This is a genomic window from Streptomyces echinoruber, from assembly GCF_014651135.1.
GTDB lineage: Bacteria > Actinomycetota > Actinomycetes > Streptomycetales > Streptomycetaceae > Streptomyces > Streptomyces echinoruber.
The window spans coordinates 115,343-173,013 of record NZ_BMWH01000009.1 but is presented as its reverse complement, the minus strand read 5'-3'; the positions used below and the strand labels follow the sequence as shown (position 1 = coordinate 173,013).

Sequence of the window (57,671 nt, the reverse complement as noted above, 5' to 3'; positions counted from 1 at the left end):
GCGCGATCGCCCGGGACCCGCTGTTCGAGGTCGCCAACCACTCCTACAGCCACTACGCCTTCACCGGCGACTGCTACGGCCTGCCCACCGTCCCCGAGGAGCGGATGCGGGCGGACGTGGAGCGCGCGTACACGGCCTTCCGGAAGGCGGGCGTGCGCGACGCGCTGCCGTACTTCCGCTTCCCCGGAGGCTGCCACGACCGGCGGTCGCTGCGCGCGCTGAGCGGGCTCAAGGTCACCGCGGTGCAGTGGGACGTGGTCGGCGGGGACGCGTTCGCGACGGACGCGGACGCCGTCGCCCGGCAGGTGCTGGACGGGGTGCGGCCCGGATCGGTCGTGGTCCTGCACTGCACCCGCAGCGCGGCCCCGGTGACCGAGCGGGCGGTGCGCGCGGTCGTGCCGGAACTGCGCGCGCGGGGCTACCGCTTCGTGAAGGTGTCCGCGCTGATCGGCGCGGCGAACGGGCGTCCCACGCTGGAGAAATGAGCGCGCACGAGGACGACCGCCGGGGCGAGGGCCGGGGCGAGGGCTGGGACGACGGCCGGGACGACGGCCAGGGCGAGGGCTGGGACGACCGCACGGGCGGCTACTGCCTGATCGACGCCACCCGGCCGCCCCGGGCCGGCGGGCCGCCGTACGCGATGGGGGTGCCCCCGCTCGCGCGCAGCCGAGAGTGGGGGAGCGTGCTGTGCCGGCAGCCGACGGAATACCCCGAGTCGTACAAAGGCATCACGCTGTGCCCGGTCTGCATGGGGGTCCCCCTGCTCGAGCGAAGTCGAGAGCTTGGGGGAGGCAAGAAGCGCAGCGCATCGCCTGCTCCGGCTGACCCCGCTCCGACCGACTCCGCACCGGCTGACCCGCACCGGCTGACCCGCACCGGCTGACCTGTACCGGCTGGCCCGCACCGGCTGACCTGTACCGGCTGACCTGCACCGACTGACTCCGCACGCCCGGCCGGGCTCCCGTGTCACGGCGCGCGGCGGGAGACGAGGGCGCAGGCGACGGCGGCGGCCGCCGCCAGGGCCAGGGCCGCCCCGGCGAGCGGCAACAACGGCAGCGGCACCCGGCCGGACTGCGAGCCGGTGACCAATCCGGTGACCGCCGCCTGCGCCGGCGAGCCGGTCGCCACCACCGACAGCAGCGCCCCCAGCAGCATCGCGGGCACGGCCCGGCCGGGCGCGCGCAGCAGCGGCGGGCCGGTGAGCACGCCGACGGCGGTGCCGAGCAGGGCGCAGACCAGCACGGCCAGCAGCCCGGCGGTCCCGGCGGGAAGCCGCGGCACCCGGGTGGCGTGGTCGGCGCTCACCGGGGCGCCGGTCAGGGTCACCACCACCGTCGCGGCCGTCCCGAGCAGCACCGCCGCGCCCAGCGCCACCAGCACGCAGGCCAGGTGCGCCCGCGCCGGTCCGGCCGCCGCGGCGACGCACGCGCGGGCCGCGGGCGGCTCGCCCGTGACGCAGATCCGCACCAGCCAGGCCGCGACGGGCAGCAGCGCCGCCGCCGCGTACCCCAGCGAGTCCAGCACCGGCTGGCCGGCCTGCACGCCGACGGCGAGGACGGCCGCGTAGAGGACGAGCGGGGGCAGCCACCGCTGGGAGCGCAGGAGGAGGGCGCACTGGTAGCGCAGCAGGGCGGTCATCGGCGGCCTCCCGGTCCGGACGGGGCTCCCGGCTCCGGCTCGCACGCAGGCCGCGGCTCGGGCGGAGACTGCGGCTCGGGCGGAGGCGGGGCCTCGGGGGATTCGGCGGCCGGGGTGACGCGGGCGACGTGCCACGGCGGGCGGGCGGTGAGCAGGGCGCGCAGCAGGACGTCGGAGTGGGAGGCGGGGACGGTGAACCGGTGGACGCCGGGCGCGGTCTCCGCGGCGGAACCGGCCCACCGGTGCGCCTCGGCGGGCGGCACGGCGCCGGGCGCGGCATGCGCCTCGACGACGACGCACGGGCCCGCCGCGGGGGCGGTGCCACCTGGGTGGCGCCGGTCCAGGCCGCCGTCGCGGACGGCGTACGTCACGTCGGCGACGCCCGCGAGGCGGCGCGGGTCGTGGTCGACGAAGACGACCGCGCCGCCCGCCGCGGTCCGCTCCGCGACCGCCCGGTCGAGCTCGGCGCGGGCCGCGGCGTCGAGCCCGGTCCAGGCCTCGTCGAGGACCAGCAGCTCCGGACCGGCCAGCAGCGCCTGCGCGACGGCGACCTTCTGGCTGCTGCCCTTGGACAGCCGCGCCAGCGGCGTGCCGGCGTACGCCGCGGCGCCGAAGCGCTCCAGCCACGCGGCGGTGGCCCGGGCGGCGGCCCCGCGGGACAGGCCGTGCACGGTGCCGAGGTGGGTGAGGTAGCCGGCGGCGGTGAACGGCAGCGCGGCCGGGAAGCGCTCGGGGACGTAGGCCGTGCGGCGCGGGCGCCCGGTGACCCGGCCGGCGGAGGGCGCGTCGATCCCGGCGATCAGGCGCAGCAGCGTGGACTTGCCGCTGCCGTTGCTTCCCTCGACGCGGACGAGGGTGCCGGGCGCGACGGTCAGGTCGACACCGCGCAGCACCCAGGGCCCGCGCAGGCCGTAGCGGCGGCCCACGCCCCGCAGCCGTAACTCGTGTGGCATGGCTCCATCCTCCCGCACCCTTCTCACGGTTCTCGTGCTCCTCCCATGGTCCTCTGGTCCTCTCACCGCGGGTCCGCGGCCCCGGCCGCCACCACCGCCACGGGCGGAAACGGCCGATTCCCGGCCTGGCAGACTGGGGCCCGTGAGCACCGAGGAGATCACCGCCCGCGCCGCCCGCACCACCCAGGAGAACGTTCGGGAGAACGTTCGGGAGAACGCCACGGGGCACACCGCGGGGAGCCCCGCGGGAAGTACCGCGGAGAACCCCACGGAGACCACCGCGGAGACCACCGCGGAAAGCCCCTTCCGCACCGAGCCGGACCCGCGCGACCAGGCGCGGCAGTTCGTGCTGCCGCTGGTCGTGCGCATCGAGAAGGCGGCCCCGCCGGCCCGCACCGACGCCCTGGAGACGGCGGCGCGCGCGGTCCTGGTGATGCTGAGCGACGAGCGGTCGCTGGGCGAGGGCGAGTGGGCGCAGGCGGTGCGGGACTGGCAGGACGCCCGCATCCGCAAGGTGGTCCGGCGGGCGCGCGGAGCCGAGTGGCGGCGGGCCGCGGCGCTGCCCGGCATCACGGTCACCGGCCGGTCGGCGGAGGTACGGGTCTTCCCGCCCGTCCCGCTGGACGGCTGGCCCAAGGACCTGGCACGGCTCCAGGTCTCCGGCACCGAACTCGACGACCCCGAACCGCCCGCCGCGCCCGCCCCCGGCACACCGGTGCTGTGGCTCAACCCGGACCTCGGCATGTCCGCCGGCAAGGCCATGGCGCAGGCCGGGCACGCCGCCCAGCTCGCCTGGTGGGACCTGCCGGACCCCGAGCGCGCCGCCTGGCGCGACGCCGGCTTCCCCCTCGCCGTCCGCACCGCCTCCCCCGCCCGCTGGCGCGACCTCCTCACCGCAGGCCTCCCCCTGGTCCGCGACGCCGGCTACACGGAGATCGCCCCCGGCTCCTGCACGGTGATCGCCGACCACCCGGCCCTGCGCTGACCGACGGGGGGCTTCCCGGAACGCAGGCCGGCGGACACCGAAACCGACCGCCCGGGGCTCCGGTTGTACACCTGGGCATCTTCACTCGCGGGTCGTTCGCGGGTCAGCTTTTCAGTCAGTGCCGCCCAGTGTCACCACATCACGAAGTGGGTCGTCCATGATCGATCGACAGCGGCCGGGGTCCGAGCGCGCCTGGGAGGCCAGGAAGCGCCAGGCCGGGGTGCCGCGTTCCTGGCGGGAGTCGCCGCCGCGCTCGCCTTCTTCGCCCTGTTTCCGGGACTGCCGCACGTCATCGACCGGGGAGCGGTGCTCGTTTCCCTCGCCGTGGGGGACTCGCGCGGTGGGGTTGCCGGTCCTGGGTGGCGCGGGCGGCGGGGAGGAGATCCGGAGGCGGGTGATCCGCGACGCTTCGGCGCCCCTCCGCACGGCCGGCCGAAGCTCAAATGTTGCTCTGAACGTCCCCCCGGTGGGATTCGGCCACGTTCCGCGGGGTGATGACTCCGGCACGCGGTGACCGCGCGGGACGCGGGCGGCGGGGGAAGGAGGGGCCGATGGAGCGGCTGGGGACGGGGATCGGGTGGCGGCCGGAGATCGCGGACGCCGTGGAGCGCATGCCGGGCGTCGACTGGGTCGAGGTCGTGGCCGAGAACGTCTGCCCCGGGCACCTGCCGGCGTCGCTGCTGCGGCTGCGCGAGCGCGGCGTCACCGTGGTGCCGCACGGCGTCTCGCTCGGCCTCGGCGGCGCCGAGCGCCCCGATCCCGGCCGTCTGGCCGCCCTCGCCGAACGGGCCGAGGCCCTCGGCGCCCCGCTGGTCACCGAGCACGTCGCCTTCGTCCGCGCGGGCGGCGCGCTCACCGCCACCCCGCGGCTGGAGGCCGGTCACCTGCTGCCCGTGCCGCGCACCCGCGACGCCCTGGACGTGCTGTGCGAGAACGTCCGCATCGCCCAGGACGCGCTGCCGGTGCCCCTCGCCGTCGAGAACATCGCGGCGCTGTTCTCCTGGCCCGGCGAGGAGTTGACGGAGGGTCAGTTCCTGTACGAGCTGGCCGACCGCACCGGCGTCCGGCTCCTGATCGACGTCGCCAACCTGCACACTAACCACGTCAACCGCGGTGAGGACCCGGCCAAGGCGCTCGCCGGCCTGCCGCTGGAGGCCCTCGCCTACGTCCACGTCGCGGGCGGCGTCGAACGCGACGGCGTCTGGCACGACAGCCACGCCCACCCCGTTCCCCGGCCCGTCCTCGACCTCCTGACCGACCTCGCCTCCCGTGTGCGGCCACCCGGAGTGCTGCTGGAACGGGACGACAACTTCCCCGAACCCACCGAGCTGGAAAGGGAGTTGACGCAAATCCGGCAGGCGCTGGAGCGGGGCGGACGGCAACGGCCGACATCCCCTCCGGCCGCCACCGCGCCCCGGGCCTCCCTCGCTTCGACCCCTGCCCCCGCCCCGCCGGACCACGTCCGGGAGCGGCTCGGGCTCGCCCAGGCCGCCCTGCTGTCCGCGCTCGTCGCCGGCACCCCGCTGCCCGAGGAGTTCGACCGGGCGCGGCTGGGCGTGCAGGCGCGGGCACTCGCCGCCAAGCGGGCCGACGTGGTCGCCAAGGTCGCACCCGAACTCCCCGCCCTCCTCGGCGCCGGCTACCGCCCCGCCTTCCTCGCCTACGCCCACGGCACCCCGATGACCGGCGGCTACCGGCGCGACGCCCTCGACTTCGCCCGTCACCTCCTGCTGGCCGGGCAACCGGCCGACGCCCGGGCCCGGCGGGAGCTGCGGGCCTGGTGGCGCGAACGCTCGGGTCCGTCCCCGCGCTCCTCCCGCCCGGCGGTACGCCTGGCCCGGGCCGCGCGGCGGGTGCTGCTGCGGGGGTGAGGGCGCCCCCGCACGGCGGGGCGCCCGTCACAGCGCCTCCACGGACTCCGCAGTACCATGCCACACCGCACCCCGGGCTTCCCGGGTGTGCGGTGTGCACCAGGAGTCAGTCATGCGACCGCGACCCCCCATCACCGGCCGAGGCATAGTCAGCGGGACCGGAATCATCATCATGGGCCTGGCGGCGACGCTCGCGGCGCTGATCTTCCCGATCTGGTCGTACGCCGACCGTTCCGGAGCCGGCGCGGACGTCCTGAGCGCGCAGACCGTGGCGACGCCGTACGGCCCGCTGTCCGCCCTCGACCGCGACTTCGTCACCAAGGTGCGGCTGGCCGGCCTGTGGGAGCTGCCCGCCGGCGAGCAGGCACAGCGCAAGGGCACCACCCAGGCCGTACGGACCGCCGGGCAGCACCTGGTCCAGGGGCACACCCTGCTGGACGCCCGGGTCCGCGACGTCGCCGCGAAGCTGGGCCTGTCCCTGCCCAACCAGCCCAACGACCAGCAGAAGAAGTGGCTGGCGGAGCTGAACGCGGCGCGCGGGCAGGACTTCGACCGCGCGTTCGCCAACATCCTGCGCCTGGCCCACGGCCGGGTCTTCACGGTCGTCGCCCAGGTCCGCGCCACCACGCAGAACTCGCTGGTGCGCGGCCTCGCCGACGACGCCAACTCCACCGTCCTGGACCACATCAAGGTCCTGGAGGCCACCGGCTACGTCGACTTCGGCGCCCTGGCCCGGGAGATGGCCGCGAGTGCCACGCCCGCCCCGTCCGTCTCCCCCGTTCCGCCCGCCGCGGGCTCGGTGGTTCCGGTCACCCCGTCGGCACCGCTGCCGGAGTCGGCGTTCCCGTCGGCCTCGTCGGCCTCGTCGGCCTCCACGGCCCCGTCCCCGGCGCCGAGTTACCCGCTGCCGCCACCCACGTCCAGCCCGCCCCCGAGCACCGGATCGCAGTGAGCTACGAGCCGTGGGCCGTGGGCCGTGAACCATGCGTGCGTGTCCCGCACCGGGCGCGCGCACGAAAACCGGGCACCATGCAAGCCGGGCATCCCGAAAGCCGGGCGCGAAGAACCGCGCACGAAAAGCCACACGAAAAGCCACACGAAGAACCGCGCACGAAAAGTCACAGCCCGGCAACACTCCGTCCGGATGCTGAACAGGGCATGGCGCGTCCCAGGCCGTCGGCATAGAAACACGTCATGTTCTGGGTCCTTCTCCTGCTGCCGGCCTGGGCCGTGGCCGGCACGGCGTGCACACGGTTGTGCCTGGCCGCCGTACGCGCGGCGGCCGTCGGCGCGGCCCCGGACCGGGAGCGCGAACTGACGCTGTACGAGGTGGCGTTCCTCTCCGGCGGTCCCCGCCGGGTCGCGGACCTGGCCATGGTGTCGATGGCCCGCCGACGCCGGCTGCTGCTCGCGCACACCGGCTGGGCGACCGTGGTCGACCCGCACGGGCGGGACGAGATGGAGCGGGCGGTCATCGGGGCGATCGGGCCGCAGGGCCAGTCGCGCATCCCGCCGGTGCGGGCGGCGGCCGCCGCCGCGGAGGCGGTGCAGCGCCTCGCCGACCGTCTGGTGCGCGCGGGCCTGGCGGTGCCGGACGGTGCGCGCACGACCGTCGCCGCCGGGATCCGCCGGGTGCGGGCCGCCGCGGTGGCGGTGGTGGCGCTGGGCGCGGCGGCGCTGCTGCTGCCGGACCGGGAAGGGGTCCCGCGCGACCTGGTCGCCCTGTGGTTCGCGCTGCCCCTCGTCCTCTGCCTCGGCTGCCTGGCCATCGCCCTCGTCGAGGTCTGCCCCTGCTCCCGCTGGGCCTCCCCGGCCGGGCAGCGGCTCCTCGACACCCTCGCCCACCGTCTCGGCCGCACCGGTGACGAGCACGCCTACCTGGCCTCCGTCGCCGTACGCGGCATCCGCGCCGTCGGCGAACCGGAGCTGCGGGCCGCCTTCGCCCACCGCGACCAGCCGCTGCGACACGCCTGACCCGCATCGCGGGGGGCGCGTCCCGCCCGTCGGTGCGTCCGCCCGTGGGAGCGTCCCGCCCGTCGGGCACCTCCCGCCTGTCGGAGCGCGGCGTACGGGCCGCACGCGGGGCGGCACGGCACCGGCCGGGCGGTGCCGCCTTCGCCCGCGACGGCCGGGCCTTGCTCCCGGCCGCCCTCACCGCGGTTCCGGCCTGCGCCCTCACCTCGGTTCCGGCCTGCGCCCTCACCGCGGTTCCGGCCTGCGCCCTCACCTCGGTTCCGGCCTGCGCCCTCGCCGCGGTTCCGGCCTGCGCCCTCGCCGCGGTTCCGGCCGGTGCCCGCGCCGGCCGGAACCGGGGCCGGGCCGTTTGCCGCGGCGGCCGTCAGGCCAGCCCGGCCACCAGCTCCGCCACCGACTTGCGGCGGCCGGTGAAGAAGGGGATCTCCTCACGCACGTGCCGGCGGGCCTCCGAGCCGCGCAGGTGGCGCATGAGGTCGACGATGCGGTGCAGTTCGTCGGCCTCGAAGGCGAGGATCCACTCGTAGTCGCCGAGGGAGAAGGAGGCGACGGTGTTGGCGCGCACGTCGGGGAAGCCGCGGGCCATCCGGCCGTGCTCGGCGAGCAGGCTGCGGCGCTCCTCGTCGGGCAGCAGGTACCAGTCGTAGGAGCGCACGAAGGGGTAGACGCTGACGTACGCGCGCGGCGTCTCGTCGGCGAGGAACGCCGGGATGTGCGAGCGGTTGAACTCGGCGGGCCGGTGCAGCGCCATGTTGGACCACACCGGGGTGAGCGCCCGGCCCAGCCTGGTGCGCCGGAAGAGGTTGTACGCCTCCTGCAGCTGGTCGCTGGTCTCGGCGTGCCACCAGATCATCAGGTCGGCGTCGGCGCGCATGCCGGAGATGTCGTAGGTGCCGCGCACGGTGACGTCCTTGGCGGCGAGCTGGTCGAACAGCTCCTGGACCTCGTCGGCGTAGCCCGCGCGGTCTTCCGGCAGCACGTCCTTCAGCTTGAAGACGGACCAGAGCGTGTAGCGGATGACCTCGTTGAGGTCCTTGGCCAGCTTGCCCTTGTTGGGGATCCTGCCGGGCTCGGTGGTGGGGGCGTCGTCACTCATGGAATTCATTCTCCTGCTTCTGCGTGCGGGCTCTGCACCGGGTGGACCGGGCCCTGCCCCGGATGGACCGGGCCCTGCCCCGGGCGGTCGCTCGGTCCGGCCGCCCGGGGCAGGTCGCCGGCGATCCGGTCCACCGCGGCGTGGGCGCTGGCGATGCACGCCGGGATGCCCACGCCGTCGTACACCGCGCCGCACACGGCGAGGCCGGGCAGCTTGGCGACGTGCTCGCGGACGCGGGCCACGCGCGCGTGGTGGCCGACCGGGTACTGGGGCAGGCCGTCCTGCCAGCGGGTGACCCGGGTCTGGACGGGCTCGGCGTCCAGGCCGGCGGCCTCGCGCAGGTCGTGGCGGGAGACGTCGACGAGGTCGGCGTCGTCGCGGTCGAGGATCTCCGTCTCGCCGTAGCGCCCCAGGGAGGTGCGCAGCACCACCACCTCCGGATCGTCCTCGGCGATCCAGCGCCACTTCTGGGAGGCGAAGGTGGATGCCTTGACGGCGCGCCCGTCGACCGGCGGCACCAGGAAGCCGCTGCCGTCGGGCAGGCGGACGTCGGCGCGGCGGTAGGCGAGGGTGACCAGGGCCATGGAGGCGTACTCGACGGCGGCCAGCTCGGCCGCGGCGGCGGGCGCCTCGGCACGCAGCAGGGCGGCGGCGGCCGGGGCGGGTACGGCGACGACGACCGCGTCGGCGCGCAGGCTCTCCCCGCCCGCGGTGACCCGCCAGCCGTGCGCCTCCCGGCGCAGCGCGGTGGCCGGGGTGCCGGTGCGGATCTCGCCGCCGCGGGCGCGCACCGCGTCGGCCACGGCGAGCGGCAGGGTGCCCACGCCGCCCTCGATGCCCAGGAACACCGGCCCGGTCTGCGGGCCCGCGGCGGCCTTCGCCTGGATCTCGCGCACCGCCTCCGTCAGCGACGCGTGCGTGCGGGCGGCGGCGAACAGCTGGGGGACGGCCGAGCGCAGGGAGATGCGGTACGCGTCGCCCGCGTACACCCCGCCCAGCAGCGGCTCCACCAGGCGGTCGACGACCTCGCGGCCCAGTCTGGCCGCGACGTACTCGCCCACCGCCACGTCGTCGCCGATCGGCGTGGGCGGCAGGTCGGCGTCGCGCTCGATGCGGGCCAGGCCCTCCTGCGACAGGACGCCGGCCAGGGCCGAGGCGGTGCCGGGCACGCCCATGACGTGCCCCTTGGGCAGAGGGCGCAGGACGCCGCGGGTCCAGAGCGAGGCGCTGGTGGTGGCGGGCGGCTGGAGCCGGCCGGCGAGGCCCGTCTCGTGCGCGAGGGCGACCGCCTCGGGGCGGCGGGCCAGCATCGACTCGGCGCCCAGGTCGACGCGCACGCCCGCGATCTCGCCGGGCAGCAGCTTGCCGCCGACGCGGTCGGCGGCCTCCAGCACGGTCACGCGGGCGCCGCGCCCCAGCAGCCGGTGCGCGGCGGCCAGCCCCGCGATGCCGGCTCCGATGACGACGACGTGGCCCGTGTCCGGGTGCGATGCGCTCATGGCTCCCACCTTCTCAGACGCCCTCGGCGCCCACGCCAGGGCCCTGTGGCCCCACCGAGTCCCGGTCGTGACCGCATCGGAACCGTCCGCGCCCAACGTCCGGTCCGGCCCGCGCGTCGAAGGAGGGAACGTGCCCGATCACGACCCTCGGGGGAGACCCGCATGCGCGCCCGATGTTCCGCACACCGTTCCGTCCGTCGTCTCGTCCATCGCTCCGTGCACCGTTCCGTGCCCCATTCCGTGCACCGTTCCGTCCGTCGTTCCGCGCGCCGGCACGTCCGGGCCGCGGCCGGGCTGCTGCTCGCCGCCACCCTCGCACTGGCCGGCTGCAGCGGCGCGGACGACACCGGTTCGGGCAGTTCCGCCGGCGACAAGGCCGCCGCCCGCGACGCGAGCGGGCGCGGTGCCGCCGACGGCTCCGCCTCGGCCGGCGGCCGGCAGGCCGCGGCGGCGCGGCCCACCGCCGACCGGATCATCCGGACCGCCTCGCTCACCGTGCAGGTCGAGGACGTGCCGAAGGCCCTGCGCGCGGCCCGGGCCGCCGCCGAGGACGCGGGCGGCTACGTCGGCAACGAGACCACCACCCGGGACGAGGAGGGACACGAGCGCACCGAACTGGTGCTGCGCGTGCCCACCGAGCGGTACGACGCCGTCCTCACCGGCCTGGCGGGTTCCGGCAAGCTGATCGAGCGCACCGCGAAGGCGCAGGACGTCACCGACCAGGTCGTCGACGTGGACAGCCGCATCAAGTCCCAGCGGGCCAGCGTCGCGCGCGTGCGGGCCCTGATGGACCGGGCGACGAAGATCGGTGACGTGGTGGAGCTGGAGGGCGAGCTCAGCCGCCGCGAGGCCGACCTGGAGTCCCTGCTGGCCCAGCAGGCCTCGCTGAAGGACCGCACCAGCCTCGCCACCATCACCCTGTCGCTCTCCGAGACCCCCGGTGCCCGTTCCTCCGGCGACGACGAGCCCAGCTTCGCCGACGCCCTCGCCGGCGGCTGGCACGCGTTCCTGACGATGCTGCGCTGGATCGCGCTGGTCCTGGGCGCGGTACTGCCGTTCGCCGCCCTGGCCGCGCTGCTCGCCGCGCTGTGGGTGCGCGTCGTCCGGCCCCGCCTGCCGCGCCGCCCGGCGCCCGCCGCGCCCGCCACGCCCGCCGCCGTGCCGGGGCCGCTGCCGGCGGCCCGGCCGGTGCGCGCGGAGGAGAGCGGCGAGCGGAACTGACGTCTCCCGTCCAGTCCCCGTCCAGTCCCGTCCGCTCCCGTCCGCTCCCGCTTGGTCTCGCCCGGTCCCGCCCGGGGCGAGTCGCACACCGGACGGGAGCGGGCCGGGCCTCCCGTCGTTCCCCCGCCCCGGCCCTCCCCGTACCGTGTCGGCATGAACATGAGCCGTGCACGCCGGGGACGGGAACGACTGGTCGTGATCGGCGCGGACGCCGCCGGCATGTCCGCGGCCTCGCAGGCGCGCCGGCTGCGGGGGCCGGACGAGCTGGAGATCGTGGCGTTCGAACGCGGCCGGTTCACCTCGTTCTCCGCCTGCGGCATCCCCTACTGGGTCGGCGGCCAGGTCCCCGACCGGGACGCCCTGGTCGCCCGCACACCCGAGGAGCACCGCGCGCGGGGCATCGACCTGCGGCTGCGCACCGAGGTCACGGAGATCGACGTGGCGCGCGGGCGGGTGCGGGCGCGGGAGCTCGACTCCGGGACGGAGACGTGGACGTCGTACGACAAGCTCGTGATCGCGACCGGGGCGCGGCCGGTCCGGCCCGCCCTGCCGGGCATCGACGCGCCCGGGGTGCACGGGGTGCAGACCCTCGACGACGGCCAGGAGCTCCTCGACACCCTCGCCCGCACACCCGGGCGGCGCGCCGTGGTGGTCGGCGCCGGCTACATCGGCGTGGAGATGGCCGAGGCGCTCATCAACCGCGGCTACCGGGTGACCGTCGTCAACCGCGGCCGGGAGCCGATGGCCACCCTCGACGCCGACATGGGCCGCCTGGTGCGCAGGGCCATGGAGGGACTCGGCATCACCATGGTCAACGACACCGAGGTCACCGAGGTCCTCACCGGGGAGGACGGGCGGGTGCGCGCGGTGGCCGTGCGGGACGCCGAGTTCCCGGCGGACGTGGTGGTGCTGGGCATCGGCGTACGGCCCGAGACGACGCTCGCGCAGGCGGCGGGGCTGCCGCTCGGGGAGCACGGGGGGCTGCTGACGGACCGGGCGATGCGGGTGCGCGGGCACGAGAACATCTGGGCCGGCGGCGACTGCGTGGAGGTCCTCGACCTGGTCTCCGGGCAGTACCGGCACGTCCCGCTCGGCACGCACGCCAACAAGCACGGGCAGATCATCGGCACCAACGCGGGCGGCGGCTACGCCACCTTCCCCGGCGTGGTCGGCACCGCGGTCAGCAAGGTGTGCGACCTGGAGATCGCCCGCACCGGGCTGCGCGAGAAGGACGCGCGGCGCGCCGGGCTGCGCCACGAGACGGTCGTCGTGGAGTCGACCAGCCGCGCCGGCTACTACCCCGGTGCCTCCCCCATGACCGTCAAGATGCTCGCCGAGCACCGCACCGGCCGTCTCCTCGGGGTGCAGATCGTCGGCCGTGAGGGCGCGGGGAAGCGCGTCGACATCGCCGCGGTCGCCCTCACGGCCGGTCTGACGGTGGAACAGATGACGTTCCTGGACCTGGGCTACGCCCCTCCGTTCTCACCGGTGTGGGACCCGGTCCTGGTGGCCGCCAGGAAGGCTGCGTCGAAGGTCCGGGAGAACACGTCGTAGCACCGGGTTCACGCGCTGCCGCGCAGCACCGCACGCACACCCGCCGCGCAGCACCAAACTCACACGCGGCCGCGCAGCGCCGGGTTCACGCGCTGCCGCGCAGCGTCGGATTCACATGCGGCCGTGCAGCGCCGGGTTCACGCGCTGCCGCGCAGCACCGCACGCACACCCGCCGCGCAGCACCAAACTCACATGCTGCCGCACAGCACCGGATTCACGCGCTGCCGCTGATCCGCGGCAGCGAGGCGACCGATCCCCCGCCGACCGATCCCCCGCCGGCCGACCCCCCGCCGGTGGCGACCGGCTGCTCCCCCGCCGGCCTGGCGTGCGCGGCCGTGGCCCGGGCGGAGCGCAGCCGGTGGCTCACCGCCTCGTCGAGCGTGACCGGGCGCTGCATCTGCTGGGCCAGCCGCCCGGCCTCCTGGCCGAGCCGGGCGACGTCCTCCCAGGGGAGCCGCACCACCAGGGAGAGCTCCGCCTCGCCGTCGGGCAGGGCGTGCATCGCGGAGACTGCCGGAGGAGTAACTCGGTCGTTCATCGCCTGATCCTCACGTCGATCCCCGCGGCACGCCTTCCCCGTGCCGCGGGCGGTTGACGAGACATACGCAACCGACGACCCGCGTGTTCACCGGTTCGCCCGGCGGCCGATAAACCGGCCGCATCCGGGGCACTACTTCCACGTGGTCATTCCCGTCCATGATGTGAACCCGGTGCGGCGCACCCCCTGGGTGACGTACGCCCTGATCGCCGCGAACGTCCTCGTGTTTCTGGCCACGCCCGGGGTCGCCGGTTCCGTGGCCGGCGAGAGCAGCCTGTCGCAGCTGTGCCACCTGCAGGCGTTCCTGGAGCACTACGCGGCGGTGCCGCGGGAGCTGATCCACCACCAGATGCCGCGGGTGGTGCCCACCGGCGGCATCGGTGTCGGCACGCACGGCCCGGGCTGCATCGTCGCCCCGCCCGGCTACGACAAGTCGCCCGAGCTGTCGGTGTTCACGGCGATGTTCGTGCACGGCAGCTGGCTGCACCTGCTGGGCAACATGCTCTTCCTGTGGATCTTCGGCAACAACATCGAGGACCGCATGGGGCACGTGCGGTTCTTCCTCTTCTACGTCGTGTGCGGGTACGCGGCCGGGTACGGCTTCGCGCTGCTCAACGCCGACTCGTCCGACCCCCTGATCGGCGCCTCCGGCGCGATCGCCGGAGTGCTGGGCGCCTACCTGGTGCTGTACCCGAGGGCCCGCGTCTGGGTCCTCGTCCCCTTCCTGATCTTCCTGCCGCTGCGCCTGCCGGCCTGGATCGTGCTGGGCTTCTGGTTCGTGCTGCAGGCGGTGTACTCCTCCGGTCAGGGCGTCTCCCAGGCCGGCACGGTGGCCTACGCCGCCCACGTCATCGGCTTCCTCGCCGGCATGCTCCTCGCCCTGCCCCTGCGCCCCGGCACCACACCACCGCCCGAACCCCGCGGCCTGATCTTCGGCCGACGCGCACGACCGGGCTGGTCGGGATGGTGACGAACACCGGAGGCGAATGACGACGACGACGGCGAATCCCAACCCGCGTGCACTTCGCATGGAAGCTGCCCGAGAACACCGACAAGAGCCTCAAGCCACGCCTGCGCCGCATCACCTACGAACTCGCCCCCATCGAGCCGGCCACCGGCACCAGCGCCGACCACCACAGTCGCGCCCTCCGCACCCCGCCCACCGCCCAACGCCCCGACGGCGCGCACCTGCCCGCCCTCGGCCAAGGCGCCAGCATCGACACCACCAGCACCATCACCCGCCAGCACGCGTGGAACGACGCCCCACCCACCTGACCTGCTCCCTTACCGACGTCACCTGGGAACTCGGAGATCTCAAAGCCGGACACGATGTCTACGACCTGCCCATGGAAAGGCCGACGGAACACCCCCGCGTCGGCGGGGAGGACAAGGAGAAGCGCTCCTGGGCCGCCCTCGTCCCCGGAACACCCCTGCGTCGGCGGGGAGGACGGCAGGCCCTTGTCCTTGAGGGCCTGGTAGGTCGGAACACCCCCGCGTCGGCGGGGAGGACGCGGTGGACGCGTTGCACCGTCAGGGGCTGGACGGAACACCCCCGCGTCGGCGGGGAGGACAGCGGGCGCCGGTCTTGGCGGGCACGGTGCGGCGGAACACCCCCGCGTCGGCGGGGAGGACTGGGGCACGGGACTGGAGCAGCAGGCGCAGGGCGGAACACCCCCCGCGTCGGCGGGGAGGACGCCGCCTGCCGCGGCATGGACCTCGAGGTGTTCGGAACACCCCCGCGTCGGCGGGGAGGACGGCCTAACGCCTATTTAGAGTCGCCGTACCGACGGAACACCCCCGCGTCGGCGGGGAGGACTACAACCCCCGCATCGGCAACCACTTGGCCTGCGGAACACCCCCGCGTCGGCGGGGAGGACGCCGGCCACGCCGGGTTCCAGTCCGGATCGATCGGAACACCCCCGCGTCGGCGGGGAGGACCGGTCGAGGGCGGCGGAGCTGGACCCAGAGAACGGAACACCCCCGCGTCGGCGGGGAGGACTATGAGGGCGCGGTCGCCCAGTTCCACCACGTCGGAACACCCCCGCGTCGGCGGGGAGGACAGCTTCAGCGTCCCGCTAGACGAGGGCGGCGACGGAACACCCCCGCGTCGGCGGGGAGGACCGCCAGCACTACATCGCCACTATCGACCCGGACGGAACACCCCCGCGTCGGCGGGGAGGACGAAATCGGGGACAAGCAGCAGTGCTCACATCGCGGAACACCCCCGCGTCGGCGGGGAGGACTCCCACCCCCACGCGCCGGAGGGGCTCCTCTATGGAACACCCCCGCGTCGGCGGGGAGGACGAGTACACCTGAGACGAGGTGTTGACGGTGATCGGAACACCCCCGCGTCGGCGGGGAGGACTCCTCTCGACGCTGGTAGCACACCGCCTCCCGCGGAACACCCCCGCGTCGGCGGGGAGGACCGCTCCGCGATCAGAGACGGGCACGTGCACTTCGGAACACCCCCGCGTCGGCGGGGAGGACGACAGCGTGGTGAGCGCCCTCCGGCAGGCCGGCGGAACACCCCCGCGTCGGCGGGGAGGACAACGACCCGGCCGACCCGCACCGCGACAGCACCGGAACACCCCCGCGTCGGCGGGGAGGACCCTTCGCGACCTGCACTTTAAGAAGGACTTTGCTCTTTGTTTACTTTGGGGGCGGCTGTCATGCGGATGAGGGTGAGGCCGTCGAAGTCGATGGGGACGCGGCGGCGAGTGCCTGCGGTACGGATGGCATAGCCCTGTTCTGTCGGAGCGGGGTGGACGAGGACGGCGGCACCGTTGCCGACGGTTTCGGTGACGGCTTGCCAGAGTTGGTCGCGTACGCGGGCCGATACGGCGCCCACGAAGATTCCGGGCACGACTTCGCTGGTCCAGCGGCTCAGGGCACCGCGCAGGTGATCGGGCACGGCTGTCGTGGCGATCACCACCATGGTCGGCATCACGTACCACCCGATGCGTAGTTGACTCCGGCCGGCAGGACGCCTGCCTTGGGATCCCACAGGTGGACCATGTCCACGTCGCGTCGCTCGGAGCGTTCCTCCGCGTCGGCAGGAGTGGTGGAGGTGTCCGTCCGCTTGGGTGTCAGGAGGGTTTGGACGTCTCCGACGATGCGGGGCAGCAGACGCAGGAGTCGGAGGTCTTCGCGGAAGCGGCGGCGGGCTTCCTGCTCGGGGTTGGCCGACTGGTGCAGGGCGAAGGCGAGAGGCAGTGTGGTCTCGGCCTTGTAGAGATCGGCGATGTCGTAGACGAAGGCGTGCTGCGTTCCGGCGTGGACGAAGCCAAGAGCGGGAGAGAGTCCCAGAGCGAGCAGGGCCGCGTGGACGATGCCGTACAGGCAGGTGTTCGCTGCGGACAGGGCGAGGTTGACGGGGTCCTGTGTATGCCACTGGTCGGGGTGGTAATTGCGGCGGAAGCGGCCGATGCCGTGCTGCTGGGCCAGGATCTTGTACAGGCTCTTCATGCGCTGGCCTTCCATCCCGCGCAGTTGGTCCAAGGTGACGGTTTCGGGAAGCTCGGCGTCGCCGAAGCGCATCTCGTACATCCGAGTGGCGACGCCGAGGCGCCGGACGGGATCGGCCCATGCCGCGACCTGCTGCTCGAGCCAGTGGGTGGTGAGGGAGTCGGGCAGGATGCCCGCGTAGGCGCGTACGCCGCCTGCTCCGACACACACCACGCTGGTGCCGTGGCGGGCGAGGGTGGCCAGAGCCGGGGTGGTGATGGACACGCCCGGGCCGAGAAGCAGGCAGGACAGTGCTGCGGTGGGGATGTAGACGAGGTCCGTCCGGTTGTCGGTGACCTGGATCTGCGCGCAGACGCCGGTGTCGTCCTGGACGACGCGGACCATGTCGAGGTAGAGGAACGACAGGGAGTCGGCAACGCGGGGAAGCATGGCCAGCGTGGGGGCGGCGAGGCGTCTGCGCGCGTCGCCGCCCTTTGTCGGCGCGCTCACGCCGCGGCTGCCGGGGCGAGGCTGAGCAGGCCGGCGCCGTAGGGCTTGCCGCGGCCGATTCCGGTCAGGACGGCGTCGGCGAGGGCGTCGGGGTCGGTGACGGTGGCGGTGCCGTCGTAGCGCAGGAGGCTGTGCCTCATGGGTGTGGCCTGCTTGCCCCGGGGCCGGACGGCGTTCAGGTGGGTGGGGGTCAGGACGTGGAGCTGGAGGCCGGCGTCGGCGGCGCGGCGCAGCCACCACTGGTCGGCGTCCGCACCGGAGAGGGGGATGATTTTGCCGCGCTTGTTCTTCTGCTCCAGTGGCAGGCGTTCGCGTTTGACGGGGTTGACGACGATGCGGTAGCGGACGGCGAGTCCCTTGCGCAGGGACGAGAACAGAGGGGCGAGGCTCTTGACCTCGGCGTGGCCGTATCCGGCGGGCAGCAGTGTCGGGTCGAGGCGGGTGGCCTGGACGAGGAGTGTGCTGGAGGTGTCGGTCTCGTCCAGGCGGTACAGCAGCCCGGCTCGGCGGCGCGGCGACTCGCCGAGGCCCTCGGGGACCATGCGCATGACGGTTCGGTGCATCTGGGTGGCGTCTCGCAGGTCGCGGTGGACGTCGCGGCTGTGCGGGTTGAGGCGGATGCGTGCGATCACCGGGTGGTCGTTCATGCGCTTTCCTCGGTCTGGGCGTAGTCGATCAGTCGCCGCAGCAGGGTGTGCTGGGGGCCGGCCAGGGCCCGGGGCAGCCGCTCCACGGTCCGGTACAGGCGGCGCATGCCGTGGCCGCGTCCCTGCTGGGCGAAGCTGACCGGGACGTCGTTGACGTCGATGGTGTCGGCCGGCGGGGCGGCCGTTGCGGAGGGCGGTTGCTCGCGCAGGAATTCCACGGCGATGGTGTCGTCACCGCGGTCGGAAGGCGTGCTGCAGCTGAGGGGGACGCGGGTGAGCAATTCCTCCTCGGGGTCCTGGACATGACTGCGCAGGAGGAACGGCTCGTCGGGCACGCAGGAGCGGCGCCCCAGGTACGGGGCCCAGTACGGTCGGCGCAGTGCGGCGGCGATGCGGGCGGTGGTCTCCTCCGGTCCGCGGACCGCGACGACGAAGACCGCGTCGGACAGGTAGTGGCGCCGGGTGATCACGGCGGCCCCCTTGTTGCTGCCGCCGCTGGTCGCGGCGGTGCGCGCCTTGGGCAGTCCGCCACCGACGGTGTGGTAGTCGATGACCCGGACTCCTGGGCGGTCGACGCGCACGGTGATCCGCAGGCTGTCGTAGCGGTCCAGTCCGCCGTCGCCGCGGCCGATCCCCTCGGCCGCGGCGAACAGGCCGACGAGGGCGGACCGGGTGGGAAACGGCGCGGTGTCCCGTACGGCGGTGAACGCGGAGCGCTCCCCCCAGGACTGCAGGGGGCCGGCCAGGCGCAGCACAAGTCCGCTCACTGCTGCTCTCCGGACTGCGGCAGGGCGGCTTCCTGCTCTCCGGACTGCGGCAGGGCGGCTTCCACGGCTGCCTCGACGAGCTGGTCGAAGGAGCTGTGGACGGTGCCCAGACCGGTGAGCTGCTCGTCGGGGGCGATGGTGGCGTGGCCGTGGAAGCGCCGGTTGCGGTCGCCGGTGAGCCGGTTGATCTCGTGCGCGTACGACGCCAGGGCCAGGCGGGAGTTCTTGGAGTAGCCCCCGAGCCGGTCGGCGGAGACCGGGGTTTCGAAGGCGGCGGCCAGGGAGAGGGGGCGGTGGTCGCGTACGGCGAGGTAGGCGAGGTCGGGCAGGGTGTGGGGGGCGGTGCTGTTCCGCTTGGCCTGGGGCAGCGAGTAGAGGAAGTGCTCGGCGAAGGAGCCCAGGACGGTGCGAGCGGCCTTGACGTCGCCTTCCAGGTTCTTCACCAGGTCGGTGACGTTGACGGTGGCGTAGCGGTAGAAGACGCCGGCGCTGAACTCGGCGGTGTCCAGGTGGCCGCTTCCCGTTTCGGCCTCGCCCAGCCAGTCGTCGACGGCGGTGAAGTAGTCGCGCTGCGGCTCGGCGGTGTGGGTGGTGAAGGCGTGCGCGACCTGGGCGGCACCGTCGACGTTGGCGTCAGGCAGTTCCGCCAGCATGCGTCCGAGCAGACTGATGGAAGCGGTGCGCCGCTTGAGGATCTCCTCGATCCGGTTCGGGGGCAGCAGCTGCCCGGGGTTCTTCTTGCCCTGCCCCTTCTCCAGCGCTTCGCGGTGCTCGGTGCACACGGCGGCCAGCTCGTCGATGGCGGCCTCGGGCAGGAACAGCAGGACCGAGGTGTGCCCCTCTTTCTCCGTTCCGATGCCCTTCTTGCCGGCGCTGGCGGCGACCTGCGCCCCGGCGAATTCCGCCAGCTCGGCCGGCCATCCGGCACGTTCCAGGGCCTGCTTCACCTTGACGGGCACCATGCGGGTGCGTGCGGCCTTCTCGCCGAGGTCCTGCTCGACGCCCTGCCGGATGACCCGCTTCCAGGACTGGCTGGAGACGCGGATGCGGGGTGCGTTGCCGTAGCGCACCTGCTTGGGGGAGCCCAGGTCGTCCCGGTTGAGGTTCGCGGCCGGCACCGACTGCAGGGCGCTCAGGTCCAGGTAAAGGGTCATCACTCGTTCTCCTCGGGCGGGTTGGAGGTCTCGGGGCGGTCGGTGTCGTCGGGTGCGGCCTCGGCACTGGTGATGCGGAAGTAGCTCTCGAGCCAGGCGGTGGCGATCCGGTCTCGGTCCCGGTCCCACCAGGAGAGGTGCTCCAGAAGGACCGCCCAGTCCACGGCGACGCCGCCGGTGAGCAGCTGCCGGGTCAGGGCGGGCAGGCCCGGATGGATGGCGTCGGCGGACTGCCGCGACATCAGGTGCAGCGTGCTCTCGGCGGTGGCCGGCTTGAGGACGCCTTTGTTGACGGCCTGTCCGAGCGCGGCGCCGAGGTTGGCGCGCTTGTACCAGTCGGTGTCCGTGTCCCCCGGCGAGGAGCCCGCCGCGGTGTCGGCATCGCGGGCTGTGCGGGGGCGGGCGGCGATGAGCGCGGCCACCGCGTAGTGGGCCCGTCTGGCGTCGGCGTGCAACCCGTCGGGGTACGCACCGGTCACCCACGGCACGAGGTAGCGGTGCAGGTAGTTGCACCGCTCGACCGGCAGAGCGAGGCCTCGGCGCAGCTCGGCTCTGGTCCTCTTGGACTGGCACAGATCGTGTACGTACGCCACGAAGCGGTCGGACGGCCGCGAGGGTTTTTTCGACGGCGCGGGTGCCGTCGAGGTGGATTGGGGCATGGCACATCCCAGAGGGAAGCGAAGGGGCGGGACGGGAAACGGGTGAGCTGCAGATGATCGAATGAAGCGGAGGCCGGCGGACCGGGTCAGGCCGCCCGCGAAGAAGGCAAAAGCCCGAAGAGGAGGGAACGGGCACGGCTGCGGGCGCGCGCCACTCGGATGTCGGCACGGTTGACCTGGCCGATCGCTTCATCCAGCGCGGCCAGCGCCGCCTCGACGAACGGCCGCTCGATGTCGGCCGTGAGCTGCTCCGGTGCGGCCAGCCGCCAGAACTCGACCTCCGCGGACGGCCAGTAGCGGGCCAGCGCCGCCGACGCCCACGGTCCGGGCTTGCGCTGGTCGATCCTGATCTTCGCCTTCGGTGAGGTGTCCGCGTTCACATCGGTGGCGATCCGCCAGGCGACTTTCGCGGCGAAGTCGAGCCGTGCGCCGGCGTCCTCGGCAGCGCGGTGACAGCGGCTGAGGTGGTGCGCCATCTCCGCGTCCGCTTCTTCCTGCCACTGCAGGATCGGCGGAGTCGTCGCCTGGAACCAGATGCTGTCCTTCTGCTGGCCGTCCTGCTCGAACCCGTAGGCCCGCACCCGCAGCCGGGGCAGCAGGTGCTTCGGCAGGTCCTCCAGGCAGGGAGGCCGCTGCGCGTCCTGCGCGCTGTCCTTCAGCAGCAGCGAGTCGACATCCCGCCACAGCGCCCGCGTGCCGTCCGCCTCCCGCGGCTGGAACGCGCCGTCCTTGCGGCGGTCGAGGATCTGATACGGATCACGCACCGGAGGTGCGGGCTCGTGCGTCGCCCACGTGAGGTAGGCGTCGGTCACCGACCGGCGGTCGTCCGAGGGAACCAGCAGTGCCGCGTGACGGAACCGGCCCGTCAGCATCCTGCCCGGCCACGTCATGGCGGGAAGTGGGTCCAGCGGCGCGTTCAGTTCCTCCTCCCACGGGCAGGCGTCCTGCGCCTCCCAGTCCACTTCCGCCTGTGGGCCGGGAACAGCCAGCACCAGGCTGGTGAACAGCTCCGGCGCCCAGGCGAAATAGGAGAGGGACTTCCGCAGTGGCGCCGCATCTCCGCTTCCGGTCCGCTGGGAAGTGATCCGGCGCGGTGTGCACTGGCCCGACGGGCCGAAGTACAACTGCGCGATCAGATGCCACACCGCCTCGTCGGCCGGTACCGGAACCGGCGCGGTGTCCGTGAAGTGCCCGAACAGTACGGCGCCGTTGACGCCCGTAGGCCGCCCGAACACCAGCTTGTTCACCCCGGACGGGTTGGGCGCGCCCTTCGGGTCCACGCACTCCGCGACCAGTCGCGGATCCTGCAGGAACGGCCGCTGCTCGTCGAAGAGGTCGAAGCGGCCCGCCGGGACTTCCTCATCGAAGTAGGCGTTCACCGCCTCCGGGTCGAACCGGCCGCGCTTCAGGATGCGCCGGCGTAGCGCATGCCAGTCCTCGATGTCCTCCGCGACGCCCGTGTCACCGAGACGGACACCGCCGTCCCGGGCGACTCTCGCGGTCATCGCGGCCAGGATGCGCAGCAGACCCGCCGCCGCCGGCGGTACCGGAAGCTCCAAGTCCGCGATCTCGTGGGCCTGCTGAAACAAGCCCCGCAATCCCAGCCGTACCGACTCGCCCGTCAGTAAACGTACGGGAATCCACGGTTCGTCCCGCAGATCGAACCCCCCAGCCATACAACCCCCTCTGTACACACACGGCTCAACGCCACACCTGGGTGGGGCGAACGGTCCCCGGCCGATCACCTCATGCGTCGTGGCCGACATTGAAGCAGCCACCACTGACAACGGTGTGGAGAGCAACCACGCGGAATACCCAAGCACAGACGGGGACCCCGCCGCAGACATTCGCGTGAAGTTGGAAGGGCGAAGTCGGAGGGATAAAAAGGAGTGCGAAATGAACGAGGAAATGGCGACGCCAGGCTTCCACCGCCGCCTGAATGACCACATCCGGCTTCTGGCACACTGCCAGGGGTGCTCTTCCCCGCAGCAGTGGGGGTGTTTCCCTGGACGGGCGTGGGCGGCTTCGCCATGAGGATTCATCCCCGCCGAAGCGGGGGTGCCGGGCAGAGCCGCTTTCTTCTCATCGCCGCACCAGCCCGAGGTCCTCGTCCACGTGCAGGGATCTGCCGCCGACGATCACGGCGCGGGCTGCGCCGTCCTGCACAGGCTGATACAGAACACGGACGTCGCCCAGCATCGGATGCTCCGCCCACGACTTGGGCGGGTTGATGAGTTCCGTGTCCTCGGCCCCGAACCAGTTCGCGCGTACCGGGACGGTGCGTCGCATCACGGCCCGTACCGCAGCCGGTGAAACCGGCTCTCCCTCGCTGGGGTCGGGGAGCCGTTCGGTACCGGCCAGGTCGAGGGTTCTTCGCCCATCCGTCTGGACGTATGCGCACAGCAGTCGCACGGATTCCGCTCCGAGCCGCGTGGCGACCTCCCACTCGTCCTCCTCGCCCGGCAGGCTGTGCAGGGTGTGCAGGCCACGCACACTCCGCGCCCGGCAAACCGCCACCAGACCGGCCTGGCCCCGCTCCGCCAGTTCCTTGCCCTGATGCGCGGTCCAGGCCGTCTTGCGCCGGCTGTCGAAAACATCCCAGTCGAAGGACTCCACGCCGGTTCCGTGGACCGACTCGACCAGCTCCTGCACGTCTTCGGGGATCGAGACCAGCCCGTCGGCGAGCTCGCTCAGCTTTGCGGAGGTCGTGCCGAGCAGGAACTCGGAATAGACCTCGCCCCACTGCTTCGGCACCTCCCCGCCCTCGGACAGCGGGTCGAGCACGACAAGACGCGGTTCCCGCGCCCAGCTCGGACGGCCGCGCCCGCCCGGATAGCCGTGACGGACCCACCAGTTCTCGTGCCGCCAGCATCGCCCGGCCCGCTGCAGCAGCAAGGCCAGCGGTGCGAGATCGCTGATGACGAGGTCGGCGTCCAGATCGAGGGACTGTTCCACCACCTGTGTCGCCACTACGATCCGACGCGCCGGCCGCGGCCCTGTTCGCCCCATGCCGCCTGTGACGTCTCGCGTACGCGCCTCCCGCACATCCCCGGGGAAACGGGCGTGCAGCAACTGCACGATCCCTCCCTGCTGGTGGGAACGGTCGTCGAACCGCTCGCGGAGCCTCAGATACGTCTCCTGCGCTTCGCTCACCGTGTTGCACACCACCAGGGCGCTGCCGCCCTCGCCCGTGGCCACGGGTTCCACCAACCGCTCGACGATCGCGAAACGGTTGCGCTTCCCGCCTCCCGCGCCGTGGACGACCGGCTCGACGTGGAGCCGAAGCCCCATGCGCCGCTCACCGGCCTGCTCCCGCCGTCGCGTCTCGGTCATCTGCGTGCTACGGGCGCTCGCGCCGTCCACGTACAGCCAGCCGGGGTACGGTGCCGGAAACGTCCGCCCGCCCAGCACCTCACGCCGGTGCCCGGCACCCTGCAGATATTCCTTGATCAGTCGATCACTGACCGACGCGGGCAGAGTGGCCGACAACAGGACAACGGGCACACCGTAGGCACCCAGCCAGTTCAGCAGCCGACCCAGCAGCACCTGCATGTACGAGTCGTAGGCGTGCGCCTCGTCGACAATGAACGTCTTGCCCGACAGCGCCAGCAGCCGCAAAGCGTTGTGCCGCACCGGCAGCACCGACATCAGCGCCTGGTCCACCGTGCCGACGGCGAACTGCGCCAGCAACGGGCGCTTGGAACCCCGCAACCACTGCCGCGGACGCATGTCGGCCTCCGCCCGCTGCCGCCCCGCCAGGTCCTCGTCCCCGTCACAGGTCAGAACACGTTGTCCCGCGCCCAAATCTTCATCGGCGTAGGCACTGTTGAGCCAGGCCATGCTGTGGACGAGGGTCAGGCTCGCGCCCTGGCCGGCCTGACGCCGCAGCGTGTCCGCGATCCGCCCGTACATCTGGTCACTCGTGGCCATGGTCGGCAGGAGGAAAGCGAATCCCCGCGTGCCGAATACGCCGGACAGCACCCGCTCGGCCTCCAGCGCTGTCTCACTCTTCCCGTCCCCCGGCGCAGCCGTCACCAGAAGGATGCCGCCCTTGCCCCCGCGGCCCACGGCCGCCGGCAGCTCCTCCATGATCGACCTCTGCAGCGCATTGGGCTGCCCCTTGATGCCATACGCCTCGGCGAAATCCTTGCGCCGCAACCGCACCGGACTCAGCCCGGCATCCACCAACAGGTCCGCAGCGTCCGCGAGGGACCGGGCGAAGTGCTCTGCCAAGGAAGGTTCAAGAGCCTTCTGCCGACGCCGCAGATAACGCTCCTGGCTGACCAGCCAGTCCGCGAGAATGACCACCCCTGTCACCAGAGCAGCCTGCGGAGCCTTGAACGACTCAGGCGCTCGGGGAGAACCCAGCACGTCATACACCGCGAACGCGTGTGCGACGCGCTGCCGCGCCCAGGCCGACCCTCCCAGGAACGCGGAGTTGCTCCCGCCTTCATTGCGGTAGAACCGGCCATGGTGACCACCGATGATCTCCGCGACCCGCTCCGCAGCCACGGTCTCCCCGTCGGCGTCAAAACCCAGGACCGCCAGCACGTCCGCAGCCACCCGCATACCGGCTACATCGTGACCGCATCGCTCCGTCCCCATCTTGCCGCGGTCCTCACGAAGCGGCGCACCAAGGTGCTCGCTGCCGTGCCGGGCGCAGAACTGGAAGCCCGAGAGCTTACCGATGTCATGCAACCCGGCGCACAACCCCACCACCGCACGCGCTCTGTCTGGTTCGGCCGCGAGCCCCAACCCGTCCGCGATGCTCCGCCGCTGGTTGTCCGACAGGTACACGTCCCACAGATGCAACGCCATGGCAGCCGCATCGAGGAGATGTCTGACCAGCGGGTACGGCGGAAGCTCCGGATCCAGCCCGCGCGCCTTTCCCCAGACCGACTCGTCCGGCTCCTCCCCCACCGCAGACGACATAACCGCCCCCCTCTGGATCCCACCGTTCACGACCTCTGTGCGTCACGGATCGAAGCACACGCCACTGACACTGCCTCCGGCATGCGGGAACAACTAGAGTGCTGACGTGATCTGCCCGCCACCGCGCCTTGAGCCCGACACTCAGGCAAAGAAACGGCAAAGCGGTTGCTAAGCTGCAGGTCAGAAAGCGTCCTCCCCGCCGACGCGGGGGTGTTCCGGTGTCGATGCGGACGTAGGAGTAGGGCTGGCCGTCCTCCCCGCCGACGCGGGGGTGTTCCGCCGCCGCCCGGCTCGCCCACCCCCCCGAGACAGTCCTCCCCGCCGACGCGGGGGTGTTCCGACCGGCGGGCTCGGGCCGGTGGTCGCTCACGTGTCCTCCCCGCCGACGCGGGGGTGTTCCGCGGCGGCCGACGCCGCCGACGCCGCCGACGCCGTCCTCCCCGCCGACGCGGGGGTGTTCCGACCCAGGGGTGTCTGATACGCGGCTCACCGGGGTCCTCCCCGCCGACGCGGGGGTGTTCCCCGCCTGCTTCCGTCCGGTCTCTTTCCCACCGCGTCCTCCCCGCCGACGCGGGGGTGTTCCACCACGCCCGCGTCCACCAGGTAGGTGCGCCCCGTCCTCCCCGCCGACGCGGGGGTGTTCCGCAGGAGGCGGTGCGCTACCAGCGTCGAGAGGAGTCCTCCCCGCCGACGCGGGGGTGTTCCAATGACGGCCTGCGTGAGTCCCTTGGACATGCCGTCCTCCCCGCCGACGCGGGGGTGTTCCGCGTAACTCGATGATCACGCACTCTCGAACATCGTCCTCCCCGCCGACGCGGGGGTGTTCCGTCGGTGGGCATGACCGGGGTCTCGCTCATGATGTCTTCCCCGCCGACGCGGGGGTGTTCCGCCCGCGCCGACTACTGCGACGCCATCGCACACGTCCTCCCCGCCGACGCGGGGGTGTTCCGACCCGGGGGTGCGGGCCGCGGTCCACGGCCGCGTCCTCCCCGCCGACGCGGGGGTGTTCCGCGCACTTCCGCAAGTCCGACCCGAACGCCGTCGTCCTCCCCGCCGACGCGGGGGTGTTCCGGTGCCGATGCCGCTCTCGCCACGCAACCACCCGTCCTCCCCGCCGACGCGGGGGTGTTCCGCCGTTCTCCAGGTCCCGGCGGACCGAGGTGGCGTCCTCCCCGCCGACGCGGGGGTGTTCCGTTGAGGCCGCCGGGCCGCTGCCGGTCTCCTCCGTCGCGCTGATTGCCGCGGTCCGCAACGTCGGCGCCCCCACGCCCAACTCGTCCCGCTCGTTGAGAACCTCAACACCACCACCGACGCAATGCGCGCCGCGACCGCCCGGCTGGGCTGGGAGGTGAAGGACGGGCGGATGCGGGGCCGTTCGTCGGCGGCCGGGCTGCGCTGGGACGAGGCCCCTCCCCTGCCTCTGCCGGTCTCTCTCCGGGTGTCATCGGTGCAGGTCAGCGCGTCGACGACAACGACGACGCCAGTGGGGAAGGGACTGAGGAAGGGGTGCGTGTGGTGCGCACCGATGGCGGGTTGATCATCTACGACCTCGCCGGCACCCACCGCCGGCACGGCACTGTCACGCAGCAGTCCGGCTGCTTTCCCGCGCGCCTGTTCGACGCATGGTCCCGATCGGGTGACAACCAGTTCTTTATGGCAACCACACATCAGATACACGTGTCAGATACACGCACACCATGCATCCTTGGGGGACCACATGAACCAGCAGTACCCGCAACAGCCGCAGCAGCCCGGATGGGGAGCACCTCAGCCGCCCTACGGCCAGCCGCCCCAGCCGCCGAAGAAGAGCAGTGCCGGAAAAATCATCGGCTTCGGCTGCCTCGGCATCATCGGCCTGTTCGTCGTCATCGTCATGGTCGCCGCCCTCGCCGGCAGCGGCGGCGGCTCCGGCAACAGCAGCTCCTCCAAGCCCGACAAGGCCACCGCGGGCAGCACCGGCGGCGCCAAGAAGGACGACGGCGCCAACAGCGGCAGCACCAAGAACAGCGCCAAGACCGTCGTGTTCAAGGTGTGGGGCAAGGCCCCCGACGGCGCCCTCGGCCCGCTTGACATCACCTACGGCTCCGACAGCGACACCCGCAAGGGCACCTGGAAGAACGGCCGCTTCGAGGCCACCCTGCCCCTGAACAAGAAGGCCATGTTCTACACGGTGTCGGCGCAGCTGCAGGGCTCCGGTGACATCCAGTGCTCGGTCACCATCGGCGACCACACCAAGACCGGCCATGCCTCAGGCGGTTACAACATCTGCGACGCCCAGCTCAGCGCCGGCCTCCTCGGCGGTTGGGACTGAACAGCCCGTCACCCGCACCCGCGCGCACGATTCGCACGCACCCAGGCCCTGGAGGACCATGAACACCCGCACCACCACCGCGGCACTCTCACCGCCGCCGCCCTCGCCCTCACCGCCTGCTCCAGCAGCAGCGACGACGGCGCCAAGGGCACCAAGCCCAGCCACAAGCCCAGTCACAAGCCCACCGCGACGCCCGGCGTGGACATCGGCGCCGCGGAGAAGGCCACAGGCATCCCGCCCGAGCCGACCGTCGCCAAGCGCGCCGAGCTCCTGCGGGCCCTCGCCGCCGCCAACCCGGACATCGTGAAGTACGAGAACAAGGCCGTCGACGCCGCCCGCAACCAGTGCTCGGCGGTCAACGGCGGTGCGCAGCGCCTCGATTGGCTGGCGGCGCAGCGCTTCACGTACAAGGACGTCACGACCAGCGAAGCGCAGGGCAAGCAGATCAACCAGGCGCTGAAGGGCCTCGGCTTCTGCAAGGTCTGACCACGCAGCACACAGACTGGCCCGGCTCGTTCCGTTCCCCGGCCGGGCCTTCGCATGCCCGGGCGGTGCCGGAGGCGCTTTGCCCGGTGACGCCGATGGCGGCGTAGGTGAAGCCGGTGGCGGAGTCGTAGACGGTCAGTTCGCCGGCGTCGTTGTAGGTGCAAGTGTGCTGGGCGCTGTGGCAGGCAGTGCCTCACGGAGGGTGGTGAACAGGTCTGTCCGCTTGATCACGCCCGGCATCCGGTACGGCTGCGGGCCCGCGGTGCGACGGTGTCCCGGCAGGGCTTCGAGGGCGGCGCGGGCCTCGTTGATTTCCTGCCGCGGCAACACCGCCTCGCGGCGCCGGACCCGGCAGAAGGCCGCGAGACTGCTCAAGGTCGGCGGGTGCGGCGCAGGACGGCCCAACTGCCCCACCCCGCCTCGCACTCCGTGGCCTGCCAGGTGCCGGGATGATCACCATCAGGGCGCCGCGGTTGAACAGTCGGATGCGGGAGGGGGCCGGAGCGGACCACGGGAACAACCGGGAGCCCCCTGGGCTCCTGGGCTGTAATTTCCCGCAACACCGCTTGGCGCTCCGCTCCGCTCCGGTCCGCGTGCGGCCGGACGTCGTGCCCGAGTCACCTCCGCGGCGGCCCGCATCGCACCCGTCAGATCCGGGAACCGTGCGGCCGCAACGGTTTCCCGGATCCGCGGGATCACCGCGTTCTGCCCTGCAGGAACTCGGTGAGGGCCTTGCCCGGGCGGAAGGAGGCCGTGCCGCCGTCGCCCTGGAAGCTGCCGAAGCTGCCCAGGGTCACGGTCTGGCCGCTGCGGAGCGCCTGGGCGAGCGTGCCGGGGTGTTCCACGGTGCCGAAGACGGCGTCGAACACCCGCTCGATGTCCTGGGGCGAGAGCTGCCGTCCCTCGCCGTGCGTGCTCACGTCGGCGGAGGTCGTCTCGATCAACTGTGCCTTGTTCATGGGCCGTACCCCTTCCCGTTCGGCCGGAAGGAACCCCCGGCACCAGGATCGTCGCGGTCCGGCCCCGGCGCACTTCGAGCCGGATCGCTTCCCGCCAGGAGCTCTCGCGGCACGGGCTCGGCGCCTCGGTGCGGGTGGCGGTAAGGCGGACGGCGGACAGTGAACGGCAAACGGCAAACGGCAACCAGCGGCGGGCCGGTCATGCTTCCCGGTGGGGTCCGGGGACGGGAGCGGCGGAGCGGGCGGCGAGGGCCGCTGCCGCGTCGTCCAGCAGGCGCAGGGCGCGGGGGAAGTCGTGCAGCCGGACGGCGAGCAGGTCCAGTCCCGCCGCCGGCGAGTGGACCGGGACACGCCCGCGCCCCCGGCCGCCACGGATCTGTGCGGTGGCCGGGGGCGCGGGCGTGATGTGCGCGCTGCCGGGCGTGGCCGGGGGCCGGGGCGGGCGGTCAGCGCGCGGTGTGCGTGTGGACGTACTCCACGAGCCGGGTCAGGGCGTCGGGGTCGGTGGTGGGCAGGACGCCGTGGCCGAGGTTGAAGACGTGGCCCTCCAGGCCCGCCGCCGCGTCCAGGACCTCCCGGGCCTTGGCCTCGACGGCCTCGGTGGAGGCGAACAGCACGGCCGGGTCGAGGTTGCCCTGCAGCGCCTTGCCGGGGCCGACACGGCGGGCGGCCTCGTCGAGCGGGACGCGCCAGTCGACGCCGACGACGTCCGCGCCGGCCTCGCCCATCAGGCCGAGCAGCTCGCCGGTGCCGACACCGAAGTGGATGCGCGGGACGCCGTAGTCCTCGACCGCGCGGAAGACCTTGGCGGAGGCGGGCAGCACCGAGCGCCGGTAGTCGGCCGGGGTCAGCGCGCCGACCCAGGAGTCGAAGAGCTGGACGGCGCTCGCGCCGGCCTCGATCTGCACCTTCAGAAACGCGGCGGTGATGTCGGCGAGGCGGTCGAGCAGGTCGGCCCACAGCTCCGGGTCGCTGTACATGAGGGCCTTGGTGTGCTCGTGGTTGCGGGACGGGCCGCCTTCCACGAGGTAGCTCGCGAGGGTGAACGGGGCGCCGGCGAAGCCGATCAGCGGCGTGGCGCCGAGCTCGGCGGTGAGCAGGCCGATCGCCTCGGTGACGTAGGGCACGTCGTCGGGGGTGAGGTCGCGCAGCTGTGCCAGGTCGGCGCGGGAGCGGATCGGGCGCTCGACGACCGGGCCGACGCCGGGCTTGATGTCGAGGTCGACGCCGATGGCCTTGAGCGGGACGACGATGTCGCTGAAGTAGATCGCCGCGTCCACGCCGTGCCGGCGCACCGGCTGCAGGGTGATCTCGCTGACCAGCTCGGGGCGCATGCAGGACTCCAGCATCGGGATGCCCTCACGCACCTTGCGGTACTCCGGCAGGGAGCGCCCGGCCTGGCGCATGAACCACACGGGCGTGTGCGGCACGGGCTCGCGCCTGCACGCTCTGAGGAAGGCCGACTCGTACGTCGCTGTCCGCTGCTTGCCCGCCGGGCTCTGCTTGACACTCACGACGGCAAGTCTCGCACGCCCCGGGGACGGCCAAGGCCCGCGGGGCCGGGGGCGAGAGGGGTTTCGGGGCCGGGGGCGGGAGGGGTCCCGGGCCGGGGGCGGGAGGGGGCCGCGGGGGCCCGTACGGCGGAGGGCGACCAGGGCGCCCGCCCCGGTACACGCGCGCTGCCGGGCGGCCCGGGAACGGCCCCGCACCGGGCCGCCCGACCGGCCGAGCCGCACCGCCGGACCGCACCGCCGGACCGCACCGCCGGACCGCACCGCCGGACCGCACCGCCGGACCGCACCGCCGGACCGCACCGCCGGGCCGCACCGCCGGGCCGCACCGCCGGGCCGTCCGCCGCCCGCCCTGCCCCGGGACCCCCGGTCCGCAAACCCGCCCCACCCTCTTTTCCCGTTCGCGCAGCGCGATCCCGGCGAGGGGTCCACGCGCGGGTGTCTTGCCCTGCGCGCGGAGCCGGTTCCCCTTACCCTTCCCGGCATGGCTGCGGCTCAGGGACGACTGTCGGACGGCGCTGGCGGAATGGACGACCCCAAGGGCACCGAGGAGGATGTCGCGCAGGTGGACGCGGCGGCTCCGCTGCCCTTCCGGGCCGCCGTCGACGCACTGCGCGCCGTGCGGCTGCGGCCGCAGATCGAGATCGAACCGGTGCGCCCGCCCCAGCGGCTCGCGCCGTTCGCGTACGCGCTGGAGGCCACGGTCGTCGACGGCGGGCAGGAACTCGCCGACGGTCGGCTGGTGCTGCTGCACGACCCGGGCGGGCACGACGCCTGGCGGGGCTGCTTCCGGCTGGTGACGCTGGTGCGGGCGGAGCTGGAGCCGGAGATGGCGGCCGACCCGCTGCTGCCGGAGGTGTGCTGGTCGTGGCTGACCGGGGCGCTGCAGGCGCGGGGCCTGGCGTGCGGCGAGCCGAGCGGCACCGTCACGCGCGCGAGTTCGCACTACTTCGGCGGCCTCGCGCAGCGCCCGGCGACCTCGCAGATCGAGATCCGCGCCTCCTGGACGCCCCGGGAGAGCCTGGGCGGGGTGCCGGACACCGCGGCGCACCTGGCCTCCTGGTGCGATCTGCTGGCGCAGGTCGCGGGCCTGCCGCCGGCCTCGCCCGGTGACGCGTCGGTGGTGACGCTGCCGCAGCGCCGGGGCCCGCAGTCCCGCTGAAGCCCTACTGAAGTCCCGCCGAAGTCCCCCTGCAGTCCCCGCCGGAGCCCCACCGAACGCCTTGCCCTCACGCCTTGCCCGCCGTCCCCCCTCCCCGCCCGGACCAGGAACGGTCACTTTGTCGACACGACCACTTTTGAGCGCCGTATCGACATTGCCGGACAGGGAACGACGTCCGAACGGACGGCCCATGAACCGATTCGATCTTCGGACGATCGACCACTTGCCCGAATTGCGCAGATTGTTACTCACTAGATCGTGATCATCCCCTAAAGGCGGACGCGGATGCTGCCGAAGACGACTGTGACCTTGAAAGCACGGTTCGTCCCGGCTTCATCCCCACAAGCCGGCCCCGTCCCGCACCCCAGGAGGCCTGGTGTCCGTTCTCCTCGAGCAGCCCGCAAGCCTGGTCGCCTACCGCCCCACCAAGCCGACCGCCATGGTGGTCGTGGCCGACCCGCGCGTCCGCTCCAGCGTCACCCGTCACTTGTGGGCCCTCGGAGTCCGTGACGTCATCGAGGCGTCGTCCATCGCGGAGGCCCGTCCCCGCATCGGCAACCCGCGCGACATCTGCGTCGCCGACGTCCACCTCCCCGACGGCTCCGGACTCACCCTGCTGTCCGAGACCCGCGCCGCCGGCTGGCCCAACGGCCTGGCCCTGTCCGCCGCCGACGACATCGGCGCCGTGCGCAACGCCCTGGCCGGCGGCGTCAAGGGCTACGTCGTCACCGGCACCCGCACCGCGATCGGGCTTCCCACCCGGCCCGGTGCCGCCCCCATCGGCGCGGCCGCCGCCCGCCTGCACCGCCGCCCCCCGGGTGCTCCGAGCCACCCGGGCGGCTACCGCGAGCTGTCCGGCCGCGAGGTGGAGGTGCTGCGGCTGGTCGCCGAGGGCCAGTCGAACAAGGCGATCGGCGTGTCCATGGGCCTGTCCGCACTCACCGTCAAGAGCCACCTCGCCCGCATCGCCCGCAAGCTCGGCACCGGTGACCGCGCCGGCATGGTCGCCGTGGCCCTGCGCACCGGCATCATCCACTGACCCCACGGAACCGCTGATCCCGCGGAACCCCTGACCCCACAGAACCCCTGACCCCGCGAAATCCCTGACGCCCCGCATTCCCCGACCCCGTCGATCCACCGGTCCAAGGGCCCGCCGACCACGGGTCCACCGACCCCGCGCCCGCCCGGATCGCCCCGGTCACCGCCCGGGTCACGGCCGTGCCCGGGACCGGCCCTCGGCCCTCCCCGGTCGCGTTCCGCACCCCGCGTGATCCCGCGTCCGCTCCCCTGCCCCGCCGTTCCCCGGCCCTGCTGCGGCGGTGACCGGTTCCCGACCCACGGCGCCCGCCGACGGAACGTTCCGTCGGCGGGCGCTGTCCGTGCACCGATACCCTTGACATGTGACCGACGCCCACGAGACCGCAGCAGACAGCTCACTGGGAACCACCGGAGGCGCCCCTCCGGACGACGCCGGATCTTCTGCGACCGGGGCGCCGATCCCGTTGCTCGAGCCCCGTGAGGGCATTCCGCCGGTGATCGCCGACGAGGCGTCCCTCGCCGAGGCGGTCGCCGCCTTCGCCGCCGGCACCGGCCCCGTCGCCGTCGACGCCGAGCGTGCCTCCGGCTACCGCTACGGCCAGCGCGCCTACCTGGTGCAGCTACGCCGCCAGGGCGCCGGCACCGCGCTCATCGACCCGGTGGCCTGCCCCGACCTGTCGGCGCTCGGCGACGCGCTCGCCGGCACCGAGTGGGTGCTGCACGCCGCCACCCAGGACCTGCCGTGCCTGCGCGAGATAGGCATGATCCCGACCCGGCTGTTCGACACCGAGCTGGCCGGACGGCTCGCCGGGTTCCCGCGCGTCGGGCTCGGCGCGATGGTCGAGAGCGTCCTCGGCTACGTCCTGGAGAAGGGCCACTCGGCCGTCGACTGGTCCACCCGCCCGCTGCCCGAGCCCTGGCTGCGCTACGCCGCCCTCGACGTGGAGCTCCTCGTCGACCTGCGCGACGCGCTGGAGAAGGAGCTGGACCGGCAGGGCAAGCTGGAGTGGGCCCGGCAGGAGTTCGACGCGATCGCCGCGGCGCCGCCGCCCGAGCCGCGCAAGGACCCCTGGCGCCGCACGTCGGGCATGCACAAGATCCGCCGCCGGCGCCAGCTCGCCGTCGTGCGCGAGCTGTGGCAGACCCGCGACCGCATCGCCCGGCGCCGCGACGTCTCGCCGGGCAAGGTGCTCTCGGACACGGCCATCGTGGAGGCCGCCCTGGCCCTGCCGGCCGACGTGCGCGCCCTGGCGGCGCTGAACGGTTTCGGACACCGTATGAGCCGGCGCCAGCTGGAGCAGTGGCAGGCGGCGATCGACCGCGCCCGCGCCCTGCCCGACCCGCAGCTGCCCTCCTCCGGCCAGCCGGTGACCGGGCCCCCGCCGCCGCGGGCGTGGGCCGACAAGGACCCGGCGGCGGCGGCCCGGCTGTCCGCCGCGCGCGCCGCGGTCACCGCGCTCGCCGAGCAGCTCGGCATGCCCCAGGAGAACCTGGTCTCCCCGGACATCGTCCGCCGGGTCTGCTGGGAGCCGCCCCGGCCCGCCGACGCCGCCGCGGTCGCCGCCGCCCTGGCCTCCCACGGCGCCCGGCCCTGGCAGGTGGAGCAGGTGACGCCGGTGCTGGTGGGGGCGCTGACGGCGGCCGGGCGGGGGCAGGGGCAGGGGTAGGGCCTGCCGCAAGACCTGCCGCAAGAGCGGGTCCCGGTCCGGGGCCGGCGCTCACCGGCGAGGGCCCGGGCTCGCACGCGGTGGCCGGCCCGGCCCTGACCCCGCGGGGGTCGACGGCGCCGCCGCACGGGGCGGGGGCGCAGGACTGGGGGCCGGCCGGCACGGGGGTCGGAGAGCCGGCCGGCACGGGCCGGGGAGCCGATCGGCACCGGGGGCCGCAGAGCACGAGGGCCGGAGAACACGAGGGCCGCAGAGCACGAGGGCCGCAGAGCACGAGGGCCCGAAAAAGCACGAGCCCGGAGAGCCGGCCGGCGCGGGGTCAGAGGAGCCGGTCGGCGCGGTGGCTGCCGTAGTACTCGGCCTGCCGCCGCATGATCTCCCGCATCGGGGTGCCGCGCGCCACGCCGTACACCGTCCCCGGGAAGTCCAGCTCCCGCTGCACCTCCCACAGCTCGTCGTGCCGCTCCGGCGGGAACAGGCGCGCCGGGTCGCCGGCCGCGATCCAGCCGATGGGGACGACCGTGCCCGGCGCCAGCACGGAGTTGGCGTGCAGGACGCTGTGCACGCGCAGTTCCGCCCCGGTGCCGGCGACGGAGCCGGGGAAGAGGGCGGCGCCGGTGGCGACGAACACCTCGTCCTCCACCCGCGCGCCGTTGACGTGGGCGTGCGGGCCGACCAGGACGGCGTCGCCGAGCACCGCCGGGTGACCGTCCCTGCCGCGGACCAGGGCGTGCTCCATGACGACGACGTCCGCGCCGGTGCGCACCTCGCCGTCCTCGGCGGTCAGGACCGCGCCGTGCAGGACGCGGGCGCGCTCGCCCAGGACGACCCGGCCGCACAGCACGGCACTGGGCGCCACGTAGGCCGACTCCGGGACCACCGGCCGCTCGCCGCGGTGTTCGATCAGCATGCCGCTCGTCATCCTCCGCCGTCCTTCCGGTCGCCTCCGGTCGCCTCCGGTGCGCTCGATCCCGCGGGATCGAGCATCCCGCCGCGCGGGTCGGGCCGCAGTCCCGCGTGCCGGAGCCGGTGGTGTGACGTTCACCGCTACGGTCGGCAGGACTGGGCAGTCAGATTACTCACGAGTAGCATGGGCCTGAGCGCGCGCTCAGCGCAGCGCGGCAGTGCCATCCCGCACCCTGGAGGAGAGCCATCGTGCCTCGTACCGTCAGGGACGTCGTCTTCGTCGACGGCGTCCGCACCCCGTTCGGCAAGGCGGGCCCGAAGGGCGTCTACCACGAGACCCGCGCCGACGACCTCGTCGTGAAGGCCATCCGGGAGCTGCTGCGCCGCAACCCCGGTCTGGACCCCAAGCAGGTCGACGAGGTGGCCATCGCGGCGACCACGCAGATCGGCGACCAGGGCCTGACCATCGGCCGTACCGCCGCGCTCCTGGCCGGTCTGCCGCAGTCCGTGCCGGGCTACTCCATCGACCGCATGTGCGCGGGTGCGATGACGGCCGTCACCACCGTCTCCGGCTCCATCGCCTTCGGCGCCTACGACGTGGCCATCGCGGGCGGTGTCGAGCACATGGGCCGCCACCCGATGGGTGAGGGGGTGGACCCCAACCCGCGGTTCGTCTCCGAGAAGCTGGTCGACGAGTCCGCCCTGTTCATGGGCATGACCGCGGAGAACCTGCACGACCGCTTCCCGCACCTGACCAAGCGGCGCGCGGACGAGTACGCGGTGCGCTCGCAGGAGAAGGCCGCCAAGGCGTACGCCAACGGCAAGATCCAGGCCGACCTGGTGCCGGTCTCGGTGCGCCGCACCAACCCCGAGGGCGGCGAGACCGGCTGGGGCCTGGTCACCGCCGACGAGCCGATGCGCCCGGGCACCACGCTGGAGGGCCTGCAGGGCCTGAAGACCCCGTTCCGCGTGCACGGCCGGGTCACCGCCGGCAACTCCGCGGGCCTGAACGACGGCGCCACCGCCTCGGTCATCGCCTCCGAGGAGTTCGCCCGCGAGCACGGCCTGCCGGTCAAGATGCGCCTGGTGTCGTACGCCTTCGCGGGCGTCGAGCCCGAGGTGATGGGCTACGGCCCCATCCCGGCGACCGAGAAGGCCCTGGCCAAGGCCGGCCTGTCCATCTCCGACATCGGCCTGTTCGAGATCAACGAGGCGTTCGCCGTCCAGGTCCTGGCCTTCCTCGACCACTACGGCATCGCCGACGACGACCCGCGCGTCAACCAGTACGGCGGCGCGATCGCGTTCGGCCACCCGCTGGCCTCCTCCGGCGTCCGCCTGATGACGCAGCTGGCCCGCCAGTTCGAGGACCAGCCCGAGGTCCGCTACGGCCTGACCACCATGTGCGTCGGCTTCGGCATGGGCGCGACGGTCATCTGGGAGAACCCGCACTGGGAGGGCAAGTGAGCACCACCGCTGAGCTGTTGAAGGGCGCCGCCGAGCTCTTCCCCGACGAGGTCGTCACCAGCGCGCACGTACGCCACTTCGAACTGCCGCTGGGTGCGGGCCGGTTCGCGCTGATCACGCTGGACAACGGCCACGACCACACCAAGCCGACCACCTTCGGCCCCCAGTCGCTGGCCAACCTCGACGCCGCCATCGACCAGGTCGAGAAGGAGGCCGCGGACGGCGAGATCGTCGGCGTCGGCATCACCGGCAAGCCGTTCATCTTCGCCGTCGGCGCGGACCTGAAGGGCGTGGAGGTCATCAAGCGCCGCGAGGACGCGCTCGCCATCGGCAAGGGCGGCCACGACGTCTTCAAGCGCCTGGCCAGGCTGGCCGTGCCGACGTTCGCCTACTACAACGGCGCGGCCATGGGCGGCGGCGTCGAGGTCGGCCTGCACTGCACCTACCGCACGGTGTCGAAGGCCGTCCCCGCCTTCTCCCTGCCCGAGGTCTTCCTCGGCCTGGTGCCCGGCTGGGGCGGCTGCACCCTGCTGCCGAACCTGATCGGCGCCGACAAGGCCGTCAAGGTCATCATCGAGAACGCGCTCAACCAGAACAAGCAGCTCAAGGGCGAGCAGGTCCACGAACTCGGCATCGCCGACGCCCTGTTCGAGGGCGCGGACTTCCTGGAACAGTCGCTGGTGTGGACGGCCGCCGTCCTCAAGGGCGAGATCGTGGTCGACCGCCCGGTGATCGACCGCGGCGAGGCCTGGGACCAGGCCGTCGAGCGCGGCCGCGCCTTCGCCGACTCCAAGGTGCACGGCGCCGCCCCGGCCGCCTACCGCGCCCTGGACATCGTCGCCGCCGCCAAGAACGGCGACCTGCAGCAGGGCTACGACGCCGAGGACCAGGCGCTGGCCGACCTCATCATGAGCGGCGAACTGCGCTCCGGCATCTACGCGTTCAACCTGGTCCAGAAGCGCGGCAAGCGCCCGGCGGGCGCCCCCGACAAGAACCTGGCCCGCCCGGTCACCAAGGTCGGTGTCGTCGGCGCCGGCCTGATGGCCAGCCAGCTCGCGCTGCTGTTCGTGCGCCGCCTGCAGGTGCCGGTCGTGCTGACCGACATCGACCAGGAGCGCATCGACAAGGGCGTGCGGTACGTCCATGACGAGATCGACAAGCTGCTGCTGAAGGGCCGCGTCAACCAGGACCAGGCCAACCGCCTCAAGGCGCTGGTCACCGGCGTCCTGGACAAGGCCGAGGGCTTCGCGGACGCGGACTTCGTCATCGAGGCCGTGTTCGAGGAGATGGGCGTCAAGCAGCAGGTGTTCGCGGAGGTCGAGGCGGTCGCGCCCGAGCACGCGATCCTCGCCACCAACACCTCCTCCCTGTCGGTGTCGGAGATGGCGTCGAAGCTGAAGCACCCCGAACGGGTCGTCGGCTTCCACTTCTTCAACCCGGTCGCGGTGCTGCCGCTGCTGGAGATCGTGCGCGGCGAGCGGACCGACGACGCCTCCCTGGCGACCGCCTTCGCGGTGGCCAAGAAGCTGAAGAAGACCGCGGTGCTGGTCAAGGACGCCCCGGCGTTCGTCGTCAACCGCATCCTGACCCGCTTCATGGGCGAGATCCAGAACGTCATCGACGAGGGCACCCCGGTCGAGGTCGCGGAGCGGGCGGTCGAGCCGCTCGGCCTGCCGATGTCGCCGCTGGTGCTGCTGGAGCTGGTCGGCCCGGCGATCGGCCTGCACGTCTCCGAGACCCTGCACCGGGCGTTCCCGGACCGCTTCAAGGTCTCCCCGAACCTCAAGGCGGTCGTGGAGGCCGGCAAGCGCGGCTTCTACGTCTACGACAGCGGCAAGCCCGAGCTGGACCCCGAGGTCGCCGCGCTGCTGAAGCAGGGCGACACCGTCCTGACCGAGGAGCAGGTGCGCGCCCGCGTCCTGGACGCGGTCGCCGAGGAGATCGGCCTGATGCTCGCCGAAGGCGTCGTCGCCGAGCCGCAGGACATCGACCTGTGCCTCATCACCGGCGCCGGCTGGCCCTTCCACCTGGGCGGCATCACGCCGTACCTGGACCGCGAGGGCGTCAGCGAGCGCGTCAACGGCAAGCGGTTCCTGCCGCAGGGCGTGGCGAGCGTCCCGGCGTAGGCGCCCGGCGCGGACGTACGGTGCCCGGCACACTCCTGACGGTGTGCCGGGCACCGGCGTGTGCGCCGGCCGGGCCCGGTCCCGGGCCGGCGGCCGGGTACCGGATCACGGAGTTCCCCGCCGTCAGGAGCGCCCCGCACCGGCCCCGCACGGCAGCAGCTCCCGCCGACCCGACGGGCGGGCCGCGCGCCGCACCCCTCGGACGCCGCCGGCCGGGCCGCTTCCGCCGCCTCCCGGGCGGGGGCCGATTAACCGGTCGCCCTCCGCCGCCGTTCCGGGCAGGGTGATACCGCACGTGTGACGGCGCCGTACCGGACGCGGCGAACAGGAGCGGCGACGACCGCCTACGCCCTCGGCAACCTGCGGCCGCCCGCGCACCTCGACGAGGAGGTGCTGACCTGCATGGAACGGATCCAGTCGCCCCTGGACCCCTTCGGCGGGCGCTTCTTGGTGCACGGCGCGCCCGAGCGGGAGGTGCGGGAGGGCGAGTGGCCAAAGGCGCTGGTCATCATCGCCTTCCCGTCGTTGGCCGACGCCCGCTCCTGGTACGGCTCCCCCGCCTGCCAGGAGCTGCTGCCCCTGCGCACCCGGCACATGGACGGCGACGTCCTGCTCGTCGACGGGGTCGCCCCCGACTACGACCCGGCCGCCACGGCCGCCGCGCTGCGCGCCGCGCAGGCCGGCGGCTGAGACGCCCGCGGCGCGCCCCACGCGTCACACCTCCCGCCACGCCTCCAGGGCCAGACCCGGCTCGGCCTTGCGGCGGGTGAGGAACAGCCGGCCGGTGGACGGGGACAGGGCGGCGGCCACCACCCGCCCGTCGGCGTCCGTGGTCAGCGCCACCCCGGCGTCCGCGGGCAGCTGCGGGCCCGACTCCGTCCACCAGGCGCCGGCCGTCTCCTGCTCGGTCGGGTAGGCGGCGAAGGCGACCCGGCCGCTCGCCGAGCGCTGGGCCAGCAGGGTGCAGTCGTACCCGTCGAGTGCGCAGCGCACGGCCGCGACGGGGCCGTGCCCGGCCGCGGCGAGCAGCGGGACCGGCTTGTCGCCGGGGCGCCAGGCGCACAGGTCGCCCGTGTCGTCGACGAAGAACAGGGTGGTGCTGCCGGCGGAGGTGGCCAGGGCCCGCAGCGTGCCCGGCCGCACCGCCGCCTCGACGGCCTCCTGCAGCACCGGCACGGCGCCCGGCTCCTCCTGCCGCCAGTACAGGATGCCGTCCGGCACCGCCGCGTACGCCTCCACGCGCCCGGACTCCCCCGTCACCGCGGCCGGCACCTCCTGCACGTCCCGGCCCTTCAGGTCCCGCCAGGGCCCCCAGCCGCCCTTCTCCTTCTGCCCGAGCATGCTCAGTCCCCCGCCCTTGTTGCGGACGAAGAGGTGGGCCCGCCCCTCGGCGTCGACGGCCACCGCCGGGGTTCCGGTGCGGTCGCCGGACTTGTTGGGATGCCCGACGGGGTTCCAGTCCAGGGCCGCGAGCCGGGGCCGGAAGTGGGTGGAGTGCACGAGCCCGGACTCGCCGGGCTTGGTGGGCCGCCAGGACACCAAGTGCGCGTAGCGGTCGGCGCCCTGACCGACCGCCAGGACGGGGTGCAGCCTCTGCTCGCCGCCCACGCGGCGCGCCGCGTCCCAGGGACCGCCGGGCCACCGCTCCGCCCGGCACAGGACGGCGTCGCCGGAGGGCAGATAGACACTGAGCCGGCCGTCTCGGCCGCATATCAGCCAGTCGCCGTTCACCGGTTCACTCTAAGCGTCCGCCCGTCCCCTGCGCGCCACCGCCTCGGATCGTCCCGGATCGCCCCGGCCGCCCGCCGCCGCCCGGGACGTGCGACCCTGGGCGGCATGAACGGCTCGCGGGACGGGGAGGGCACCGGCGGCGCGGACGCGCCGGTCCGGGATGTTCCCCTGCTGGTCGTCGTGGACGCCGCCAACGTCGTCGGGTCGGTGCCCGACGGGTGGTGGCGGGACCGCAGGGGCGCCGCCGAGCGGCTGCGCGACCATCTGGCGGCCGAGGGACTGCCCGGCTGTCCGGGACCGGTGGAGCTCGTCCTCGTCGTGGAGGGCGGTGCCCGCGGCGTGGAGTCGGTGCCCGGCGTGCGCGTCGAGGCGGCGCCGGGCAGCGGGGACGACCGCGTCGTCGAGCTCGTCGAGCGGGCGCGCGCCGCCGGCCGCCCCTGCCTGGTCGTCACCGCCGACCGCGCCCTGCGCCGCCGGGTGACGGCGCTGGGCGCCGAGGTCGCCGGCCCGCGCACGGTACGGGGCTCGCGGCGGCGCGACGCCGACGGGTGACGCCGACGCGAGCGGGAGCAGCGGGTGACGCCGGCGCGAGCGGGAGCGACAGGTGACGCCGACGCGAGCGGGAACAGCGGGTGACACCGACGCGGGGGAAGCGGCGGCCGGCGTCGCCCTCAGCGCGCCGTGCCCCCGTCCCTCGGCCCCGGCAGCGTCTCCTCCCCGGCCTGACGGGACGCGGCGAGGCGGCTGTGGGAGCGGCCGTAGAGGAAGTACACGGCGAAGCCGATGACCATCCACACCGCGAAGCGGACCCAGGTCTCGGCGGGCAGGTTCAGCATGAGCCAGAGGGAGGCGCACACCGACAGGATCGGGACGACCGGCACCCAGGGGGTGCGGAAGGAGCGGGGCAGGTCGGGGCGGGTGCGGCGGAGGATGATCACGCTGATCGCGACGACGACGAAGGCGAACAGGGTGCCGATGTTCACCAGCTCGGCCAGCTCGCTGAGGCTGGTGAAGCCGGCGACGAGGGCGATGACGACGCCGAGCAGGATGGTCGGCCGGTGCGGGGTGCGGAAGCGCGGGTGGACGCGGGAGAAGAAGCGCGGCAGCAGCCCGTCGCGGCTCATCGCGAAGAACACGCGGGTCTGGCCGAGCAGCAGGACCATGCAGACGGTGGTCAGGCCGACGGCGGCGCCGAAGCTGATGAAGCCCGCGAACCAGGGGTGTCCGGTGGCCTTGAAGGCGTCGGCGAGCGGGGCGTCGACCGACAGCTTCGAGTAGTGCTGCATGCCGGTGACGACGATCGACACGGCGACGTACAGCGCGGTGCAGATGAACAGCGAGCCGAGGATGCCGCGGGGCATGTCGCGCTGCGGGTTGCGGGTCTCCTCGGCGGCGGTGGCGACGATGTCGAAGCCGATGAAGGCGAAGAAGACGACGGAGGCCGCGGTGAAGATGCCCATGACGCCGAAGTTCGAGGGCGCCCAGCCGAACATGAGCTGGACGAGCGGCGAGGTCAGGCCGGCGCCCGCCTCGACCGGCTTGGACTTCGGGATGAACGGGTGGTAGTTGGCGCCCTTGATGAAGAACGCGCCCGCGACGATCACGACGAGGACGACGGTCACCTTGATCGCGACGACCAGGGAGGTGACGCGCGCGGACAGCTTCATGCCGAGGACGAGGATGCCGGTGAGGACCAGGACCAGCGCGGCGGCGAGGATGTCGAAGCCGAAGCCGGGGGTCCCCTCCCGCCCGGACAGGTAGTCGGGCAGGTGCCAGCCGGCGTTGTCCAGCAGGGAGCGGATGTAGCCGGACCAGCCGACCGCCACCACCGCCGTGCCCAGCGCGAACTCCAGGACCAGGTCCCAGCCGATGATCCAGGCGGGCAGCTCGCCCAGGGAGGCGTACGAGAAGGTGTACGCGGAGCCCGCCACCGGCACGGTGGAGGCGAACTCCGCGTAGCACAGGGCGGCCAGCGCGCAGGCCACGCCCGCCACGACGAAGGCCAGGGACACCGCCGGACCGGCGTTGTTCTTGGCGACCTGGCCGGTCAGCACGAAGATGCCGGTGCCGATGATGACGCCGACGCCGAAGACCGTCAGGTCGAGCGCCGACAGCGACTTCTTCAGCGCGTGCTCCGGCTCCTCCGTGTCGCGGATCGACTGCTCGACCCTCTTGGTCCGGAAGAGGCTGCTGCTGCTCACGGGCGTACCTCCCACGCTGGGCGTCCTCGACATGATCGGGAGGGGGCGTAGTGCGTATGCCCCGGCGTGGGCAGTTTCACGCGAAAGGGCCGCATCCACCACTTGTGACCGCGGTGGATGCGGCCCTTTCCGGTGAGCGGCGCGCCGCCTTCAGTCGCGGGCGGCCTCCACCGAGTCGACGTCGGAGGCGGTGCGCTCGTAGCGCCCGTCGATCCGGGCGACCAGGCCGGTGACCTGGCGGGCGATGTCCGGCGCGGTCAGGCCGATCTCGGCGAGGACCTCGGCGCGGGAGGCGTGGTCGAGGAAGCGCGGCGGGATGCCGAAGTCGCGCAGCGGCACGTCCACCCCGGCGTCCCGCAGGGCCTGCGCGATCGCGGAGCCGACACCGCCGACGCGGGAGTTGTCCTCGACGGTGACGACCACCCGGTGCCGCTCGGCCAGCGGGGCCATGGCCTCGTCGACGGGCTTGACCCAGCGCGGGTCGACGACGGTGGTGGAGATGCCCTGCTTCTGCAGCAGTTCGGCGACCTCCAGGCACATCGGGGCGAGCGCGCCGACGGAGACGAGGAGGACGTCCGGGCGGTCGGTGCCGGGCTCGCGCAGCACGTCCATGCCGCCGACGCGGCCCACGGCGGGTACGGCGGGGCCGACGACGCCCTTGGAGTAGCGCACCACGGTCGGCGCGTCCTCGACGGCGACGGCCTCGCGGAGCTGGGCGCGCAGCTGGTCGGCGTCGCGCGGGGCGGCCAGCCGCAGGCCGGGCACGATCTGCAGCATCGACATGTCCCACATGCCGTTGTGGGAGGCGCCGTCGTCGCCGGTGACGCCGGCCCGGTCCAGCACGAACGTCACCCCGCACTTGTGCAGGGCGACGTCCATGAGGACCTGGTCGAAGGCGCGGTTGAGGAAGGTGGCGTAGACGGCGAAGACCGGGTGCAGGCCGCCGGTGGCCAGGCCGGCCGCGGAGACGGCGGCGTGCTGCTCGGCGATGCCGACGTCGTAGATCCGGTCGGGGAAGACCTCGGCGAACTTCTTCAGGCCGACCGGCTGGAGCATCGCGGCGGTGATGGCGACGATGTCCTCGCGCTCGTGGCCCAGTTTGACCATCTCGTCGCCGAAGACGGAAGTCCAGCTCTGCGCGGCGGCCTTGATGGGCAGGCCGGTGTCGGGGTGGATGGGGCCGATGCCGTGGAAGCGGTCGGCCTCGTCCTGCTCGGCGGGCTTGTAGCCGCGGCCCTTCTCGGTGAGGCAGTGCACGATGACCGGGCCGTTGAACCGCTTGGCGCGGGCCAGCGCCGACTCCAGGGCCTGGATGTCGTGGCCGTCGATGGGGCCGACGTACTTCAGGCCCAGGTCCTCGAACATGCCCTGCGGGGCGATGAAGTCCTTCAGGCCCTTCTTGGCGCCGTGCAGGGTGTCGTAGAGCGGCTTGCCCACGACCGGGGTGCGCTCCAGCATCTCCTTGGTGCGGGCCAGGAAACGCTCGTAGCCGTCGGTGGTGCGCAGCGTCGCCAGGTGGTTGGCGAGGCCGCCGATGGTGGGGGCGTAGGAGCGCTCGTTGTCGTTGACGACGATGACCAGGGGGCGGTCCTTGGCGTCGGCGATGTTGTTCAGCGCCTCCCAGGCCATGCCGCCGGTCAGGGCACCGTCGCCGATCACCGCGACGACGTGGCTGTCGCGCTTGAGGAGCTGGTTGGCCTTGGCGATGCCGTCGGCCCAGCCCAGGACGGTGGAGGCGTGGCTGTTCTCGATGACGTCGTGCTCGGACTCGGCGCGCGAGGGGTAGCCCGACAGGCCGCCCTTGGCGCGCAACTTGGAGAAGTCCTGGCGGCCGGTGAGCAGCTTGTGGACGTAGGCCTGGTGGCCGGTGTCCCACAGCACCTTGTCCTTGGGGGAGTCGAAGACGCGGTGCAGGGCGATGGTCAGCTCGACCACGCCGAGGTTCGGGCCGAGGTGTCCGCCGGTCTTGGAGACGGCGTCGACGAGGAAGGTCCGGATCTCCTCCGCCAGCTCGTCCAGCTGCTCCGGGGTGAGTCCATCCAGATCGCGCGGTCCCCTGATACGGGTCAGCAGCGGCACCCGTGCCTCCTTGCAGTAGAGCTGTGTCGAGCGTTCGCCGGGCCTGTCGAGTCTAATGTTCCGCTCGTGCGGGCCGCGTGCGGGCGGTGCGTCGTACGTCACCCCGGCCGCCCCGCCCTTCACCGGCCCCGCCGAGGCACGCCTGTGCCCTGCCCCCCGTACCGGCCCCGTCCGTGGCACGCCTGTGCCCGGCACCGCTGTTGGTGCCGGGCACAGGAGACCGGTGCGGGTGCGCGTTACGCGCGGCCCGCGGTCTTCTGGGTCCTGCGGGTGATGGAGTCGATGACGACCGTGGTCAGCAGCACCGCCGCGGTGATCATGTACTTCACCGGTTCGGCGATGGACTGCAGCTGCAGACCGTACTGGATGGAGACGATGACCAGCACACCGAGCAGCGCGTTCCAGGTGCGGCCGCGGCCGCCGAAGAGGGACGTGCCGCCGATGACGGCCGCCGCGATCGCGTTCATCAGCAGGTCGCCGGTGCCGGCGCTCTGGTTGGCCGAGGCGATCTTGGAGGCCAGGAACAGGCCGCCGATCGCGGCGAAGCCGCCGGAGATCGCGAAGACGGAGATGCGGATGGCGGTGACGTTGATGCCCGCGCGCCGGGAGGCCTCCACGCTGCCGCCGAGCGCGAAGATCTTGCGGCCGTAGGCGGTGCGGCGCAGCAGGAAGTCGGTGGCCACCAGGAAGACGAGGAAGATCACCGTGGCCAGCGGCAGGCCCTTGTACTGGTTGTAGATGAAGGCCGCGGCGAAGGAGACCACCGCGAGCAGCCCCGTGCGCAGCAGCACGTCGGACAGCGGCCGGGACGGCACGCCCGCGGCCTCGCGGCGCCGGTTGTCGAGGAAGGAGGTGAGGAAGAACACCGCGACCGCGACGGTGGCCAGGCCGTAGGCGGCGGCGATGTCGCTGAAGAAGTACGTCGTCAGCTTGCCGATCAGGCCGTCGCTGTCGAGGTTGATGGTGCCGTCCTCGCCGAGCACCTTGAGCATGAAGCCCAGCCAGAACAGCAGGCCGGCCAGGGTGACGGCGAAGGCGGGGGCGCCGAGGACGGCGAAGAAGAAGCCGTGGGCGGCGCCGATGGCCACGCCGGCGAGGACGGCGACCAGCACGGCGGCCCATTCCGGCCAGCCCTGGTTGACGGCGAGGACGGCCGCCACGGCGCTGGCCGCGCCGCTGACCGAGCCGACCGACAGGTCGATCTCGCCGAGCAGCAGCACGAAGACGATGCCGACCGAGATCATGCCCGTGCCGACCATCGTGACGGTGATGTCGCTGATGTTCTGCGCGGAGAGGAACTCGGAGTTCAGGCTCTGGAAGATGACGCAGATGATGATCAGGCCGAGGACGACCGGCAGGGAGCCCAGCTCACCGGCCTTGATCTTGCGCTTGAACTCGCCCACGTAGCCCGCCAGGCCCTGCTCGCGCACGAGCAGGCGGGGGTCGACGGCGGTCACCGCCTGGGCGGCGGCCTCGGGGTTCTCCACGAGGTGCTCGTTCTGCGGTGTCGCCGACACGTCAGAGGTCTTGTCGATGCTCACTGGGAAACCTCCCCGGTCGTGCGCGCCGCACGGCGGGTCACGGCGTTGTCGGTGGCGCCGGTGATGGCGGCGATGATCTCCTCCTGCGAGGTCGTCTTGACCTCGAAGACGCCGTTGTTGCGGCCCAGGCGCAGCACGGCGACCTTGTCCGCCACGGCCTTGACGTCGGCCATGTTGTGGCTGATGAGGATGACGGCGTGCCCGCGCTCGCGCAGCCGCTCGACCAGGTCCAGGACCTGCGCGGTCTGCTCGACGCCGAGGGCGGCGGTGGGCTCGTCGAGGATGACCAGCTTGGGCTCGCCCAGCATGGAGCGGGCGATGGCCACGGTCTGCCGCTGACCGCCGGAGAGCGAGGCGATCGGGATGCGGACGCTGGGGATGCGGATGGAGAGCGTCTTGAGCAGCTCGCGGGCGCGGCGCTCCATTTCGACCTCGTCCAGGATGCCGCGGCGCTTGATCTCGCGGCCCAGGAAGAGGTTGCCGACGACGTCGATGTTGTCGCACAGCGCGAGGTCCTGGTAGACGGTCGCGATGCCCAGGTTCTGGGCGTCGTGCGGTTTGCTGATCGTCACCGGCCGGCCCTCCCACTCGATGACGCCGTCATCGATGGGGTGGACGCCGGCGATCGTCTTGACCAGCGTGGACTTTCCGGCACCGTTGTCGCCGACCAGGGCGACCACCTCACCGGCGTGGACCTCAAGCTCTACGTCGGTGAGCGCCTGGACGGCACCGAACCGCTTGGAGACCCCGCGCAACGCCAGCACGGGCGTAGCGGACACGTGAACCATCTCCTTCGCCGCCTGACCCGGCGGGAGGTTGTGCAGAAGTATGGGGGGCAATGATCCGTCCGGCGCCCCGCACGAGCTTGCGGGGCTTTGGTGGACGCGGGGCGCCGGACGGAGCGGGGAGCGGGCACGCCCGTACGGGAATTCAGACCGAATTCCCGTACTTTGGCAAGGGCCGTGCCGCTGCTTACTGGAGGCCGATCTTCTTGCAGGCCGCCGCGTACTTGGCGGTGCAGATGTCGGCGGTGGTGTAGACGCCGTCCTTGATCACGGTGTCCTTGATGTTGTCCTGGGTCAGCGAGGTGACCGGGACGAGGACGGACGGGACGTCCTTGGCGCTGCCGCTGGAGACCTTGTCCTTGGCGATGGAGTCGAGCGACTTGCCCTGGGCGAGCGCGACGGCCATCTCGGCGGCGGCGTCGGCCTCCGGCTTGTAGGGCTTGTAGACGCTCATGTACTGGTCGCCGGTGACGATGCGCTGCACGCCGGCGAGCTCGGCGTCCTGGCCGGTGACCGGGACCTTCAGGCCGGCCGCCTTCAGGGCGGTGATGATGCCGCCCGCCATGCCGTCGTTGGCGGAGTAGACACCGGCGATGTTCTTCTTGCCGACCGCGGAGATCGCCGCCTCCATCTCGGAGTTGGCGTTGTCCGGCGACCACTCCTTGGTGTCGTACTCCTTGGCGATGGTGACCTTGCCGTCGAGGACGGAGTGCGCGCCCTGCTTGAACTGGGCGGCGTTCGGGTCGGTCACCGAGCCGTTGATCATGACGATCTTCGTGGACTTCTTGGCCTTGTTGCCCAGGGCCTTCAGCAGGGCCTGGCCCTGGGTCTTGCCGACCTCCACGTTGTCGAAGGAGGTGTAGGCGCTGATCGGGCCCTCGGCCAGGCGGTCGTAGGCCACGACCTTGATGCCGGCGTCCACGGCCTTCTGCACGGAGTTCTTGATGGCCTTGGCGTCCACCGCGTCCAGGATGAGCACGTCCACCTTGTTGGTGATCATCGTGTCGACCTGCTGGGACTGCAGGTTCGCGTCCTGGCGCGCGTTGTTGTAGAGGATCTTGGCCTTGTTGTTCGTCAGCTCCTTGATCTTCTTCTCGATCAGGGGCCGGTCGAACTTCTCGTACCGCGCGGTCTTGTTCTCCGGCAGGAGCAGACCGACCTTGATGTCGTCGCCCTTCTTGGCGCCCCCGGACGACTCGGAACCGCCCTTGGACTCCTTGGCGCTGCCACAGGCAGCGAGCGAGATGGCCATCGCACCGGCAGCAACGGCGACGGCGACACGACGCATACGCGTGTTCACTTCAGAAACCTCCCTGACGAGGCCGCGTCGTTGCGGCCGAGGTGGCTGGAAGTCAACTCGGCCACACGTGCGACGTCAAGAAGTAAATCCTTAACGAGATGGCAACGGTGCCATCCGTTCTCTAAGTGAAGGCAGGGGTGGTCGCCGAGAGGGTGCCGTCCAAAAGGGTGGAATCACCCATCTCGCTCAGGGCCAGGGCCAGCGCGCCGAGCACCTCGGCACGACCGCCGAGTGCCCCGGGAAGGATGGACAGTTGGCGGGCGGCACTGGGGATCGCGTAGCGCCCGACGGACTCCCGGATGGGGCCGAGGACCAGCTCACCGGCCTCGGCCAGGTCGCCGCCGAGCACCACGCGGCTGGGGTTGAGCAGGTTGCACAGGTTGGCGACGCCGCTGCCGATGTGCCGGCCGACGTCGGCGATCACGCGGCGGCACCCGGGATCTCCCTCCCGCGCCAGCCGGACGACGCCCTCCATGGTCAGATCGGTGCCGTGGCTGGACTGCAGCAGCGGCAGCACGTACCGCGCGGCCGCGAATGTTTCCAGACAGCCCCGGTTGCCGCAGCGGCAGACGGGACCCGACTCGTCAAGAGTAATATGCCCGATTTCTCCGGCTGTGCCGCCGGGCCCGCGATAGATCTTCCCGTCGATCACCAGTCCGGCGCCGACGCCGCTGGCGACCTTGATGTACGCCAGGTCGCGCACCCCGCGGCCGCTGCCCCAGACCAGCTCGCCGAGCGCGCCGAGGTTGGCGTCGTTGTCGACGTGCACCGGCACGCCGAGGCGTTCGCGCAGCTCCTCGGCGGGCTTGGTGCCCGTCCAGCCCGGCAGGATCGCGGTGGAGCCCAGGGTGCCGGACTCCACGTCGATCGGGCCGGGCAGGCCGAGGCCCACGCCGGCGATCTTGGAGCGGTTCACGCCGGTGGCGTCGATCAGCCGGTTGACCAGCTGCTCCGCCCGGTCCAGGCCCTCGGTGGAGGAGGCGTCCACGTCCATCGGTTCGGACTCCTCGGCCAGCACCTGGTGGGCGAGGTTCCCGATCGCGACCCGCAGGTGCGTATGGCCGAAGTCGACCCCGATGACGATGCCGGCGTCCCCGCTCAGGGATACGCTGCGGGCCCGGCGGCCGCCCGCCGAGGTGGGCGTGACCTGGACCGTTCCGCCGTCCTTGAGCTCGCGCACGATGTTGGAGACCGTCGCCGCCGACAGGCCCGTCGTCCGCGCGATCTCCGCCTGCGTCAGTGAACCGGCCAGACGGACGGCGCGTACGACGCGCTCCAGGTTGGCTCGGTGCAGCGACGACTGCGACCCCGGAGTCTCCACGACGACCTCCTGCGCGCGGGGCCGCTTCGGTGAGGCCCCGTTCGTGTCCAACTAGTGAACTCTAAGCTGAGCTGTTCGGGTTGCCTCCCGTCAAGATGTTGAACCACATCCAGATGTGTGCATAGGGGCGCACACGCCGCCCCCGCGCCGGGGACGGCGTGCGCACGATCCGTTGCGCAGAGCTACGACCTGCTACTTCAGAGCACCGGCGGTCAGCCCCTGCACCACCTGCCGCTGGAAGACGATGTACGCGGCGAGCACCGGCAGCATCGCCATCACCAGGCCCGCGAAGAGACCGGACCAGTCGCCCTTGTAGCCCTGGCTGACGGCCAGCTGGACCAGGCCCTGGGTGAGGACGCGCTGGTCGGGGTCGGTGTTGAGCACGGTCGGCAGCATGTACTGGTTCCACTGCCCGAGGAAGTTGAAGATGCCCACGCTGATCAGGCCGGGCCGGGCCATCGGCAGCATGATCTGGAAGAAGGTGCGGGTGTGCGAGGCGCCGTCCACGAAGGCCGCCTCCGCCACCGAGGTGGGCAGGGTGCGGAAGAACGCGGTGAGGAAGAACACGGTGAACGGCAGCGAGTAGGCGATGTAGACCAGGATCAGGCCGTGGATGGTGTTGAGCAGCCCCATGTTGTTCACCACGTAGAACAGCGGGACCAGCGCCAGCATGACCGGGAAGCTCATGCCGCCGATGAAGAGGTAGTAGATAAAGCGGTTGCCCGGGAAGTCGAACCGGGCCAGCACGTACGCCGCCATCGAGCCCAGCACCAGGGTGCCCACGAGCGAGCCGCCCACCACCAGGACGGTGTTGAGGAAGTAGTCGCTCATGTTGGCGTCGGTCCAGGCCCGGCCCCAGTTCTCGAAGTGCAGGCGGTCCGGCAGCGACCAGGGCGAGCCGAAGATGGACCGGTCGTCCTTGAAGGAGGTCATCACCGCCCACAGCAGCGGCATGACGACCATGAACGCCCAGATCACCAGGATGCCGTGGGAGAAGACGTTGAGGACCGCGCCCTGGCCGCGCCGCCGCGGGGGCGGCCCGGAGGGGGTGTCGGCCTTGGTGACGGGAAGCTCCGGCCCGGTCGGCACCGGAGCGGGGGTCTCGGTCGTCTTCATCCGATCAGTACTCCAGCCGCTCGCGCCGTCCCAGCCGCATCACGGCGGCGGCGAAGGCCAGCGTGACGACGAGCAGGGCGACGCCGATGGTGGTGGCGTAGGCGGCCTGTCCGTCGCGGAACGCCTTCTGGTACACGTACAGGACCAGGACAGTGGTCGAGTAGTCGGGGCCGCCGGGCCCGGTCGTCATGATCTGCACGACCGCGAACGATTCGGCGCCCAGCGCGAGGATGCCCATGTACACCCAGCCGGACTGCACGGTGTCCCACAGCAGCGGCAGGGTGATGCGGAAGAACGTGGTGGCCCGGCCCGCCCCGTCCAGCAGCGCCGCCTCGTACAGGTCGGCCGGGATGGAGGCCATGCCGGCCGAGAAGAGGACGACGAAGAAGCCGACCGTGGACCAGACGAGCACCGCCATCACGGCCCACAGGGCGAGGTCCGGGTCGCCCAGCCAGAGCGGCTGGACGCCGCCGAGCCCGACCGCGCGCAGGATCGAGTTGACGGCGCCGCTGTCCGGGTTGTACGCGAAGGCGAACAGCAGGGAGACGATGGCGATCGACAGCACCTGCGGGAAGAAGTAGACGATCTTGTAGAAGGAGGAGCCCCGGACGCCGGAGACGGCCGGGCCGCCCCTCCTGCGGCGCCCGCCCGCGTTGATCATGAAGGCGAGGAACAGCGCCAGGCTGATCGTCACCAGCGGCAGCACGACCGCGAACAGCAGGCTGTGCCGCAGGGACTTCCAGAAGATGCCGTCGTCGAGCATCCTGCGGTAGTTGTCCAGGCCGACCATTTTGAACTCGGGACTCAGGCCCGTCCAGTCCGTGAACGAGTAGTAGATGGACTGGAGGAACGGCCACACCACGAAGAGCGCGTACAGTCCCAGGGGCAGCGTCAGGAACCCCACGACGAACCGGTACTTGCCGTGCCGCATCGTCACTCCGGTGGGGTCACTGGTGCTTGTAGTGCTTGACGGACGAGTCCTTGGCGGTCTCGTCGGCGTAGGCCTGGATCTTCTTGACGGCCTCCGCCGGGGTGAGGCGGCCGGCCATCATCTCGCCGAGGCCCGCCACGCCGATCTTCTCCTTCTCCAGCTGCACGTACCAGTCCTGGATGCGCGGGTTGACCACGTTGTCGCCGGCCTTCTCCAGCGCCGCCACCCCGGACTTCAGGCCGGGGGTGAGGGTGATGCCGGTGGTGCCGCCGTTGTAGGCCGTCAGCGACTTGACTTTGGTGGTGAAGTTCTTCGAGGAGGCTTCGCTGAGCATGATGCGCAGCTGTTCCATGCCGCCCTCGGGGTTCTTCGCCCGGGCCGGCACGATGAAGGGCTCGCCGCCGGAGGCCCAGATGGTGCCGAAGGGCATCTTGTCGCTCGCGTCGATGCCGGTGGGCGCGGAGACGGTGAGCTGGAAGTCCTTGGGGATGACGCTGGCGGACTCGTTCTCCACCCAGGAGCCGTTGGGGATGAACAGGGCCTTGCCCTGGGCCCAGGCGGTCTGCGACTGGATGTGGTCCAGGCCCGGGGTGCCCCTGAGGACGTAGCCCTTCCGGTACAGCTCGTAGTACGCCTCGAAGCAGGTCTTGACGGCCGGGTGCTTCCAGGCGTTCGGCTCCAGGTTGTCGATGGCGTCCAGCACCTCCCGGCCGCCCACCTTGGCGATCATCGGATAGAGCGAGAAGGGGATGTAGTACGGGTACTTGCCCGCGTACGTCCAGCCCGCCATGCCCTTCTTCTTCGCCTTCTGACAGACCCTGAGCATCTCGTCCCAGGTCTCGGGGTACTTCTCGTCGAGCGCGTCCAGGGCCTTTTGCGAATACCACACGCCGTAGACGGTGTAGGCGTAGTACAGGATCCACACCTGTTTCCCGTCGAACTGGCCCATCTCGACGATTCCGGGGCGCAGGGTGTCGCGGACCTTCTTCTTCGGGTCGTCGTAGGAGGGCGCGTCCAGCAGGGCGGTGAGGTCGGTGAGCTGGTTCTTTCCCACCAGCACGCCCATGTCCATCTGTTCGGCGCCGGAGTTGTCGATGAGGTCCGGCGGGTTTCCCTGGTTGAAACGGGGCTGCAGGGTGGACTGGATCTTCTGGGTGGCGGAGAATTTGACCTTCGCCCCGGGGAAGTTCTTCCGGTAGATCTTCACGGCGTCCTCGGCGTACTCCTTGCCGAATCCGCCGTCGAAGAGGACGAACTCCAGGGGCGCGGACGTGTTGACGCCGAGCGGGTTCTTCTGCGTCTTCTTGCCGGCCTTGGCCTTGGCCTGGTCGCCGCCGCCGCTGCTGGCGCATCCGGACACGGCGGTGAGGGCACCGATCGCGGGGAGGGAGACCAGTCCCAGGGCGGCGGACCGCTTGATCAGAGCGCGGCGGCCGACGCCCGCGGCACCCTCGTTCTCGGCGGAAGTGGATCCCATGCTCAAGTCCTCGCCTTCTCCAGGACTCAGGCGGTGAACCGGATCCTTGCCGGCACCGCGGTGGGTCATGCTGCGTCGTGCGGGAAGTCGTGCGGGAAGTCGTGCGGGAAGTCGTGCGGGAAGTGGTGCGGGAAGTGGTCGTGCGGGAAGTGCGGGTGGTGCAGGACGTGCTGTGCAGTGATCGATCTTCCGGGACGACGGGGAAAGTACGGCGGATCACGGCGTGCCACGCACGTCGAACCACCCGTTCCGACTCCCCCGACGTGCTCCCGACCGCTTGTACGGGCGCTGTGGACGCCGACAGGTATAGTCCAGTTTCCGCCGATGGATCAAGATCGAATACAGGGTTGGCCATGGGTCTTTTCCGAGTTGAGACCTCGCGGGCAGAGGGGCCGACCACGGGCTCCACGCTGAAAATGTCCCGGGCATTGCGCCCGAATGCCACGCTCAACACCCTTGACATCACTGACCACTTCACTCCTACTGGTTCCTGCGTGCGGTAGCTGACAACGTTGTCCGGTCACGCAGGAGGGTGCTTGCATGCACGGCAGAACAGCACGGCGCGGATTCAGAAGATTCAGGGGATTCGGGGGATTCAGGGGATTCAGGGGAGGGAGACCGGCGGTCGTTCTCGCGGCCGCCTTCGTCATGGCGGCGGGCGGGCAGGGCGCGGCGGTGGCGCTGCCGGCGCAGCACCCGCACACCGAACGGGAGTTCGCCTCCTCGTTCGAGGCCGACGACCCGCAACCCGACTGGCTCAACACCGTCGACACCGCCCCGGACGGCGGAAAGCGCGCCTCGGGCGTCGACGGCGGCTACACCAGCGGCATTCCGGGCAACGTGACCGACCACGTGACGGACGTCCGGGCAAGCGGGGAGAACACCGGCGCGGGCGAGGTGAAGGAGAACCTCGTCGACGGCGAACCGGGCACCAAATGGCTGACGTTCGAGCCCACCGGCTGGGTCGAGTTCGACCTGGACAAGCCGGTCAGGGCGGTGACGTACGCCCTCACCTCCGCCAACGACCACGACGAACGCGACCCGGGCGACTGGACGCTGCGGGGCTCGGCGGACGGCAAGGAGTGGAAGACGCTGGACCAGCGCTCGGGGGAGAGCTTCTCCGAGCGGTTCCAGACCAAGTCCTACGACCTCGCCGAGCCGGCCGAGTACCGGCACTTCCGGCTGGAGGTGACGAAGAATCACGGCGGCGACCTGCTGCAGATCGCCGACGTGCAGTTCTCCACCGGCACCGGCGGCGGCCCCGTCCCGCAGGACATGCTGTCCCTGGTCGACCGGGGCCCGGCCGGCTCCCCGACGGCGAAGGCGGGCGCGGGCTTCACCGGCCGCCGGGCACTGCGCTACGCCGGGCGGCACACGTCCGACGGGCGGGCGTACTCGTACAACAAGGTGTTCGACGTGAACGTGGCGGTCGGGCGCGACACCCGGCTGTCGTACCGGATCTTCCCGCAACTGGCCGACGGCGACCTGGACTACGACGCCACGAACGTCGCCGTCGACCTGGCCTTCACCGACGGCTCCTACCTGAGCGACCTGGGCGCGGTGGACCAGCACGGCTTCGCGCTGTCGCCGCGGGGGCAGGGCGCGGCCAAGGGGCTGTACGTCAACCAGTGGAACAACGTGGTCTCCCGGATCGGGTCGGTCGCGGCCGGCCGGACGGTCGACCGGATACTCGTCGCCTACGACTCCCCCAAGGGCCCGGCGAGGTTCCGCGGCTGGATCGACGACGTGACGATCCGTCCGGCGCCCCCGGCCCGCCCGCTCGCCCACCTGTCGGACTACGCGGTGACCACGCGCGGCACCAACTCCTCCGGCAGCTTCTCGCGCGGCAACACCTTCCCGGCCGCGGCCGTGCCGCACGGCTTCAACTTCTGGACGCCGGTGACCAACGCCTCCTCGCTGAGCTGGCTGTACGAGTATGCGCGGGCCAACGACGAGGACAACCTGCCGGAGATCCAGGCGTTCAGCGCCAGCCACGAGCCGAGCCCCTGGATGGGCGACCGGCAGACCTTCCAGGTGATGCCCTCGGCGGCCTCCGGCACCCCGGACACCGGCCGCACGGCCCGCGCGCTGGCCTTCCGGCACGAGAACGAGACAGCGCGGCCGTACTACTACGGGGTGCGGTTCGAGAACGGTCTGAAGGCGGAGATGACGCCGACGGACCACGCGGCGCTGCTGCGCTTCACCTACCCCGGCGACGACGCGAGCGTACTGTTCGACAACGTCACCGAGCAGGCGGGCCTGACCCTGGACACCGAGCACGGCACCGTCACCGGCTACTCCGACGTCAAGTCGGGCCTGTCGACGGGCGCGACGCGGCTGTTCGTCTACGGCGAGTTCGACAAGCCGGTCACGGACGGCGCCGTCGACGGCGTCAAGGGCTGGCTGCGGTTCGCCGCGGGCGCCGACCGCACGGTCACCCTGCGCCTGGCCACCTCCCTCATCAGCATCGACCAGGCCAAGGACAACCTGCGCCAGGAGATCCCGGACGGCACCTCCTTCGCGGCTGTACGGGCCGACGCCCGGCGCCAGTGGGACCGGCTGCTGGGCCGGGTGGAGGTGCAGGGCGCCGGCGAGGACCAGCTCACCACCCTCTACTCGTCCCTCTACCGGCTGTACCTGTACCCCAACTCCGGCTACGAGAGGGTCGACGGCAAGGACCAGTACGCCTCGCCGTTCTCCCCCATGCCCGGCCCGGACACCCCCACCCACACCGGCGCGAAGATCGTCGACGGCAGGGTGTACGTCAACAACGGCTTCTGGGACACCTACCGGACGACCTGGCCGGCGTACTCCTTCCTGACACCCCGCCAGGCGGGTGATCTGGTCGACGGGTTCGTGCAGCAGTACAAGGACGGCGGCTGGACCTCCCGCTGGTCCTCCCCCGGCTACGCCGACCTGATGACCGGCACCTCCTCCGACGTCGCCTTCGCCGACGCCTACGTCAAGGGCGTCGACTTCGACGCGAAGGCGGCCTACGACGCGGCCCTGAAGAACGCCACCGTCGTGCCCCCCGCCTCCGGCGTCGGCCGCAAGGGCATGGCCACCTCGCCCTTCCTCGGCTACACCAGCACCGACACGCACGAGGGCCTGTCCTGGGCGATGGAGGGCTACGTCAACGACTACGGCATCGCGAAGATGGGCGAGGCCCTGTACCGCAAGACCGGCGAGCAGCACTACCGGGAGGAGGCCGACTACTTCCTCAACCGCGCCCGCGACTACGTCCACCTCTTCGACGCCAGGGCCGGCTTCTTCCAGGGCCGCGACGCCCGGGGCGACTGGCGGGTGGACCCCGACCGGTACGACCCGCGCGTGTGGGGCTACGACTACACCGAGACCAACGGCTGGGGCTACGCCTTCAGCGTCCCCCAGGACAGCCGCGGCCTGGCCAACCTCTACGGCGGCCGCGCCAAGCTCGCCGACAAGCTGGACGCCTACTTCGCCACCCCGGAAACCGCCTCGCCCGAGTTCGTCGGCTCCTACGGCGGCGTCATCCACGAGATGACCGAGGCGCGGGACGTGCGGATGGGCATGTACGGGCACTCCAACCAGGTCGCCCACCACGTCATCTACATGTACGACGCGGCCGGGCAGCCCTGGAAGACGCAGAAGTACGTCCGCGAGGTGCTCTCCCGGCTGTACACCGGCAGCGAGATCGGACAGGGCTACCACGGCGACGAGGACAACGGCGAGCAGTCGGCCTGGTACCTGTTCTCCGCGCTCGGCTTCTACCCGCTGGTGATGGGCAGCGGCGAGTACGCCATCGGCTCCCCGCTGTTCACCCGGGCCACCGTGCACCTGGACAACGGCCGCGACCTGGTGATCCGCGCGCCGAGGAACAGCGCGAAGAACATCTACGTGCAGGGCGTGCGGGTCAACGGGAAGCCGTGGAACTCCACCTCGCTGCCCCACTCCCTGCTCGCCAGGGGCGGAGTGCTGGACTTCGACATGGGCCCCGCCCCGTCGTCCTGGGGCACGGGCGCCGACGCGGGCCCCGTCTCGATCACCCGGGGCGACGACGTCCCCGCGCCCCGCAGGGACGTGCTGAAGGGCGACGGCGCCCTGTTCGACGACACCTCGGCGACGGACGCGACCGTCA

The 57,671-nt window shown here is 72.3% G+C and carries 47 protein-coding genes, 1 pseudogene and 2 CRISPR repeat arrays (2 of these 50 running past the window's edge); of the genes and pseudogenes, 20 read left to right on the top strand and 28 right to left on the bottom strand.

Annotation, left to right across the window (positions count from 1 at the left end; translation table 11 throughout):
• Together IE225_RS14035 and IE225_RS14030 are read left to right on the top strand one after the other, a co-directional pair.
• On the top strand, positions 1-485 hold the 3' portion of the coding sequence (locus tag IE225_RS14035; RefSeq protein WP_190057801.1) for a polysaccharide deacetylase family protein. 379 nt of this gene lie to the left of the window's left edge; only the last 485 of its 864 coding nucleotides appear in the window; the start codon falls outside the window, past its left edge; its stop codon occupies positions 483-485.
• A pseudogene (locus IE225_RS14030) lies at positions 482-825 on the top strand (hypothetical protein). Before IE225_RS14035 ends, IE225_RS14030 begins: the two are co-directional and overlap by 4 nt.
• Before the next feature lie 141 nt (positions 826-966).
• Here the strand turns inward: IE225_RS14030 and IE225_RS14025 are convergent.
• A complete protein-coding gene (locus IE225_RS14025; protein WP_190057800.1) occupies positions 967-1,638 on the bottom strand; it encodes an ABC transporter in 672 nt (223 codons plus the stop codon).
• Entirely contained in the window at positions 1,635-2,591 is a 957-nt protein-coding gene (locus IE225_RS14020; RefSeq protein WP_190057799.1) for an ABC transporter ATP-binding protein, read from the bottom strand. The genes IE225_RS14025 and IE225_RS14020 overlap by 4 nt, the downstream gene beginning before the upstream one ends.
• A gap of 142 nt (positions 2,592-2,733) precedes the next feature.
• Between IE225_RS14020 and IE225_RS14015 the strand changes: the two genes are divergently transcribed.
• The 4 genes from IE225_RS14015 (at position 2,734) to IE225_RS14000 (ending at position 7,421) form a co-directional block, all read left to right on the top strand.
• Positions 2,734-3,576 (top strand): aminoacyl-tRNA hydrolase, encoded by an 843-nt coding sequence (locus IE225_RS14015; RefSeq protein ID WP_229879538.1) that lies wholly within the window; start codon positions 2,734-2,736, stop codon positions 3,574-3,576.
• 551 nt (positions 3,577-4,127) lie between these two features.
• On the top strand, positions 4,128-5,447 hold the full coding sequence (locus IE225_RS14010) for an MbnB/TglH/ChrH family RiPP precursor modification enzyme (protein ID WP_190057798.1): 1,320 nt from the start codon (positions 4,128-4,130) through the stop codon (positions 5,445-5,447).
• A gap of 112 nt (positions 5,448-5,559) precedes the next feature.
• Entirely contained in the window at positions 5,560-6,399 is an 840-nt protein-coding gene (locus IE225_RS14005; protein WP_190057797.1) for a DUF4142 domain-containing protein, read from the top strand.
• A gap of 242 nt (positions 6,400-6,641) precedes the next feature.
• Positions 6,642-7,421 (top strand): TIGR04222 domain-containing membrane protein, encoded by a 780-nt coding sequence (locus IE225_RS14000; protein ID WP_190057796.1) that lies wholly within the window; start codon positions 6,642-6,644, stop codon positions 7,419-7,421.
• A gap of 364 nt (positions 7,422-7,785) precedes the next feature.
• Here IE225_RS14000 and hemQ read toward each other — a convergent pair whose 3' ends face one another.
• Both hemQ and hemG read right to left on the bottom strand, forming a co-directional pair.
• The gene (hemQ, locus tag IE225_RS13995) at positions 7,786-8,517 is read right to left on the bottom strand and encodes a hydrogen peroxide-dependent heme synthase (protein ID WP_190057795.1); all 732 of its coding nucleotides are present in this window, start codon (positions 8,515-8,517) and stop codon (positions 7,786-7,788) included.
• Positions 8,518-8,522: 5 nt separating this feature from the next.
• A complete protein-coding gene (hemG, locus tag IE225_RS13990; protein WP_190057794.1) occupies positions 8,523-10,016 on the bottom strand; it encodes a protoporphyrinogen oxidase in 1,494 nt (497 codons plus the stop codon).
• A gap of 240 nt (positions 10,017-10,256) precedes the next feature.
• Between hemG and IE225_RS13985 the strand changes: the two genes are divergently transcribed.
• Together IE225_RS13985 and IE225_RS13980 are read left to right on the top strand one after the other, a co-directional pair.
• Positions 10,257-11,237, top strand: coding sequence for a DUF4349 domain-containing protein (locus IE225_RS13985; RefSeq protein WP_229879537.1), 981 nt, complete (start codon positions 10,257-10,259; stop codon positions 11,235-11,237).
• Between the two features lie 153 nt (positions 11,238-11,390).
• Complete coding sequence (locus tag IE225_RS13980; protein ID WP_190057792.1) at positions 11,391-12,791, top strand: FAD-dependent oxidoreductase; 1,401 nt, start codon at positions 11,391-11,393, stop codon at positions 12,789-12,791.
• Between the two features lie 214 nt (positions 12,792-13,005).
• Here IE225_RS13980 and IE225_RS13975 read toward each other — a convergent pair whose 3' ends face one another.
• On the bottom strand, positions 13,006-13,329 hold the full coding sequence (locus IE225_RS13975) for a hypothetical protein (protein WP_190057791.1): 324 nt from the start codon (positions 13,327-13,329) through the stop codon (positions 13,006-13,008).
• 142 nt (positions 13,330-13,471) lie between these two features.
• Between IE225_RS13975 and IE225_RS13970 the strand changes: the two genes are divergently transcribed.
• Together IE225_RS13970 and IE225_RS13965 are read left to right on the top strand one after the other, a co-directional pair.
• Positions 13,472-14,299 carry a rhomboid family intramembrane serine protease gene (locus tag IE225_RS13970; RefSeq protein WP_190057790.1) on the top strand — a complete coding sequence of 276 codons (828 nt, stop codon included), beginning with the start codon at positions 13,472-13,474 and terminating at the stop codon, positions 14,297-14,299.
• Between the two features lie 47 nt (positions 14,300-14,346).
• Positions 14,347-14,604, top strand: a complete 258-nt coding sequence (locus IE225_RS13965) for a hypothetical protein (RefSeq protein ID WP_190057789.1) — start codon at positions 14,347-14,349, stop codon at positions 14,602-14,604.
• Between the two features lie 84 nt (positions 14,605-14,688).
• Positions 14,689-15,938: direct repeats of the CRISPR family, unit length 29 nt; unit sequence CGGAACACCCCCGCGTCGGCGGGGAGGAC.
• A 17-nt stretch (positions 15,939-15,955) separates the two neighbouring features.
• On the opposite strand, the gene cas2e is transcribed toward IE225_RS13965, so the two are convergent.
• From cas2e to cas3, 8 genes are all read right to left on the bottom strand, one after another.
• The gene (cas2e, locus tag IE225_RS13960; RefSeq protein WP_190057788.1) at positions 15,956-16,273 is read right to left on the bottom strand and encodes a type I-E CRISPR-associated endoribonuclease Cas2e; all 318 of its coding nucleotides are present in this window, start codon (positions 16,271-16,273) and stop codon (positions 15,956-15,958) included.
• Entirely contained in the window at positions 16,273-17,223 is a 951-nt protein-coding gene (gene cas1e, locus IE225_RS13955; protein WP_190057828.1) for a type I-E CRISPR-associated endonuclease Cas1e, read from the bottom strand. The genes cas2e and cas1e overlap by 1 nt, the downstream gene beginning before the upstream one ends.
• Before the next feature lie 56 nt (positions 17,224-17,279).
• Positions 17,280-17,930 carry a type I-E CRISPR-associated protein Cas6/Cse3/CasE gene (gene cas6e, locus IE225_RS13950; protein ID WP_190057787.1) on the bottom strand — a complete coding sequence of 217 codons (651 nt, stop codon included), beginning with the start codon at positions 17,928-17,930 and terminating at the stop codon, positions 17,280-17,282.
• Positions 17,927-18,697, bottom strand: coding sequence for a type I-E CRISPR-associated protein Cas5/CasD (gene cas5e, locus IE225_RS13945; protein ID WP_190057786.1), 771 nt, complete (start codon positions 18,695-18,697; stop codon positions 17,927-17,929). The genes cas6e and cas5e overlap by 4 nt, the downstream gene beginning before the upstream one ends.
• A complete protein-coding gene (cas7e, locus tag IE225_RS13940) occupies positions 18,694-19,851 on the bottom strand; it encodes a type I-E CRISPR-associated protein Cas7/Cse4/CasC (RefSeq protein ID WP_190057785.1) in 1,158 nt (385 codons plus the stop codon). Before cas7e ends, cas5e begins: the two co-directional genes overlap by 4 nt.
• Positions 19,851-20,510 carry a type I-E CRISPR-associated protein Cse2/CasB gene (casB, locus tag IE225_RS13935; RefSeq protein WP_229879535.1) on the bottom strand — a complete coding sequence of 220 codons (660 nt, stop codon included), beginning with the start codon at positions 20,508-20,510 and terminating at the stop codon, positions 19,851-19,853. Before casB ends, cas7e begins: the two co-directional genes overlap by 1 nt.
• 86 nt (positions 20,511-20,596) lie before the next feature.
• Complete coding sequence (casA, locus tag IE225_RS13930; RefSeq protein WP_229879533.1) at positions 20,597-22,276, bottom strand: type I-E CRISPR-associated protein Cse1/CasA; 1,680 nt, start codon at positions 22,274-22,276, stop codon at positions 20,597-20,599.
• A gap of 316 nt (positions 22,277-22,592) precedes the next feature.
• Complete coding sequence (cas3, locus tag IE225_RS13925) at positions 22,593-25,442, bottom strand: CRISPR-associated helicase Cas3' (protein ID WP_190057784.1); 2,850 nt, start codon at positions 25,440-25,442, stop codon at positions 22,593-22,595.
• Positions 25,443-25,631: 189 nt separating this feature from the next.
• Positions 25,632-26,636: direct repeats of the CRISPR family, unit length 29 nt; unit sequence GTCCTCCCCGCCGACGCGGGGGTGTTCCG.
• A 511-nt stretch (positions 26,637-27,147) separates the two neighbouring features.
• Here cas3 and IE225_RS13920 point away from each other — a divergent pair.
• Both IE225_RS13920 and IE225_RS13915 read left to right on the top strand, forming a co-directional pair.
• Positions 27,148-27,753 carry a hypothetical protein gene (locus tag IE225_RS13920; protein WP_229879529.1) on the top strand — a complete coding sequence of 202 codons (606 nt, stop codon included), beginning with the start codon at positions 27,148-27,150 and terminating at the stop codon, positions 27,751-27,753.
• 198 nt (positions 27,754-27,951) lie between these two features.
• A complete protein-coding gene (locus IE225_RS13915; protein ID WP_229879524.1) occupies positions 27,952-28,239 on the top strand; it encodes a hypothetical protein in 288 nt (95 codons plus the stop codon).
• A 135-nt stretch (positions 28,240-28,374) separates the two neighbouring features.
• Here the strand turns inward: IE225_RS13915 and IE225_RS33125 are convergent, their stop codons facing one another.
• From IE225_RS33125 to hemE, 3 genes are all read right to left on the bottom strand, one after another.
• The gene (locus IE225_RS33125) at positions 28,375-28,614 is read right to left on the bottom strand and encodes a hypothetical protein (protein WP_229879523.1); all 240 of its coding nucleotides are present in this window, start codon (positions 28,612-28,614) and stop codon (positions 28,375-28,377) included.
• 320 nt (positions 28,615-28,934) lie between these two features.
• Positions 28,935-29,198 carry an HU family DNA-binding protein gene (locus IE225_RS13910; RefSeq protein WP_190057783.1) on the bottom strand — a complete coding sequence of 88 codons (264 nt, stop codon included), beginning with the start codon at positions 29,196-29,198 and terminating at the stop codon, positions 28,935-28,937.
• A 446-nt stretch (positions 29,199-29,644) separates the two neighbouring features.
• Positions 29,645-30,712: a uroporphyrinogen decarboxylase gene (hemE, locus tag IE225_RS13905; protein WP_190057782.1), complete on the bottom strand. Its 1,068-nt coding sequence runs from the start codon at positions 30,710-30,712 to the stop codon at positions 29,645-29,647.
• 481 nt (positions 30,713-31,193) lie between these two features.
• Between hemE and IE225_RS13900 the strand changes: the two genes are divergently transcribed.
• From IE225_RS13900 to IE225_RS13890, 3 genes are all read left to right on the top strand, one after another.
• Positions 31,194-31,871 carry a DUF3000 domain-containing protein gene (locus IE225_RS13900; RefSeq protein WP_190057781.1) on the top strand — a complete coding sequence of 226 codons (678 nt, stop codon included), beginning with the start codon at positions 31,194-31,196 and terminating at the stop codon, positions 31,869-31,871.
• Positions 31,872-32,247: 376 nt separating this feature from the next.
• Entirely contained in the window at positions 32,248-32,910 is a 663-nt protein-coding gene (locus IE225_RS13895) for a response regulator transcription factor (RefSeq protein ID WP_190057780.1), read from the top strand.
• Positions 32,911-33,271: 361 nt separating this feature from the next.
• Positions 33,272-34,576, top strand: a complete 1,305-nt coding sequence (locus tag IE225_RS13890) for a ribonuclease D (RefSeq protein WP_190057779.1) — start codon at positions 33,272-33,274, stop codon at positions 34,574-34,576.
• 319 nt (positions 34,577-34,895) lie between these two features.
• Here the strand turns inward: IE225_RS13890 and IE225_RS13885 are convergent, their stop codons facing one another.
• Positions 34,896-35,498: a gamma carbonic anhydrase family protein gene (locus IE225_RS13885; RefSeq protein WP_229879522.1), complete on the bottom strand. Its 603-nt coding sequence runs from the start codon at positions 35,496-35,498 to the stop codon at positions 34,896-34,898.
• 233 nt (positions 35,499-35,731) lie between these two features.
• Between IE225_RS13885 and IE225_RS13880 the strand changes: the two genes are divergently transcribed.
• The 3 genes from IE225_RS13880 (at position 35,732) to IE225_RS13870 (ending at position 39,762) form a co-directional block, all read left to right on the top strand.
• On the top strand, positions 35,732-36,946 hold the full coding sequence (locus IE225_RS13880) for a thiolase family protein (RefSeq protein WP_190057778.1): 1,215 nt from the start codon (positions 35,732-35,734) through the stop codon (positions 36,944-36,946).
• Positions 36,943-39,072, top strand: a complete 2,130-nt coding sequence (locus tag IE225_RS13875; RefSeq protein ID WP_190057777.1) for a 3-hydroxyacyl-CoA dehydrogenase NAD-binding domain-containing protein — start codon at positions 36,943-36,945, stop codon at positions 39,070-39,072. The genes IE225_RS13880 and IE225_RS13875 overlap by 4 nt, the downstream gene beginning before the upstream one ends.
• Positions 39,073-39,369: 297 nt before the next feature.
• On the top strand, positions 39,370-39,762 hold the full coding sequence (locus IE225_RS13870) for a DUF1330 domain-containing protein (RefSeq protein WP_229879521.1): 393 nt from the start codon (positions 39,370-39,372) through the stop codon (positions 39,760-39,762).
• A gap of 24 nt (positions 39,763-39,786) precedes the next feature.
• Here the strand turns inward: IE225_RS13870 and IE225_RS13865 are convergent, their stop codons facing one another.
• Positions 39,787-40,803 carry a PLL family lectin gene (locus tag IE225_RS13865; RefSeq protein WP_190057776.1) on the bottom strand — a complete coding sequence of 339 codons (1,017 nt, stop codon included), beginning with the start codon at positions 40,801-40,803 and terminating at the stop codon, positions 39,787-39,789.
• A gap of 105 nt (positions 40,804-40,908) precedes the next feature.
• Between IE225_RS13865 and IE225_RS13860 the strand changes: the two genes are divergently transcribed.
• A complete protein-coding gene (locus IE225_RS13860; RefSeq protein ID WP_190057775.1) occupies positions 40,909-41,355 on the top strand; it encodes a PIN domain-containing protein in 447 nt (148 codons plus the stop codon).
• A gap of 119 nt (positions 41,356-41,474) precedes the next feature.
• On the opposite strand, the gene IE225_RS13855 is transcribed toward IE225_RS13860, so the two are convergent.
• The 10 genes from IE225_RS13855 to IE225_RS13810 all read right to left on the bottom strand — a co-directional run bounded on the left by IE225_RS13855 (position 41,475) and on the right by IE225_RS13810 (position 53,784).
• Positions 41,475-43,004 (bottom strand): amino acid permease, encoded by a 1,530-nt coding sequence (locus IE225_RS13855; RefSeq protein ID WP_229879519.1) that lies wholly within the window; start codon positions 43,002-43,004, stop codon positions 41,475-41,477.
• A 150-nt stretch (positions 43,005-43,154) separates the two neighbouring features.
• The gene (dxs, locus tag IE225_RS13850) at positions 43,155-45,083 is read right to left on the bottom strand and encodes a 1-deoxy-D-xylulose-5-phosphate synthase (RefSeq protein ID WP_190057822.1); all 1,929 of its coding nucleotides are present in this window, start codon (positions 45,081-45,083) and stop codon (positions 43,155-43,157) included.
• A gap of 236 nt (positions 45,084-45,319) precedes the next feature.
• The gene (locus tag IE225_RS13845; RefSeq protein ID WP_190057774.1) at positions 45,320-46,624 is read right to left on the bottom strand and encodes a sugar ABC transporter permease; all 1,305 of its coding nucleotides are present in this window, start codon (positions 46,622-46,624) and stop codon (positions 45,320-45,322) included.
• Positions 46,621-47,412, bottom strand: coding sequence for an ATP-binding cassette domain-containing protein (locus tag IE225_RS13840; RefSeq protein ID WP_190057773.1), 792 nt, complete (start codon positions 47,410-47,412; stop codon positions 46,621-46,623). The genes IE225_RS13845 and IE225_RS13840 overlap by 4 nt, the downstream gene beginning before the upstream one ends.
• A gap of 184 nt (positions 47,413-47,596) precedes the next feature.
• A complete protein-coding gene (locus tag IE225_RS13835; protein WP_190057821.1) occupies positions 47,597-48,697 on the bottom strand; it encodes a substrate-binding domain-containing protein in 1,101 nt (366 codons plus the stop codon).
• A gap of 133 nt (positions 48,698-48,830) precedes the next feature.
• Positions 48,831-50,030 (bottom strand): ROK family transcriptional regulator, encoded by a 1,200-nt coding sequence (locus IE225_RS13830; protein ID WP_190057820.1) that lies wholly within the window; start codon positions 50,028-50,030, stop codon positions 48,831-48,833.
• Positions 50,031-50,222: 192 nt separating this feature from the next.
• Positions 50,223-51,146 carry a carbohydrate ABC transporter permease gene (locus IE225_RS13825; RefSeq protein ID WP_190057772.1) on the bottom strand — a complete coding sequence of 308 codons (924 nt, stop codon included), beginning with the start codon at positions 51,144-51,146 and terminating at the stop codon, positions 50,223-50,225.
• 4 nt (positions 51,147-51,150) lie between these two features.
• Positions 51,151-52,077, bottom strand: a complete 927-nt coding sequence (locus tag IE225_RS13820; RefSeq protein ID WP_190057771.1) for a carbohydrate ABC transporter permease — start codon at positions 52,075-52,077, stop codon at positions 51,151-51,153.
• A gap of 16 nt (positions 52,078-52,093) precedes the next feature.
• Positions 52,094-53,554 carry an N-acetylglucosamine/diacetylchitobiose ABC transporter substrate-binding protein gene (gene ngcE, locus IE225_RS13815; RefSeq protein ID WP_190057770.1) on the bottom strand — a complete coding sequence of 487 codons (1,461 nt, stop codon included), beginning with the start codon at positions 53,552-53,554 and terminating at the stop codon, positions 52,094-52,096.
• A gap of 65 nt (positions 53,555-53,619) precedes the next feature.
• The gene (locus tag IE225_RS13810; RefSeq protein ID WP_190057769.1) at positions 53,620-53,784 is read right to left on the bottom strand and encodes a hypothetical protein; all 165 of its coding nucleotides are present in this window, start codon (positions 53,782-53,784) and stop codon (positions 53,620-53,622) included.
• 418 nt (positions 53,785-54,202) lie between these two features.
• On the opposite strand from IE225_RS13810, the gene IE225_RS13805 reads away from it, so the two are divergent.
• Positions 54,203-57,671: the 5' portion of a GH92 family glycosyl hydrolase gene (locus IE225_RS13805; protein ID WP_190057768.1), read on the top strand. Its footprint extends 275 nt past the window's final position; the window shows 3,469 of its 3,744 coding nt (coding positions 1-3,469); the start codon lies at positions 54,203-54,205; its stop codon lies off the right edge, out of view.

What these genes read in the sequence shown, in the direction of transcription:
- IE225_RS14025 (WP_190057800.1), bottom strand. Translation starts at nt 1,638, where the DNA reads ATGACCGCCCTGCTGCGCTACCAGTGCGCCCTCCTCCTGCGCTCCCAG.
- IE225_RS14020 (WP_190057799.1), bottom strand. Translation starts at nt 2,591, where the DNA reads ATGCCACACGAGTTACGGCTGCGGGGCGTGGGCCGCCGCTACGGCCTG.
- IE225_RS14010 (WP_190057798.1), top strand. Translation starts at nt 4,128, where the DNA reads ATGGAGCGGCTGGGGACGGGGATCGGGTGGCGGCCGGAGATCGCGGAC.
- IE225_RS14005 (WP_190057797.1), top strand. Translation starts at nt 5,560, where the DNA reads ATGCGACCGCGACCCCCCATCACCGGCCGAGGCATAGTCAGCGGGACC.
- IE225_RS14000 (WP_190057796.1), top strand. Translation starts at nt 6,642, where the DNA reads ATGTTCTGGGTCCTTCTCCTGCTGCCGGCCTGGGCCGTGGCCGGCACG.
- hemQ (WP_190057795.1), bottom strand. Translation starts at nt 8,517, where the DNA reads ATGAGTGACGACGCCCCCACCACCGAGCCCGGCAGGATCCCCAACAAG.
- hemG (WP_190057794.1), bottom strand. Translation starts at nt 10,016, where the DNA reads ATGAGCGCATCGCACCCGGACACGGGCCACGTCGTCGTCATCGGAGCC.
- IE225_RS13980 (WP_190057792.1), top strand. Translation starts at nt 11,391, where the DNA reads ATGAACATGAGCCGTGCACGCCGGGGACGGGAACGACTGGTCGTGATC.
- IE225_RS13975 (WP_190057791.1), bottom strand. Translation starts at nt 13,329, where the DNA reads ATGAACGACCGAGTTACTCCTCCGGCAGTCTCCGCGATGCACGCCCTG.
- cas2e (WP_190057788.1), bottom strand. Translation starts at nt 16,273, where the DNA reads ATGCCGACCATGGTGGTGATCGCCACGACAGCCGTGCCCGATCACCTG.
- cas1e (WP_190057828.1), bottom strand. Translation starts at nt 17,223, where the DNA reads ATGCTTCCCCGCGTTGCCGACTCCCTGTCGTTCCTCTACCTCGACATG.
- cas6e (WP_190057787.1), bottom strand. Translation starts at nt 17,930, where the DNA reads ATGAACGACCACCCGGTGATCGCACGCATCCGCCTCAACCCGCACAGC.
- cas7e (WP_190057785.1), bottom strand. Translation starts at nt 19,851, where the DNA reads ATGACCCTTTACCTGGACCTGAGCGCCCTGCAGTCGGTGCCGGCCGCG.
- casB (WP_229879535.1), bottom strand. Translation starts at nt 20,510, where the DNA reads ATGCCCCAATCCACCTCGACGGCACCCGCGCCGTCGAAAAAACCCTCG.
- casA (WP_229879533.1), bottom strand. Translation starts at nt 22,276, where the DNA reads ATGTCGGCCACGACGCATGAGGTGATCGGCCGGGGACCGTTCGCCCCA.
- cas3 (WP_190057784.1), bottom strand. Translation starts at nt 25,442, where the DNA reads ATGTCGTCTGCGGTGGGGGAGGAGCCGGACGAGTCGGTCTGGGGAAAG.
- IE225_RS13910 (WP_190057783.1), bottom strand. Translation starts at nt 29,198, where the DNA reads ATGAACAAGGCACAGTTGATCGAGACGACCTCCGCCGACGTGAGCACG.
- IE225_RS13900 (WP_190057781.1), top strand. Translation starts at nt 31,194, where the DNA reads ATGGCTGCGGCTCAGGGACGACTGTCGGACGGCGCTGGCGGAATGGAC.
- IE225_RS13885 (WP_229879522.1), bottom strand. Translation starts at nt 35,498, where the DNA reads ATGACGAGCGGCATGCTGATCGAACACCGCGGCGAGCGGCCGGTGGTC.
- IE225_RS13860 (WP_190057775.1), top strand. Translation starts at nt 40,909, where the DNA reads ATGAACGGCTCGCGGGACGGGGAGGGCACCGGCGGCGCGGACGCGCCG.
- IE225_RS13840 (WP_190057773.1), bottom strand. Translation starts at nt 47,412, where the DNA reads ATGGTTCACGTGTCCGCTACGCCCGTGCTGGCGTTGCGCGGGGTCTCC.
- IE225_RS13835 (WP_190057821.1), bottom strand. Translation starts at nt 48,697, where the DNA reads ATGCGTCGTGTCGCCGTCGCCGTTGCTGCCGGTGCGATGGCCATCTCG.
- IE225_RS13825 (WP_190057772.1), bottom strand. Translation starts at nt 51,146, where the DNA reads ATGAAGACGACCGAGACCCCCGCTCCGGTGCCGACCGGGCCGGAGCTT.
- IE225_RS13820 (WP_190057771.1), bottom strand. Translation starts at nt 52,077, where the DNA reads ATGCGGCACGGCAAGTACCGGTTCGTCGTGGGGTTCCTGACGCTGCCC.
- ngcE (WP_190057770.1), bottom strand. Translation starts at nt 53,554, where the DNA reads ATGGGATCCACTTCCGCCGAGAACGAGGGTGCCGCGGGCGTCGGCCGC.